This window comes from Streptomyces sp. NPDC101165 (genome assembly GCF_044768135.1).
In the GTDB taxonomy this organism is placed as follows: domain Bacteria; phylum Actinomycetota; class Actinomycetes; order Streptomycetales; family Streptomycetaceae; genus Streptomyces.
This window is the reverse complement of sequence record NZ_JBIWPG010000008.1, coordinates 56,666-111,047: the sequence shown is the minus strand read 5'-3', so window position 1 is coordinate 111,047 and position 54,382 is coordinate 56,666. Positions and strand designations below refer to the sequence as shown.

Sequence of the window (54,382 nt, the reverse complement as noted above, 5' to 3'; positions counted from 1 at the left end):
GGAAGCCGCCGGTCCACATGGTGGCGACTTCGAGGGCGTCGACCCAGTCGCGGTACTCGTCCCGCTTGGGGGTGCGGAAGGGGTCGGGCTGGCGGTAGAGGTCGAGGCTGGGCAGCTCGGTCAGGGTCAGGCTCGGGTACCCCTCGTCGAGGACGGGATAGGGCTGTGAGCCGATGACCTCCACCCGGTGGCCGAGGCGGGCCAGCTCGCGGGAGAGGTGTCGTACGTAGACGCCCTGGCCGCCGCAGAACGGGTTCCCTTTATAGGTGAGAAGCGCGATGTTGAGCGGTCGCTCGCCGTCGGCTGCAAGGTCCTTCGGGGACCCGGCCTCCCTGGCCTCAGCGGTCACTCTGGACCCCCTTCTCCCTGCACTGTCCCGCGAGACTACGACGGGACGCTAATCTAGAACAAGTTTCAGACTTGATCGTTCAAGAGGCTCTGAATCTACCGGCAGGTAGGGGCCATGTGAGCAGTGGATCAGGTGATTCACGCCACGACGACGACCCCCGCCGTGCAGGATGATCACAAGCCCTACAGACACCCTCACCGACTGTCACGGAACGGGACCCATGCCTGCGGAATCCAAGCTGGAAGCCAATAGCGTCCGGCCCCCTTCGGCGCCGCTGACCGAGCGGCAGGAGGCCCGCCGCCGCCGGATCCTGCACGCGAGCGCGCAGCTGGCCAGCCGGGGCGGTTTCGACGCCGTACAGATGCGCGAGGTCGCCGAGTCCTCACAGGTGGCCCTCGGCACGCTGTACCGCTACTTCCCGTCCAAGGTGCATCTGCTGGTCGCCACGATGCAGGACCAGCTGGAGCACATGCACGGGACGCTGCGCAAGAAGCCGCCGGCGGGCGACACGGCGGCCGAGCGGGTGGCGGAGACCCTGATGCGGGCCTTCCGCGCGCTGCAGCGCGAGCCGCACCTGGCCGACGCGATGGTCCGCGCCCTGACCTTCGCCGACCGCAGCGTCTCCCCCGAGGTCGACCAGGTCTCCCGGCAGACCACGGCGATCATCCTGGACGCGGTGGGCCTGGAACACCCGACCCCCGAGCAGCTCTCCGCGGTCCGCGTCATCGAGCACACCTGGCACTCGGCGCTGATCACCTGGCTCTCGGGCCGCGCCTCCATCGCCCAGGTGAAGATCGACATCGAGACGGTGTGCCGACTGATCGACCTGACGGAGCCGGACGCGACGAACCGTCGCTGAACAGGCGAAACCTACGAGACGGGTTCCCTTCGCCGGCATGGTCCGGATCAGGTGATGGGGGTCGCCGTCGAGCCTGACTGCTGCTTTTCGGCCTCTCAGCCCTACCGTCGCTGTCGGCCTCGGCGGATGCATGTACTTCACGCCAAAGTCGGCTACTCCGGTCGGACTCCCTCACTCGCCTCGTAGGCTGCTTCCAGGATAGTCCCGATGCCGCACGAAAGAACCAGGCAAATCGGATTATTTTCTGCCATGGTGCCGACCTGCAGCCACGCCTGGGCGACCGGCTCCAGCCCGCTCCAGCTCCGCCCCGGCAGCACCTCGCCGGCCCACTGCTCCAGCAGGCGGCGGGCCTCCGACTCGGGGGCGGCCAGGGACACGCTCTGTGCTCCCGCGTGGACCGTGCGCTCCTGTTCGTGGGTGCCCTCGCTGCAGCAGGCGCACAGGACCTCGAAGCTGCTCGCCGGCTCGGCGCCGTAGCCCTGCTCCAGGAACAGACCGATCAGGGCACGTTCTCCCCCGAGCTCTCAACTTCGTTCGAGCAGGGAGGTGCCCCCATCCCGGCCGCGGGTAGGGCAGAGGCGGTCGATCCAGACGACCTCGCGTTCGCCGCCGGTGTCCAGGCGCACACAGGCCGCGCCGAAGCGGCCGTTGATCTCGCCCTCGCCGTCCGGGAGGTCGATGCCGAAGCCGGCCCACGCCTCGCGGGCGGTGGTCCAGTCGCGCTGGATGGTGGCGGCGATGCCGAGGTTCCAGTACGCCGGGTCGCCCTCGCCGCGCGGGGCGCGGGCGGCGGCCTCGCGGCCCGGCTCGTACGCCTTCGCCCAGTTGCGCAGCATCTTGTGGGCGAGCGCGGCGTCGTACCACCACACCGCGCTGCGCTTCTCGTCCGGGTAGTGCGCGAGGACCCGCTCCAGCAGACCGGCCGCGGTGAGCCACTCCTCGGCGTCCCACGCCTCGTAGGCCTCGTCGATCAGCCGCTCGGCCTCGGACCTGCGCACGCTTTCCCACCCCGGTCGGTACGAAGATCTTCGGAACCGCAGGAGAGTGCCCCGCGGCTCCGACACCGCTAGTCCTCGGGCGGGAACACCGGCTCCGCGCTGCCCACCAGCGTGATCATGATGGCTTCCACCGGGCAGCTCTCGGCGGCCTCCAGGACCTGTTCGCTCGCGTCGGTGTCCGGTTCCACCGGGTGGGACTGGCGGGCGGAGTCGAGACGGAAGCCGTCCGGGGCGTGGTGGAGGCACTGGGCCGAGCCGATGCACACGGACCGGTCGACCTCGACGTGCCAGCGGTCGCCCATGAGCTATGCCCCCGCCGGGAGGTGGATCATCTTGTGTTCCAGATACTCGCCGTAGCCCTCGGGGCCGAACTCCCGCCCCAGGCCCGAGTTCTTGTAGCCGCCGAACGGGCCGAGCATGTCCAGGCTGAAGGTGTTGACGGAGTAGGTGCCGGTGCGGACCTGCCGGGCGACCTCGATGCCGTGCTCGACGTCGGCCGTCCACACACTGCCGGACAGGCCGTAGTCCGAGTCGTTGGCGATCTTCACGGCCTCCTGCTCGTCGCCGTACGGCAGCAGGCAGATCACGGGGCCGAAGATCTCCTCGCGGGCGATGCGCATGGAGTTGTCGACGTCACCGAAGAGGGTCGGTTCGACGTACCAGCCGCGCTCCAGGCCGGGCGGACGGCCGCCGCCGGTGAGGATCTTGGCGCCCTCCTCCTGGCCGATGCGGATGTAGTCGAGGTTGCGCTGTTGCTGGCGCCGGGCGACCAGGGGGCCGACCTGGGTGGCCGGGTCCAGCGGGTCGCCGAGCTTCAGGGCGTTCGCCGCCTGCGCGAAGGCGTCCGCGAACTCGTCGTAGCGGGTGCGCGGGACGAGGATGCGGGTCTGGGCGACACACGCCTGACCGTTGTTCATCCAGGCCGCCGGGACGATGCCCGACACGGCCGCCTGGACGTCCGCGTCCGGCAGCACGACCGCCGCCGACTTGCCGCCCAGCTCCAGGGTGACGCGGGTGAGGTTGCGGGCGGCCACCTCCATCACCCGCTTGCCGGCGGCGACCGAGCCGGTGAAGGACACCTTGTCGACGCCGGGGTGCCCGACCAGGTACTCGCTGACCTCGCGGTCGGCGGGGAGGATGGACAGGACGCCCTCGGGCAGCCCGGCCTCGCGCGCGATCTCGCCGAGGAGGTACGCGTCCAGCGGCGACTCCGGGGACGGCTTGAGCACGACCGTGCAGCCGGTCAGCAGCGCGGGCGCGAGCTTGGCGGCGGCGACGAACTGCGGGACGTTCCACGGGACGACGGCCGCGACCACGCCGACCGGTTCGCGCGTCACGAGGATCGGGCCGAGGACGCCGTCGCGGCGCTCCTCGTACGGGAAGCTCTGCGCGACCTTGATCGCCGAGTCCCACACCATCATCGCGCCGAGCGCCTGGGCGAGGACGCTCCAGGAGTACGGCGAGCCGTTCTCCGAGGAGATCACGCGGGCGATCTCCTCGTGCCGGGCGAGGATGCCGTCCTTGATCCGGGTGACGACCTCGATCCGCTCGGCCAACGAGGCGCGTGGCCAGGGGCCTTCGTCGAAGGCGCGGCGCGCGACGGCCACCGCCCGGTCGACGTCCCCCTTGGAGGCGTGCGGCACCCGGCCGATGACCTCCTCGGTGTGCGGGGAGATCACCTCGATGACGTCCCCGCCCAGCGGGTCGGTCAACTCCCCGCCGATGAACAGCTGTCCGTGTTCCACGAGCTCCGTCATGGCCGACCGCCTCCCGCCGCACCGCCTGTTTCTGACGCTGTTTCAGAACTGATACCAGTTCTAGTCGCGGTAGGCCAGACGTCAGAGGTCGAGCTGGTACTCGAACGTCGTGTGGGTCGGCGCATAGCCGAGGGCGTCGTTGATGCGCATCATGTACGGGTTGTTGTCGGCGGTGTCGGTCAGCAGGCCGCCGAGATCGGGGTGCCGTTCGAGGGCGTGCCGGACGGAGGCGGCCTTCATCCAGCGGCCGAGGTCATGGCCGCGGTGCCGGGGGAGGACGCCGGTGCCGTAGTGCTGGCCGTCGCCCTTGCCGTCGCCGGGGACCACCAGTTCGGTGAACCCGGCGATCGAGCCGTCCGACTCGTCGACGGCGGCGACGGTGTGCAGCAGATCGCCCCGCTTCTCGACGGCCGCGGCGGCGGCCCTGACCCGCCCCAGGTCCCAGGTCACCGTGCCGAAGTCGGTGCTGCCCATCGGCATGTCGTCCATGGCGTGACGCGACTCGACATACGTCTCGGCGAGGTCGTCGGGAACCGTGCCCTCCCAGGAGGTCAGCCGGTAGCCGGGGTGCGGCTCCTCGATGATCGCGGTGAGAGCCGTGGCGTCCGCCTCGGCCAGCGGGAGCCGGGTGAAGACCAGGGTCAGGACCCTGTGGAAGCCCCGGGCCGACAGGAACCCGGCACCGGGAGAGCCGGCCTCGGCCTGGGTGATGACGCAGCGCCGGCCGTCCTCGCGCGCGGCGGCCACGGCCGCCTCCAGGAGCCGGGTGCCGATGGCCCTCCGCCGCTCGGCCGGGTGGACCCGCAGCTCCAGTTCGGCGAGATGCTCCTGCCCGGCCCTCGTGAAGAGGCGCAGGAACGCCGACCCGACGGGGACTCCGTCGGCGTCGGAGGCCAGCCACGCCGGACGGCGGGAGGACGGTCCCGCATCGGGGTCGGTCAGCGGGGTGATGCGTATGGTCAAGATGTCTCCATCGGCCTGGGTGATCGGCGGCCCGGAGAACGTAGTTGCTCCGGCTCGGACGCGGCAAAGGGTTAAAGCAGCGGCACTTGGATATCTGACGATCAGTCAGTTCTGGTTATAGTGGGCACCGGTCGTGGGGTGCGGGCGGCGGGGTGGAGGGCACATGACGGAGACGTTCGATCACGGCGGGGGCGTACGGTCCATCCAGGTCCCCATTCCGGACAACCCGCTCGGGTACACGCTGGTGTACGTCGTGGACACCGACCGGGGCCCGGTGCTGGTGGACTCGGGCTGGGACGACCCGGCGTCCTGGGAGGTCCTGACCGCCGGGCTGGCGGCCTGCGGCACCTCGGTCGCGGAGGTGCACGGGGTGGTCGTCACCCACCACCACCCGGACCACCACGGTCTTTCGGGGCAGGTCCGCGAGGCCTCCGGGGCGTGGGTGGCGATGCACGCGGCCGACGCGGCGATCGTGCGCAGGACGCGCGAGACGCGTCCGGAGCGCTGGTACGCGTACATGGCCGCCAAGCTCACGGCGGCGGGCGCGCCCGAGGAGCACGTCGCTCCGCTGCGCGCCGCCCGCCGCCGCACCTTCCCCGGACTCACCCCCGCCCTGCCCGACCGCGAGATCGTCCCCGGCGAACTCCTCGGCCTGCCGGGCCGGCGGCTGCGCGCGATCTGGACCCCGGGCCACACACCCGGCCACGTCTGCCTGCACCTGGAGGAGGAGCATCCGGCCCAGCTGCCCGGCAGCGGCAGCGGGCGCCTGTTCTCGGGCGACCACGTCCTCCCGGAGATCACCCCGCACATCGGCCTGTACGAGGACCCCGACGACGCCACGGTGACCGATCCTCTCGGCGACTACCTGGACTCCCTGGAGCGGGTCGGCCGCCTCACCCCGGCCGAGGTGCTCCCCGCCCACCAGTACGCCTTCACCGACGCACCGGCCCGGGTACGACAGCTGCTCACCCACCACGAGGACCGCCTCACGGACCTGTTGGCCCTCCTCTCCGAGCCGCTCACACCCTGGCAGCTGGCCGAGCGCATGGAGTGGAACCGCCCCTGGCAGGAAATCCCGTACCCGTCGAGGAACATCGCGGTCTCGGAGGCCGAGGCCCACCTGCGGCGTCTGGTGAAGCTGGGGCGCGCGGAGCCGGTGGCGGGGAGCGAGCCGGTGGCGTATGTGGCGGTGTGAGTGGATCGCGGGAGGGAGAGGGGGCTGTTGGATGGCCTCATGGACCCTCTGGAGCAACTCTTCGGCGAACGCGCCTGCGAGCGCCTGATCCTCGACTTCGTCCACCGGCTCGATCTCGGTGAACCGTCTTCCGTGGCCGAGCTGTTCACCGAGGACGGCAGCTGGGCGTGGCCGGCGGGCGAACGCCTGGTCAAGGGCCGGGAGGCGCTGCGCGAGTACTTCGGCTCCCGCCCGGCCGACCGGCTCTCGCGCCGCCTGATGTCCAACGTCCTCGTCACCGTGACGTCCCCGGACACGGCCACCGCCGTCTCGTACTTCTCGACCTACCGCGTCGACGACCATCGGGGCGGCCTCGTCCCCGCCGAACCACCCGTCCAGGTCGGCCACTACGAAGACGCCTTCCGGCGGACCGACGGCCGATGGCTGCTGGAGACCCGCGTTCTGCACCTGGCGTTCGCGGGCCCGACGCCGAAGGTCAGCTGAGCCCGGCCGCCTCCCGTTCGGTCCGGCTCAGCGGCGGGCCGGGCAGGGGGCCCCTGCGGGGTCCGAAGCAGATCGTCCACAGCATGTCGGGGGCGAAGAGGCGGGTCGGCGGGGTCTTCAGGCTCATCACGTCCAGCAGGCCGCGCAGGGCGCGCGGGTTCCCGGATCCGGCGGCGACCGCCTTGTCGACGTACGCGGTGAGCAGCCGCTCGACGGCGGTCGGCGGCTGGGGTGCGGCGCCGGGGTAGTACGCGTCCTGGCCCACGGCCAGGTTCCAGGCGTTGCCGACCGGCCGGGCCACCGCGCGCTGGATGCGGCGGGCGGTGCCGGGCGCGGCGGGGCCGTGGCGGTCGAGGACCCGGCCGAGTTCCTGCACGCTCTGCGCGGCGACGGAGAGGCCGTGGCCGTAGACGGGGTTGTAGCCGGCGACGGCGTCCCCGATGACCGCGAAGCCGTCCGGCCAGGTGTCGGAACTCTCGTAGTAGCGGCGGCGGTTGGCGGTGCTGCGGGTGGTGACCGGGTCGGTGAGCGGCTTGGCCCCGGCGATGAGGTGGCCGATGATCGGGTCCTTGAGTCCGGTGAGCGCGAAGTGCTCGAACTCGTCGGGGTCGGCGGTCGGCCGGCCGCCACGCGTGCCCGAGAGTGTGACCAGCCAGCGGTCGCCCTCGATCGGTACGACGACTCCGCCCCGCCCGGGCGCGTCGCGCGGGTCGGCCTGGACGTTCACGACCGGGTAGCGCAGGGCGGCCGTGCCGTCGGGGGCCGCGTAGACCCGGCTGGCGTAGGCGACGCCCGCGTCGACCACCCGCTCCTCCACCGGGGCGTGGCCCAGCTCCCGCAGCCACTTGTGCGCCTGGGAGGCGCGGCCACCGGCGTCGATCACCAGGTCGGCGTGGAGGGTGGCGAGTTGTCCGCGCGGCCCGTCGGGCACGCGGACTCCCGTCACCCGCCCCTTGTCGCCCGCGAGGCCCGCGACCCGCGTCCCGTCCCGCAGCGTGATCCGGCGCCGGCCGAGGACGTCGGCCCGGATCACCGCGTCCAGCAGGTCCCGGCTGCAGACGATCATGTGGTGCCGGGAGTCGGTGAACCGCCGGAACCACTGCCCCGAGGGCGCCTTGCTCACCAGGTCGGTCATCACGTCGATCAGCCCGGCCCCCCTGCCGACCAGTTCCCCGGTGACACCCGGCAGCAGTTCCTCCAGCGCGGCCACCCCGCCGGACCACAGCAGGTGGGCGTGGCGGGCCTGCGGCAGCCCCTTGCGCGGCTCGGGGCCCTCCGGCAGCCGGTCCGCCTCGACGATCGTGACCTCGTGGAAGCGGCTCGCGAGCACGGAGGCGGCGAGCATGCCGGCCGTGCTCCCGCCGATGACGATCGCGGTACGGCGGGCGGTGGCTGTGTCAGGCATGAATGGTGAGACCTTCTGTGGCGACCGCCTCCCGGCGGAACGTTTCGACAACCGACGAGTGGAACCGCAGAGCCTGCGCGATGCACTCCAGCTCGCTGTCGCGCTCCGGGCTGCCGCCGGACACGGGGCCGGGCCCGAACCCGGACCCGTCCGCGGGCGCCGGCTCCATGTGCCCTGTCTCCGGCGGCTCGTCCCCGGTCCCCGGCGAGCGCAGGATGTCCGTGGCGATCAGGATGTCCACCGCCCCGGCGATGCCCCGGGCCACGGAGTCGGGGTGGCCGGCCGCCGTCGCCGCCTGATGGGCCCGGTGGCGGCGGGCGGGGCTGAGGTGCGGGGAGAGTTTGAGGAGGCCGTCGTTGATGGCGGCCCGGCGCAGTTCCAGGCGCAGGTCGGCGCCGCTGACCCGGCCGGTCGCCGGGGCGGCCGGGGGCGTGACGACGAGCATCGCCTGCCACAGGGGCTTGAGGCGCCGGTGGGTGCGGACGAGGCTGCGGCGCTCGTCGACGACCGGGCCGGCCTGTCCGGCGATGAAGCCGACGGCGACCAGTCCCGCCTCGGCGATGGCGAACGGCGGGGCGACGTACGTCGACAGCCAGTCCCAGTCACGGCCGCTCCAGCGCGCGCCGATCGCGGCGAGCTTGGCGACGTCGAAGATGAGCCCGAGCGCGTAGGCGACCTGGAGGAAGACCACGGCCCGGCGCAGCCAGGTGTCCTCGACCTCCTTGAACCAGGCCCACAGGATGCCCGCCGCGACCAGCGCGGACACCATGTGCGCGACCAGGTAGAGCAGCGCGAACTCACGCATCCAGGGCGTGTTGGCGTAGTAGGTGTCGAGGTCCCGCAGCCGCTCGACGTGGTGGTCGCCGAGCAGGAACGTCGTCCACAGGCCGAGGATGATGGCGCCGTAGACCATCCACACCGTGCGGGTACGCCGGCTGCGCACCGCGGACGGGGGCTCGCGCCAGGTGATGATCAGCCAGAGGCAGGCCCCGCAGTAGGCGGTGAGGAGTGAATAGACCCAGAGGCCCGCGAAGTTGGGGATGCCGGTGATCTCGTTGAGGTGGTGCAGATTGCCCGGCGGCAACGAGGCGAAGACGACCGCGCCGATGCCGAGCAGCAGCGCGGTGGCCCGCAGGATCGGGTCCTGCCAGGCCCGTCTCAGCAGCGGCAGCTTGATGACGAAGGCCACCGCGAGCAGCACCGCGGGGACGGCGTAGGCGGCGAACGAACCCGCCATGTCCCAGCGCATCACGGCCCGCCGATGTTGCCCAGCGAGGACGACAGCCGCCCGGTGAGGGTGTCCTGCGTCGTCCACCCGGCCGCCGCGCCCGGACCGACGACCTTGGAGAACTTGGCCGCCAGCCGCAGCCCGCACTCCTCGGCCTCCCACTCCGCCTCGGCCGCCGCCGCGGCGGGCGACCGGGTGGCCATGGCGACCACCTGGTCCCAGGGGATGTCCTCCTCGGCCTGGGACAGCAGCCGGCGTGCCGCGGCGGGCATGCCGGCCGGGTAGTGCACGTCCAGCGTCTGGTAGTGGATGTGGCCGATCTCGTGCCCCGCGATGACGAACTTGTGCTCGTCGGGCGCCCGGTCCTCGACCACGACGACGTACTGCTCGTCCATGGCGAAGGTGACCCCGGAGACGTCCAGGCCCGGCGGGAAGTTGACGAACTTCAGCCGGACCGGGCGGTCCAGCTGCGGGCTGAGCGTGGCGCAGACCGCGTGCAGGAACGCCTTCGGCTCGGTGGGCGGGGTCAGTGTCCGGGCGGTGTCACGGACGAGCCGGTCGAGGAACCGCTTCGGCGACCTGGTGGGTCTGCGGGACTTCGGCGATCGGTCGGGGCTCATGCGTCGTCCTTGCGGTCGGCGGGCGTGCGGCGACCATAAGGCGGGGAAGAAGGTAACGGCACGTTCCCGCACTCGCAACGATCATTTACGGCCAGATCTGGATCAGTTACGGCCGGAAGCGCATCAGACACGCCCGGCGCCCCTCAGGTCCCCGCCCTTCGCGGCCCCGGCACCCGCCGCTTCCCCGGCGCCCCCGGCCTGCTCGGACGCGATGATCATCTCCGCCAGGTCCGCGAGCGTGGCCAGCTGACGGGCGTTCATCTGCGGCGCCCGCGCGGCCAGTCGGACCAGTCCGCTCTCCCGCAGCCGCAGCAGCGGGTCCGCCTCCGCCTCCAGGACCTGCAGCACCGGCTGCAACGCCTCGTGCAGCGCCTCCGGTTCGTCCGCGGTGAAGAAACCCGCGGGCAGACCGAAGAACCTGCGCAACCGGTCGATGTGTTCGAGGCTCGGCATTCCGCTCTTGCGCCACTCGCTCAGCCACTGCCGGCTGGTTCCGGCGATCCGGGCCAGCTCGTCCAGCGAGTACCGCTTGCCGTCGGGCCGGCGCCGGGTCTCGCGGATGAAGTCCAGCCGTTGCCGCACCCGCCCGGCGAGGCATCCCTCCGACGCCCGGCCGCCCGAGAGCAGCTCGACGACGACGCCGACCGGGATGCCGGTGCGGTGGGAGAGGCCGGCAACGTCCAGGACCTCCGGCAGCCGGCCGGGCCGGCCGGTCAGCTCGCCGAGGCGGTCGAGTACATCGGCCAGCGGGGCGTAGGCGTCACTCACCGAGGTCCCCCCTGGGCGTGTCGTCCGTTCCGTGGCTGAGCTGACGCGAGGCTACCCGGTCACCAGTGCGCCGACCAGACGTGACAACTCTCGCTGCGGAATTAGGCAGCAATCGTTGACAGTTGAGGGTGCGGTGGGTGAGGATCGGGGCACAGAGAGCAAGATCGACCCGCCTCGGGTGCTGCCTATGGGGGAGCAGCATCCGGGGCGTACCTCTGTCCGCCTTCTCCCCACGAAGGTGAGCCCCCGATGCCGCATGCCGTCCTTCTCCTCGGAGTGAGCCACCGGGCCGCGTACGACGCGTACCCGCTGGAGCGGATCGCGGCAGTCCACCCGGTGGTGCTGGTCGACCCGTCCCCGCCCGTCTGGGCACGTCCGTACCTGGCCGGCCACATCGCGGCCGACCCCGGCCTGGACGCGGCCACCGCGGAGGCGATCGCGCGCTACGCGTTACGGCACGGGGTGAGCGGCGTACTGACCTGGACCAGGCAGTACCTGCCCGCCGCCGCACACATCGCGGCCCGGCTGGGCCTGCCCGGCATCCCGTACGAGACGGCCGCCGCCTGCGCCGACCCGACCGCGTCGCAGGTGCTGCTCGCCCGGCACGGGATCGCCCCGGCCGGCCGGGAGGACACCGAGGCCCCGCTCGTCCGCGCCGAGACCGTCGTCCTGGACGACGAGGTCCGCATCGCCGCACTGACCCGCACGGCACCGGGCCCGCCGCCCGCCCGGCAGCCGCTGCGGCACTCCGTGCACGCCCACGACGGGCTGCTGCACAACCGCTTCCTGCGGCAGACGGTGGAGCGGACCGTGCGCGCGCTCGGCCTCACGCACACCGTCGCCCACATCGGCCTGCGGCTCACGGCCCGCGGCCCCCGCGTCACGGACGTCCTGCCGCACCTGCCCGGCGATCTGATCCCGCTGCTGGTCGAGCGGGCCACCGGTGTCGACCTCGCCCGGGCCGCCGCCGCTCTGGCCGTCGGCCGGCTCCCGGACGTGACGCCGACCCGGCAGCGGGCGGCCTCGATCCAGTTCGCCTACCCGGCCACGACCGGCCGGCTGACCCACCTGGACATGGACCCGGCCGCCGCGTACGAGCCGTCCGCCGAGCGCATGGTCCTCACCCGGCAGCCCGGCGACCACGTCACGGCGGCCGCCCACGCGGACCCCGAGGACCGCCTCGCGCACTGGGTGGCGGAGGGCGAGACCCCGGCGGACTGCGCGCACACCCTGCGCCGCATGGCCCGCCACCTGACCGTGGCCGTCACCCCACCGGCCCCGCCGGCCCGGCCGTTCGCGGCCTAGCGGGCCAACACCCGCAGCGGACAGGCCCCTTCGACCCCGTGCCCGTCGGCCGGGCGCCACGCCTGCCGCACCCTCCCCCAGCTGCCATGACCGTGACCCCGGTCACCGTCTCCGTGTGCCCACAGCCACCCCTCGGGCCGCGCGCGGCTGCCGGTAAAGTGGCGGAGTCGTCATCACACCCGTACGGGGGGAAGCCGGTGCAATTCCGGCGCTGACCCTTCCCCAAGCTCTCGACTTCGCTCGAGCAGGGGATACCCCAATCGTGAACTGTCCCCCCGGGACGGTGAGCCGGACTGCCTCGCCCGGGACGTTGACCGGCTCGCGTGCGCGGCGACCCGCAGCGCACGGCACCGTCGAGGTTTACGGAGCCGAGCCGCCCGGGTGTTCCCGTGCGCTGCCGGTTCCCCGCAGGAGAGGCAGTCGCCGACCATGAACGTCCGCCGCAGTGCAGCGGCTCTCGCCGCCGTAGGTGTGCTGGCCACCGCCGCACCCGCCATGGCCGCCGACCCGTCCCCGTCCGCGCCCCCGAAGGTGACGGTCCCGGCCGGCCTGTTCGGCAGGACGGACCCCACGTACGACGGCGTCTGGCGCCAGTCGTTCGCCCTGCTCGCCCAGCGGACGCTCGGCTACCGTCCGGCCGCCTCGGCCGTGAACTGGCTGGTCGGGCAGCAGTGCGACAAGGGCGGCTTCGCCGCGTTCCGGGCCGACACGGCCAAGGCCTGCGAGGGCAAGGGCGGCGCCCAGCCCGACACCAACAGCACGGCCGCCGCCGTCCAGGCGCTGCAGGCGGTCGGCGGTCACGACGCCGAGGTCCGCAAGGCCCTGGTCTGGCTGACGACGCTGCAGAACAAGGACGGCGGCTGGGGCTACACGCCCGGCGCCCCGAGCGACACCAACTCCACCGGCGTCGTCGTCGGCGCGTTCGCCGCGGTCGGCCAGGACCCCGCCCAGCTGCACCTGAAGGGCAAGAACCCGTACGACCTGCTCGCCGAGTGGTCCCTGCCGTGCGACGGCACCGGGGGCGGAGCGCTCGCCTACCAGCCGGACAAGAAGGGCAAGCTGGCCGCCAACGCGGACGCGACGGCGGCCGGCGTGCTGGGCGCGCTCGGCAAGGGCTTCGCGCCGAAGGCCGGGAAGGCCCCGGAGCAGGGCAACGCCTGCGCCGACTCCGGCAAGCCGCTCACCCCGGAGCAGGTGGCGCGCAACGGCTCCGCCTACCTGGGTGCGGCCATGACCGCCGACGGGTACCTGAAGTCCGCCCTGCCCGGGGCCAAGGACCAGCCCGACTACGGCAACACGGCGGACTCGGTCGTCGCCCTCGCCGCGAACGGCTGGACCCGGCAGGCGAAGAAGCCGTACGCCTGGCTGGAGAAGAACGCGGTGAAGTGGGCGCAGCAGAGCGGCCCGGCCGCCTACGCCGAGCTGGTCTTCGCCGCGCACGCGATGGGGGACGACCCGCACGACTTCGGCGGCACGGACCTGGTGCAGGCGCTCGACGCGACGGGCCCGGCGCCGCAGAAGGCCGCCCCCACCGCTGAGCCCGGCAAGCGCGCCGAGCACGACTCGGGCATCAATGTCTGGTGGATCGTCGGTGCCGGCCTCGTCTTCGGCGTCGGCATCGGCATCCTGCTCAGCGGCCGCCGGAAGCGGCAGCAGCTGTGACCGCCGTCCGCCGTGCCGCGGCCCTGCTGGTCGCCGCGCTCGTCCTCGTCGCCGGTGCCGCCCAGGCGCACGCCACCGGTTACCGCTACTGGTCGTTCTGGGAGCGGGACGGCGGCCGCTGGACGTACGCCACCCAGGGCCCGTCGACCGCGCGTCCCGACGACGGCGCGGTCCAGGGCTTCCGCTTCGCGGTGAGCGAGGACTCCGCGGACGCGAGCCGGCCGCGCGGCACGGCGGACTTCGGCACGATCTGCGCGGGGACGCCCGCGAAGCCGGGTACGAAGCGGGTCGCCCTCGTCATCGACTTCGGCACGCCCGCGGACGCCCCGTCCGGCGAGACCCCGCCCACCCGGCGCAGAGCCTGCGCACGCGTCTCCCCCGACGCGACGACGGCCGAGGCCCTGGCAGCCGTCGCCAAGCCGCTCCGCTACGACACCAACGCCCTGTTGTGCGCGATCGCCGGGTATCCCCACAAGGGGTGCGGGGAGCAGGTGTCGGCCGACGGCGCGGAGCAGAGGCCGACGGCTGCCGGCGGGCAGCCACAGCCCCGACAGAAGGACAGCGGCCCCTCCCTCGGCCTGCCGATCGGCGTCGGCGCGGTCGTCCTCCTGGGCGGGGCGGCGGTGTGGCAGGCCCGGCGGCGCAGGAATGCGTAGTCCCCGGACGCGGGCTGGTGGGGGCTGGTCGCGCCCACGCGGCGGAGCCGCAGATCGACACGGCCCGCGCCCCTGGGGAGTTGCGGCCCCGTCGGCCGCATCTGCACCCCGCCGGCGCGGGCAGGCGAAGCCCACCCCCGCCCGGCAGCAGCACCGCGCCCCGCTCCACCCCGGCGCCTGGTGGCTCTGGTCCCTCGGGCTCGGTACCGCCGCCACCCGGACCACCAACCCGCTCCTCCTCGGCCTCCTCATGGCCGCGGCGGGCTATGTGGTGGCCACCCACCGCTCCAGCGCGCCCTGGGCCCGCTCCTACACCGCCTTCGTCAAGCTCGCCGTCGCCGTGCTGCTCATCCGCCTCGCGTTCACGGTCGTCCTCGGCTCCCCGATCCCCGGTACGCACGTCCTGCTCACCCTCCCCGAAGTGCCCCTCCCCCACTGGGCGCAGGGCATCCGGCTCGGCGGCGAGGTCACCGCGGAAGCGCTGCTCTTCGCCGGCTACAACGGTCTGAAGCTCGCCGCCCTCCTCATCTGTGTCGGCGCCGCCAACGCCCTGGCCGGCCCGGCGCGTCTGCTCAAGTCCCTGCCCGGCGCCCTGTACGAGATCGGTGTGGCCGTGGTCGTCGCGCTCACCTTCGCGCCGCACCTGATCGCCGACGTCCAGCGGCTGCGCGCCGCCCGTCGGCTGCGCGGCCGCCCGGACCGCGGGATACAGGGCCTGCTCCAGGTCGGACTGCCGGTCCTGGAGAGCGCGTTGGAGCGTTCGGTCGCCCTCGCCGCCGCGATGGACGCCCGCGGCTACGGCCGTACCGCCGCCGTCCCCGCCCGGGTGCGCCGTACGACGTCCGCGCTCACCCTCGGGGGCCTGCTCGGCGTGTGTGCGGGGACGTACGGGCTGCTCACCGCGGAGGGCGGTGCGTACGGGCTGCCGGTGCTGGGGGCCGGGGTCGTCGCCGCGCTCGCGGGCCTGCGCCTGGGCGGCCGCCGTACCCCGCGCACCCGGTACCGCCCGGAGTCGTGGGGTGTGCACGCGTGGCTGGTCGCGGGCTCGGGTGCCGCGGTCGCCGCGCTGCTCGCGCTCGCCTCCGTACGCGACCCGGACGCGCTGTACCCCGGCGTCGTACCCCTGGTGGCCCCCTCCCTCCCGCTGTGGCCCGCTGCGGCGGTCCTGCTGGCCCTGCTGCCCGCCTTCATCGTCCCCAAGGAACCCCAGGACCCCGAGGAGCCGTCGTGATCCGCTTCGAGGAGGTCAGCGTCACCTACGAGGGCGCGGCCGAACCGACCGTCCGGGGCGTGGACTTCGAGGTCCCCGAGGGCGAACTCGTGCTGCTCGTCGGCCCGTCCGGGGTCGGCAAGTCGACGGTGCTGGGCGCGGTCAGCGGGCTGGTCCCGCACTTCACCGGCGGCACCCTGCGCGGCCGTGTCACGGTGGCCGGCCGGGACACCCGGACCCACAAGCCGCGCGAACTCGCGGACGTGGTCGGCACGGTGGGGCAGGACCCGCTCGCGCACTTCGTGACGGACACGGTGGAGGACGAACTCGCCTACGGCATGGAGTCGCTGGGGATCGCCCCGGAGGTGATGCGGCGCCGGGTGGAGGAGACGCTGGACCTGCTGGGCCTGGTCGACCTGCGCGACCGCCCGATCGCCACGCTCTCCGGCGGACAGCGGCAGCGGGTCGCGATCGGCTCGGTCCTCACCCCGCACCCGCGGGTGCTGGTCCTCGACGAGCCGACCTCGGCGCTCGACCCGGCCGCCGCGGAGGAGGTCCTGGCGGTCCTGCAGCGCCTGGTCCACGACCTGGGCACGACGGTCCTGCTGGCCGAGCACCGCCTGGAGCGCGTGATCCAGTACGCCGACCGGGTCGTGCTGATGCCCTCCCCGGGCGCCGCCCCGCTGCACGGCGACCCGGCCGAGGTGATGTCCGTCTCCCCGGTGTACCCACCGGTGGTGGACCTGGGCCGCCTGGCCGGCTGGACCCCGCTGCCCCTGACGGTGCGGAACGCCCGCCGGCGCGCCGCTGACCTGCGGGAACGACTGGCCCAGGCTCGGCAGACCGGCGTACTGCCGCGGCAGTACGCCGCCACCGCCACCGCCACCCCGCACCTCCCGCTGCCGTCCCCCCGGCGCCGTCTCTTCCGCCGGGCCGCAGCCCCCGACTCCCCCACTCCCCCACAGATCGCCGAGGTCCGCTCTCTGGCGATCCGCCGGGGCGGGATCACGGCCCTGCGGCACATCGACCTGACCGTGGCCCCCGGGGAGACGGTCGCGCTGATGGGGCGCAACGGCGCCGGGAAGTCCACGCTGCTCGGCTCCCTCGTCGGGCTGGTGGAGCCCACCGCCGGTACCGTCCGCGTCGGCGGGGCCGTACCGCATCGGACCCCGCCCCGGGACCTCGTGCGCCGGGTCGGACTCGTGCCGCAGGAGCCGCGGGACCTGTTGTACGCGGACACGGTGGCCGCCGAGTGCACGGCCGCCGACCGGGACGCGGGCGCCGCGCCCGGCACCTGCCGGGCCCTGGTGTCCGAGCTGCTGCCGGACATCACGGACGACACCCACCCCCGCGACCTGTCCGAGGGCCAGCGTCTGGCGCTCGCCCTGGCGGTCGTGCTGACCGCCCGGCCTCCCCTTCTTCTGCTCGACGAGCCGACCCGGGGCCTGGACTACGCGGCCAAGGCCCGCCTGGTCACCGTGTTGCGGGAGCTGGCCGCCGAGGGACACGCGATCGTGCTGGCCACGCACGACGTGGAGCTGGCGGCGGAGATCGCGCACCGGGTGGTGCTGCTCGCCGACGGCGAGGTGATCGCCGACGGCCCGACGGCGGAGATCGTGGTCTCCTCCCCTTCCTTCGCCCCGCAGGTCACCAAGATCCTGGCCCCGCAGCCCTGGCTGACCGTCGCCGAGGTCCGGGAGGCCCTGGCATGACCACCACCTCCCGAGTCCGGGTCCGCGCCGTCCGGCTCGGCCCCCGTTCCCTCGCCGCCCTGGTCCTGGTCAGCGCGGTCGGCGTGGTCGGCTTCTGCTGGCCCTTCCTCGCCCCGCCCAGCTCGCAGATCGGCGCGCACACCGAGGACGCGCCCTGGCTGTTCGCGGGCCTGCTGATCCTGCTGGTCGCGGTCGTGTCGGCGACGATCTCCGAGTCCGGTCTCGGCCCGAAGGCCGTCGCGATGGTGGGCGTGCTGGCCGCGACCGGGGCGGCGCTGCGCCCGATCGGCGCGGGCACGGCCGGGATCGAGCCCATGTTCTTCCTGATGGTGCTGAGCGGGCGGGTGCTCGGCCCCGGCTTCGGCTTCGTGCTCGGCTCGGTGACGATGTTCGCGTCCGCGCTGCTCACGGGCGGGGTCGGCCCGTGGATGCCGTTCCAGATGCTGGCGATGGGCTGGTTCACCATGGGCGCCGGACTCCTCCCGGGCCAGGTCCGGCTGCGCGGCCGGGGCGAGCGGCTCCTGCTGGCGGTCTACGGCTTCTTCGCGGCCTTCGCCTACGGCACGGTCATGAACCTGGCCGGCTGGCCCTTCATGGGTGCCCTGACCTCGAACATCGCCTTCGACCCGGACGGGACGGTCCACGCCAACCTGGCCCGGTTCGTCGCCTACTGCCTGACCACCTCCATGGGCTGGGACCTGGGCCGGGCGGTCTGCACGGTCGTCCTGACCCTGGTTCTCGGCCCGGCGCTGCTGCGCGCGCTCCGCCGGGCCACCAGGCGTGCCGCTTTCGAGACCACGGTCACATTCGACGCACCCGCTGCGTGAGGGGGCGTATCCGGGCTGTCAGCTCCCCGGTGAAGCACCCCACATGACGCAGGTCACCTACGATCTGGGATCGTTGTTCGCTATGTCCGATTCATCCCTTCGTGCACCCCTTCCGACCTGCACTTTGAGACCCACGCCACACGAGCGACCTTTGCCGCCGATCCGGCCACAACTAGTAAAAGGGGTCATTGCGGACGCTCATCGAGCCTGCTTCTGTAGTGGACGTCGCCAGGCACCACGAGCCCGACCGGGTCGCGGTGCCGACGTATGCGGCAGGTCCCCACACAGGGGGCTGCGGCATACAGGCGATTCCTTGTCCCCGACGTAAGAGGTTCTCCGTGTCCGTCTCCTTCATCCGCCGCATCGCTTCCCCGAAGAAGGCCCTCACCGCCGCCGCTCTGGCTGCCGCCACCGCCGGTCTGGCCCTGACCGCGGCGCCCGCCCAGGCCGCCACCACCCAGGCCTCCTCCGCCCAGTCGATCGCGCACAAGATGATCCCGGACGCCGCGCAGTTCAACGCCTTCAGCAAGATCGTCGAGCACGAGAGCGGCTGGAACCCCGCCGCCACCAACAGCTCCTCCGGCGCCTACGGCCTGGTCCAGGCCCTGCCGGGCTCGAAGATGTCCTCCGCCGGTACCGACTGGAAGACCAACCCGGCCACCCAGATCAAGTGGGGTCTGGACTACATGAACTCCCGCTACGGCAGCCCGGTCCAGGCCTGGAGCTTCTGGCAGGCCAACGGCTGGTACTGAGCCACCCGGCTCCCGGCCCCCCCGGCCTCAGGCCACCCCGCGCCGGGCCACCGCGCCGCCGAAGAAGCGCGCGATGCCGGCCAGCGCCGCCCGGTACGACCCTCCGTGGTCGACGGGCCCCATATCCAGCACCCGCACCCTCGCCCCCTGCTCGGCGAGGGTGCGCGCGCATGTCCGGGCGTTGCCGATCGGCACGTCGGTGTCGTTGTCGCCGGCGTACAGCCGCACCGGCACGTCGGGCTTCCAGTCACAGGTGTGATCGTTGACCCGCAGCGCCTCACGGAAGGCCCCCGTCGGCCGGGTGAGCTGCCGGTAGAAGTCGTCCGTCAGCAGCTCCCGCACGTTCGGTGCGAGCTGCCGGACGATGTCCTCCTCCTCGTGCCGCCCGTCGAAGAGACCCTCGACCCGGCCCGCGTACGGCGCCCGGAACACCTCGGACGGGTCCTTGTACATGGGGTGCAGCCGGTTCTGCGCGACGAGGAAGTAGGAGATGTAGAGCACTCCGCTGATGTCGTTGACCCGCCCGTCCGTGAGCGCGGGCACCTCGGTCCCCGCCAGGTCGTACGGCCCCGCCACCGGCGCCAGCGCCTTCAGCCGGAATCCGGGCGCGTCCCCGTGCTGCACCGCCCGCCCCACGGCCATCGCGACCTGCCCGCCCTGCGAGAACCCGGTCGCGTACAGATCCCCGTTCACCGTGCGCCCGAGTCGCCCCGCCGCCGTCCGGGCCGCCCGCAGCATGTCGACGGAGGCCGTCACGGCGGACCGCGTGTCCATGTACGGATGACGGCCCGGCCCCTTGCCCAGCCCCAGGTAGTCGGGCGCGGCGACGGCGTGCCCGGCCGAGGCGAAGAGATACGACTGGGCCCGCGTGTCCTCCTCGACCGAGGGTGCGTAGGTGCGGTGGGTCATGGTCCCGTGCGTGTCGGAGACGAGGTCGAGGGTGCGGCCGCCGCCCACGGGCAGGGTGAGCAGACCGGTCGCGGTGGTGGGCCGTCCGTAGGGGTCGACGGTGCGGTACGTCACCCGGTACGCACGGACGCCGTACCGCAGCGAGTCGGTCCCCACCTGAAGCTTCTCCAGGCCGCGGGCGACCTCGGCACGGCTGTGCCGGGCGACCGGCACGACGGACACCACCTCTCCCCGGCGGTCGCCGCGCGGTCCGGCGACGGCGGCCGGAGCGGCGGCCAGGCCGGCGAGCAGCGCGACAGCCGCGGCGGCGCCCACCTTTCGCATCCGCCAACTGGGCTGCTTTTCCGCTGATTTGCGCGTGTCTTCTGTCATGTTCCGAACGCTACGGACGCACGCTTCGCCGGGACATCCGAGAGTCCCCCGCGGCCGTGGTGGACTTGTCACCACCCTGCCCGTCCGGCTGACCGGAGGAAGCATGACGACGCCGTCACCGCCCCTGCCCGACCCGGAGGCGCGGGGGGTGCGGCTGGTGGTCGTGCTCCTGGTGCTGACCGTGGTCAGCGGCCTGATCGACGCGGTCAGCTATCTGGGCCTGGGCCGGGTCTTCACGGCCAACATGACCGGCAACGTGGTGGTGCTCGGCTTCGCGGCGGCCGGTGCGCCCGGCTTCTCCGTCCCGCACACCGCGACCTCGCTGGCCGCCTTCCTGCTGGGCGCTGTGGCCGGCGGCCGGGGGGCGGCCCGGTACGGCAAGGGCTCGCGGCGCAGGTGGGCCCGGCTGACCCTGGCGACGGAGACGCTCCTGGTCGGCGCGTCGGCGGCGGTGGCCTTCGCCTGGCCGGACACCGCCGGCACCCGTTACGCGCTCATCGCCCTCACCGCGTTCGCGATGGGCCTGCGCAACGCGACGGTCCGCAAACTGGGCATCCCCGACCTGACGACCACGGTCCTCACCATGACCCTGACCGGCCTGGCCGCCGAGTCCCGCCTCGGCGACGCCACGGGCCACCGCTCCCCACGCCGCACGGCATCGGTGATCGCGATGCTCGCGGGCGCCGCCCTCGGCGCCTGGCTGGTCCTCCACCACGGCCTGGGCATCCCGCTGCTGATCGCGGCGGCGCTGTCGGGGGTGCTGGCCGTGGTGGCGTCGGGCCGGGAATAGCTCGACTGTTCGGAGTAACAGCCCGGGCGCACCGCGCTGTAGGGCATGAGCATGGCGCCATGGGACTCAGACCTCCCGCGAACCTCCGCGGAAAGATATCCGGCGCCGTCATGATCACCGGCCTCGTCGCGGCTTCGGCCGTGCTCATCTGTTTGGGACGGCAGGACATCATTCATGCGCTGTCCTACGCCGGCCGGCTTGCCGGGGGCCTTCTGGTCGCCGCGGGACTGACGGCCCTCGCCGCGGCCGTCTGCGTCGTCATGGACAGGCTCCTCCGACGCGGAACGAAATACACGACCGCGATCACTCTCTTCGGAGTACTGGCCGTACTGGGTGCCGGTCTGCTCCTTCTGACGGTTCAGATCGGGGAGTACACGCTCGCACTCTGGCTCTGGCTCGGCCTCGTGGTGTGGGCGTGCTGGGCGCTCTGGGATCTCCTTCACCGCCGGCAGGCGTGGCGGGAAATCACTTTTCGACGCAACTTCGCAGCCATCGTCTCTTTCACTGCCCTCATCACCGCCGCCAACTTCGTCTACTCGCAGATCTACGAGCCCTATTCGTCTCCCATGACGGTCGCCATCTCCGCGAAGATCGGAAGTATTCACAAAGATGAGGTCACCACGTACGTGCCGGTGACGTTCCAGTTGGAGAACACCGGCAAGGTGGGCGCGTACGTGGTCGGGGTGAGCTACTCGCTCACCGGGCTCGACTGGAAGTCGGCCTACGAGAACCCCAGGGACCTGAAGCAGTGGGAGAAGGACATCGACACCGACACATTGACCGATCTGCATACGTACGCCGACAAGCCGCAGACTTACACCGTCAGCATCGGATTGCTCCAGAGGCCCGGCGATTTCGATTTGAATCCGGGCGAAAAGACCACGCAAGAGAAAATCATCGAATTGCCCACCAAGACGTTCCGGGCTGTCCAGATCCAAAGCGAGGCTTATTTGCTGAGGAAGGACAGAATGACGTACAGCGCCGCCCCGACCACCTATTACTCATGGTCCGGCAAGAAGGAAAAGATCCCCAAGTGGGTCACGGATTACGCGGGGGCGGACGCCGGTTCCGACTACATCAGGTACCAGGTGCCCGTCCATTACAGCAATCAGATCCTGAACTTCACGAGAAGGCCCAGGCATATCACCGTGTGGTGGGTGCTGGGCAAGGAGAGCAGCACTCCCGTCGCACCACTGGTCGCTGATCTGGAGACTCCGGGAGGAGAGCAGACGGAACCGACTTTTTCCGAATGGGATCAGGAACGGGAGAAGTATGGATTCACGTATCTGACCAGCGGATTCACGGAGGCGGTCCTGTAGCCGACCGCCTCCGGAAGGCTGTGCCGACGTCAACGTGTGCGCTGCACGGCGCCGATCCGCTCGACCTGCTTCCGGATCAGGCCGGCCGGGAACGAGGCACGCCTGCCCAGGTCCTGTGCGCTGAAGGTGACGACGACGGAACCCACCCGGACCGCGGTGTACTGGATCTGGTCGAGCCGCTTGTCCTCGGGCATGGGCATGGCGAGCTGATAACGCACGGCTTCGTCCCCCAGGCGGGGTGCCTTCTCGGGTGTCAACTCCGCCTTGTACGGGCCGACCCAGCCGGTACCGGTGTAGGACCGGCAGGTCTTCAGGCCGCCCTGAAGACGCTCGAAGGCCGCGCCGGCCTTGCCGCCCTCATAGGACGCGAGGGTCGAGTTCCCCGGCCAGATGCTGTTCTTCCAGTTGAAGATCTGCGAGACCCGGGCGAACGACCCCTTCGCGTCACGGGCGTCCATCACGGCCTGGCACGCCGGATCCGACACCGGAGGGAACGTCCTGGCCTTGCCGCCCACTTCTGCCGGGCTCGGCTCGAACGGAACCTCTCCGCCCCGCACCTGAGGCACTTCCCCGTCGCGGAAGGCGAGGGCCTTGAGCTGCCGAACGCTCAGCGGCGCTCCATCCGCAGCGTGAGACGCCCGCGCTCGGGCCGTTCCGGTCGCGTGAGGCCGTCCCTGCGTGTCCCCGCACCCCGCGACCAGAACAGCTGCGATCGTGACGAGCACCCCGTGTCTCGCCGCCCGATTCCCCACGTGCACACTCCCCCTGTGACCGGAATCGCCGCCCCAGGGCGATCCATCGGGCCCAGACTCTAGCGTTGTTACCGAACGGGAGTTTGAACTTGGGTACTTGTCCGCGCAGAGCCTGGCCCGTCGCCGCGCTCGCCGTGGTAATGCTGAGCGCCTGCGATCCGGCGGGCATGGATCCCACGGACTCCGGCAACTTCAGCTCGGTCGTCTTCGTCAACGACACCGGCTCCCCGGCCGTCCTCTTCGAGTGCGGCGACAGCCGCGGGCACGACTGCCACGACATGAGCGGTCGGCTCGCCCCCGAAGAACGCTCCGAGCAACGGGTGTTCTGGGGGGCGGGTCCCGATCCCTGGCAGGTCCGGGACACACGGGGGCGGATCGTCGGCTGGCTGCTCGTGAGCACATCACGCCGTGAGTCCGGAGCCGTCTACGACCTCGGCGATGCCGAGCCCCGGCCCGGGAAGCCGACGACTCCGCGCGTCTCGCCGCACCCCGAACTCGGGGGAGGCAGGAACCGGGCATAGGGACGAGGTGTTCCTGCCTCCCTCGGGATGGGCCGGCGGCGCCGGGAGCCGTCGGCCCCGATCGGTGGGTCAGGCCGTGGTGACCTGGAGTTCCTTGACGCCGTTGATCCAGGCCGAGCGCAGCCGGCGGGGGTCGCCGACCAGCCGGAGGCCCGGCATGGCGTCGGCTATGGCGGTGAAGATGAGGTCGATCTCCAGGACCGCCAGGGACTTGCCGAGGCAGAAGTGGGGGCCGCCACCGCCGAAGCCGAGGTGGGGGTTGGGGTCACGGGTGATGTCGAAGGCGTCGGGCGAGGCGAAGACCTCCGGGTCGTGGTTGGCGGAGGCGTAGAAGAGGCCGACCCGGTCGCCCTTCCTGATGTGCACTCCGCCGAGTTCGGTGTCCTGAGTCGCCGTGCGCTGGAAGGAGTTGACCGGGGTCGCCCAGCGGACGATCTCCTCGGCCGTGGTCGCCGGGCGCTGACGCTTGAAGAGGTCCCACTGGCCGGGGTGGGTGAGGAAGGCGTGCATGCCGTGGGTGATGGCGTTGCGGGTCGTCTCGTTGCCCGCCACCGCCAGCATCAGCACGAAGAAGCCGAACTCGTCGGAGTTCAGGTTGCCTTCGTCCTCCGCGGCCACCAGTGTCGTCACGATGTCGTGGGCCGGGCACTGCTTGCGCTCGGCGGCCATGTTCATCGCGTAGGCGAGGATCTCGGTGGCCGACTGCGCGCCGACTTCCTCGGTGATGGCGTACTCGGGATCGTCGTAGGCGATCATCTTGTTGGACCAGTCGAAGATCTTGGACCGGTCCTCCTGCGGTACGCCGATCAGCTCGGCGATGGCCTGCAGGGGCAGTTCGCAGGCGACCTCGGTGACGAAGTCGAAGGGCCCGGAGCGGGCGCGGGCCGCCGCAACGATCGCCCCGGCGCGCGCCCGCAGACGCTCCTCCAGGGCGCGGATGGAGCGGGGCGTGAACCCGCGCTGCACGATCTGGCGCACCCGGGTGTGCTCGGGCGGGTCCATGTTCAGCAGGATCAGCCGCTGCGCGTCGATCGCGTCGCGTTCGATGTGTTCGTTGAAACGGATGATCGCGGTGTTGAGGGTCGAGGAGAAGATCTCGGGGTGCGTGGAGACGTACTTGACGTCCGCGTGCCGGGTCACGGCCCAGTAGCCGTCGTCGGCGAACCCCGCCAGGCCGTGCGGCTGCGGGATCCAGCGGACCGGCTCGGTGCGGCGCAGCTCGGCGAACTCCGGGAGGGGCACACGGTGGTGCAGCAGGTCGGGGTCGGTGAAGTCGAACCCGTCGGGCAGCGCGGGGCAGTGCATGGGCGACTCCCAGCCATCTGACGGTCCATCAGCAAGTGTCGTGAACGTAGTAACGGGTTCTAGAACTGGCAAGGGGTGCGGCACCCCCAATCCGTGCGGAGTTCGTGCAGATCGCGACTTCGGCACCTGCAAGACCCTTGCGGTGATGGACATCACGTCAGCAGACTGCACAGAGAACTAGAACGCGTACTAGTTCTGGAGGAGAGCCCTCTCGGAGAGGACCCGCACCCATGGCCGCCGAACCCGTGATCGTCGAAGCCGTACGCACCCCCATCGGCAAGCGCGGCGGCGCGCTCGCCAATCTGCACCCCGCCTACCTCCTGGGCGAGACCTACCGTGAACTCCTCGGCCGCACCGGTATGCCCGCCGACGCGGTCGAGCAGATCGTCGGCGGCACGGTCACCCACGCCGGCGAGCAGTCCATGAACCCCGCGCGCACCGCCTGGCTGACCATGGGGCTGCCGTACGAGACCGCGGCGACGACCGTCGACTGCCAGTGCGGCTCCTCGCAGCAGGCCTCGCACATGGTGGCCAACATGGTCGCGGCGGGCGTGATCGACGTGGGGATCAGCTGCGGGGTCGAGGCCATGTCGCGCGTACCGCTGGGCTCGGGATCCAAGCACGGCCCGGGCAAGCCGTTCCCCGACGAGTGGAACGTCGACCTGCCCAACCAGTTCGAGGCGGCCGAGCGGATCGCCCGGCACCGCGGTCTGACCCGCGAGAACGTCGACGCCCTCGGCCTCCTCTCCCAGGAGCGGGCGGCGCACGCGTGGGCGGAGGAACGTTTCAAGCGGGAGACCTTCGCCGTGCAGGTGCCCACCACCGAGGAGGAGCAGCACGCCGGACAGGGCATGTGGCGACTCGTCGACAAGGACGAGGGGCTGCGGGACACGTCGATGGAGGGGCTCGGCGGACTGAAGCCGGTGATGCCCACGGCGGTCCACACGGCCGGCAACTCCTCACAGATCTCGGACGGCGCAGCCGCGATCATGTGGGCCTCGAAGCGGATGGCCCGCGCGCTGAAGCTGAAGCCGAGGGCGCGGATCGTGGCGCAGGCGCTGGTGGGTGCCGACCCGCACTTCCATCTGGACGGTCCGATCGACGCCACGAAGGCCGTCCTCGGCAAGGCGGGCATGTCCCTGAAGGACATCGACCTGGTCGAGATCAACGAGGCTTTCGCGTCCGTGGTGTTGAGCTGGGCTCGGGTGTTCGAGCAGGACCTGGAGAAGGTCAACGTCAACGGCGGTGCGATCGCCCTGGGGCATCCGGTGGGAGCCACGGGAGCCCGGCTCATCACCACCGCCCTGCACGAACTGGAGCGCACCGACAAGGAGTTCGCCCTCATCACGATGTGCGCGGGCGGTGGGCTCGCCACGGGGACGATCATCCAGCGGCTGTAGACGTCCATGACAGGAACGTGGTGAACGCGGCGGGGTCGATCGTGAGGATCGGTCCCGCCGGGGTCTTGGAGTCGCGGATGGCGATGGTGGCGCAGGGGGTGTCGGCGATCTCTACGCATTGGCCGCCCTGGTCACCGCTGTACGACGACTTCTGCCAGGTCAGGCCGCCAAGCGCAGCGCATTCGACGCACTGGCCGCCCTGGTCGCTGCTGTAGCTGGACTTACGCCACTTGCTCTCCATAGCGGTCCTCCATCACCCGTCGGATCAGCCCCGCCGAATCCTTGATCGAGAGCGCGGCGGCTCGAAGATGATCGTAACGGAGCGAGCAGTCCTTGACGGTGTCCGGGTTCGCGGTCGGATGCCCGCTGCCGTAGCCCTCGGTATAAACGATGGTTGGATCGCCCCCAAAGCGGTAGAGGTCGAACGAGCCTTGCAAGCCTGCGTGTGCGCCTGCGGAGAACGGCAACACCTGGACGTTGATCCGAGGATTGTCCTCGAAGGTCAACAGGTGTGCCAGTTGACCTCGCATGGTCTCCGGACCGCCCAGCTCCAGGTGCAGTGCGGCCTCACTGAGGACGGCCCAGAAGACAGGCGGCTCCTCCTTGTCGAAGACGCGCTGTCGCGCCAGACGGACGGCGGTGCGGTCATCGAGGTCGCTTCGGTCCACCGCTCCGAGCACGGCACGTGCGTATGCCGGAGTCTGGAGCAGACCGAGGATCATGTGTGTCTGGAAGGAGCAGATTTCAACCGCCCGCACCTCCAGCTCTGCCACCTGCTGAAACCATGCCGGAAGTTGGCTCCGCATCACCAGCGTGACAAGCCGGGACAGTAGCCCGCCCGTCCCCAACGCCGCGTCCACCCGCTCGCTGAACTCCTGCGTCGGCAGCCTCCTCGCCGTCTCCACCTGCCCCACCAAGGACCCCGTGTAGTTGACGATGTCTCCGAGCTGCCGCTGCGTCAGGCCGGCCGCCTCTCTGCAGCGGCGCAGCTCATAGCCGTAGTAATCGAGCGGGGAAGCCCCCGGGTCGAGGGTGTTGATGTGGGCCACGGCGGTCCCCTCTCGCGCAACTCGGTCCACAGCGGAACCTGTTGTATTCGATCCGTAGCCGAGAGTAGTTGCGCGAGGTCAGTCTCGTACCGTGAACTACCACATCCCCCACTACCGCATGAGTCTCACTGTCGGCGAGCACTCGGTGCGACACATCCGCCGTATCGTCCGCTCGCTGCTGCACGAGTGGGAGCTGACGGAGCTGACGTTCGCCGTGGAACTGGGCGTGAGCGAGCTGGTCACCAATGTCGTACGGCATGTGCCCGACCGCCGCTGCACGCTCGCCGTGGCACGGCAGACCGCGGGGGTGCGGGCCGAAGTGACCGACGGCTCTGCTCGACTTCCCTGTCTGGAAACCGAGTTGGACCAGGAATCGGAAGGCGGGCGGGGTCTGGGCCTACTCGATGCCGTGGTCGACAAGTGGGGTGTGGAACCGGGCCCCGGCGGCGGGAAGACGGTCTGGTTCGAGTGCGGTGCCGGAGGGGGACAGGAGTGGCGGCTCGGGCAGAATCAGAGCCGTGCCCACCTCACCTGATCCCGCCGCCCCGCATCCCGACGTCGCGGCCTGCGGCAGTCTCGCCACGGCACTTCGAGCCCAGGCGGAAGGCTGCCTCGACACCGTCCCCGTCACGGCCTCGGTCTCTGACCCGTTGCGCTTCGCGAGCGCCGCAAGCATCCTGCCGCACCGCAAGCCGCTGCAGATCACCGCCTGGTCGCCCGAACAGCGGTGGTCGATCCGCGGTGAGGAAGTCTTCCAGGGAATGCCCCTCATCGACGGCAGTACGGACGACCTGGCGCAGGTCGCCGAGGCCGCCCGAGCGTGGCACGACGGGGCGGCCCTGAAGGACATCCGACAGGTGGCCCCATTCGTGCACCTGACGGGCCGGTTCGAGGTGCCCGACAACGATCCCGAGCGCCTGACGGAATCCGAATGGCAGGGCATGCGCCAGCAAGCGGCCGATCTGGAGTACCCCTGGCAGGAGACGTACCAAAACCTGATCGAGGCGGCGCACGCGGAGCCGGCGCTGCGCGCCCTCTACCCGTTCACGAGCCACTGGGCACTGCGCTTCTCGACCACCACCCGCCCGGACCTGACCATGGTCGGACCGTGCCTGACCGCGAACGACGGCACGTACGGAGTGGGCAGGGGGTTCATCACCCAGGACCTCGGCGTATTCGCCACAGCGCAAGAGGCCGTGGCAGTGGCAGTGCGCCGGCTGCCGTCGGGCCTCGGCCCCACCACGCTCGGCGGATGATCCCGCCCGGCAAGCACCCGGTCAGGCGCGACAAGGATCACAGTGCGGGGCCCGACTGCGGCCATGGGAGCGGGCACACGTAGCTGCATACAGCACATTTAGCTGCACTCTGCATCGATCCACGTACGACGCGTAACGGGGTGAAGTGCACCTAAGGTCGCTTTCCGTCCCGTCCCCGTCGAGAGGTAGGCGAGCCCCGTTTTGGCGACCGCCACAGCCGTCACCCCGCATCCGAAGGCCCCGCGGGCCGCACAGGCCCACGCCGACGTCACCGTCACCGACCCCGCCCTCGTCCGGCGCGCCGTGAAGGCGGCCGCGCTCGGCAACGCGATGGAGTGGTTCGACTTCGGTGTCTACAGCTACATTGCGGTCACCCTGGGCAAGGTCTTCTTCCCCTCCGGCAACCCGACCGCGCAGCTGCTCTCGACGTTCGGCGCCTTCGCCGCGGCCTTCCTGGTCCGCCCGCTCGGCGGCATGGTCTTCGGCCCGCTGGGCGACCGCGTGGGCCGCCAGAAGGTCCTCGCCCTCACCATGATCATGATGGCGGCGGGCACCTTCGCGATCGGCCTGATCCCGTCGTACGCGACGATCGGCGTCGGGGCACCGCTGCTGCTGCTCGCCGCCCGCCTGGTGCAGGGCTTCTCCACCGGCGGCGAATACGCGGGCGCGTCGACCTTCATCGCCGAGTACGCACCGGACAGGAAGCGCGGCTTCTTCGGCAGCTGGCTGGAGTTCGGCACGCTGGCCGGTTACATCGGCGGCGCGGGTCTGGTCACCCTCATGACCGCTCTGCTGTCCTCCGACGACCTGCTCTCCTGGGGCTGGCGCGTCCCGTTCCTGATCGCGGGCCCGATGGGCATCATCGGCCTGTACCTGCGGATGCGCCTGGAGGAGACCCCGGCGTTCGCCGCCGAGATCGAGAAGGCGGAGGCCGCCCGGCCGAAGGTGCCGCTGCGCGAGATGGTGGCCGGTCAGTGGAAGGCGCTGCTGATCTGCATGGGCCTGGTGCTCGTCTTCAACGTCACCGACTACATGCTGCTGTCGTACATGCCGAGCTATCTGACCAGTGAGCTGAAGTACGACGAGACGCACGGGCTGCTGGTGGTGCTCGGTGTGATGGCGCTGATGATGATCGTGCAGCCGTTCGCCGGCGCGCTGACCGACCGGGTCGGCCGTCGCCCGGTGATCGCGGCGGGCTGTGCGGGCTTCCTGCTGCTGTCCGTCCCGGCGCTGCTCCTGATCCGCGAGGGCAGCCTGCTCGCCGTCGCGCTCGGCATGGGGGCGCTGGGTCTGCTCCTGGTCTGCTTCACGGCGGCCATGCCGGCCGCGCTGCCCGCCCTCTTCCCGACCCGGGTGCGCTACGGCTCCCTGTCCATCGGCTTCAACGTCTCGGTGTCCCTGTTCGGCGGGACGACTCCGCTGGTCGTCACGGCGCTGATCGGTGCCACCGGGAACATGATGATGCCCGCCTACTACATGATGGGCGCGGCTGTCGTGGGCGGGTTCGCGGTGTGGCGGATGGCGGAGTCTGCGGGGCGGCCGTTGCCTGGTTCGGCGCCGTCCGTGGAAGCGGCGGAGTAAGCGCCTCCGGGCTGCGAGCCCGGTCGTCGACTGCAGGTGCGGGGGGCCGGCGATCCCCGCCCGGGGAGGCAGGCCCCGTTTCCCCGGGCGGTGGAGATCATCAGTGCGCGTGGGCGTCGTACAGGGTCTTGCAGTGGTTGTCGGCCTGCAGGGTCATCCAGTGCCACGTGAGCTTGTCGCGGGTCTGCGGGCCGTAGACGCCGTCGGGGTCGAGGCCGAGGCTCTTCTGGACGCGGGCCAGGGCGGCCGCCGTCTTCGGGCCGAACTTGCCGTCGAGCGTTCCGAGGTCCTGGCCGTAGCAGTAGCTCAGGGTGTCCTGGAGGTAGTACACCTGCATGCCGCTGGCGCCGGAGCGCAGGGTGCAGAAGTTGGTGCCCTGGGGACCGACGGTGGGGACCTTCGTGTACCAGGCGTTGCTGGAGCCGCTGTAGTAGATCGCGTAGTCGGAGCAGCCGGGGGTGGCTGCGTGTGCGGCCGGGCTGAGGCCGAAGAGGCCGACGGTCATCGCGGCGGCGGAGCCGAGAGTGGCGAGCGTGCGCTTGAGCTTCATGGTGGGTCGTCCCCCTGGGTGCGGTGCGGTCCGATGCGAGCCGAAGCGATCGGATGCGAACGGATGTGAGCGGTCGACGAGTTGCCGTCCGACGCCGAGAAACCTAGCCGCGATCCGGCACCCCGGATTCCGCCTGCCACGGGGCGTCCCGGGCCCGGCCGGCGTCCCGGGAAGGGACGGTGGGACGACCGCGGTGGACGGCCGTGCGCAGGTCCTAGGGGCCCCGCCCCGTCCTGCGGACTGCCTCGCGCCCGGTCCGTCCCGCTGTGTCCCAGGCGCGTCCCACGGGCGTCCCGACCTACGTCCCGACTCGCGTCCCGAGCCGCTTCCCGGTACGCGTCCAGTCCACCGACCCCGGCCCCACCCCGCTGCGGCGCCGGAACCGATCACGCACCGGCACCGTCTGTAGCCCCGTGAAACGCGGCCGCATACTCGCAGTTGTCCTCGCCCTCCTCGGCGTCCAGCTCAGCTGGCTGATCGCCCCCGCCTACGCCTGCGGGTGCGGCGCGATGGTTCCCTACCGCTCGCAGCGGATCGCCGTCTCCAGCGAGCAGTCCGTACTGCGCTGGGACGGCCGGCAGGAGCAGATCGTCATGCGGCTGACGGTCGGCGGCGACGCCGACCGCGCCGCCTGGATCATGCCCGTCCCGCACCGGGCGACGGTCCGCCTCGGCGACCCGGCCCTCTTCGACCAGCTGGCCACCGCCACGGCCCCGGTGCACCGCACCCGGTACCACTTCTGGCCGGAGAACGGCGACTGGCCCTTCGACAGCCACGACGGGGCCGGCGCCGCCGCGCCCCCTGCGGCGGGCGGCGTCGGTGTGGTCGGCCGGCAGCGGCTGGGCCCGTTCGACGTGGCCCGGCTGACCGCGACCGACCCGGCCGCGCTGGACACCTGGCTGCACGAGCACGGCTTCACCTTCCCGGCGAGGCTGAGGACCGCACTGCAGCCGTACGTCGACCGGCACTGGGAGTACGTGGCCGTACGGCTCGCCCCGAAGGCCTCGCGCACCCCGCTCTACGGCGCCCTCGACCCGCTCCACCTCACGTTCGCCAGCGACCGCGCGGTCTACCCGATGCGCCTGTCCCGCCTGGCCCGCACCCCGCAGTCCCTCGGCCTGTACGTGCTCGCCGCCCACCGGATGGAGACGCGCACGACGATCGGCGGGGCGCGGCCCGAGGTCGACTTCGCGGGCCGCCTCGACAAGCCGGGCGGCGCGCTGGGCAGGCTCGCCCAGGGGACGCCGTACCTGACGGCCCTGACCCAGCAGTTCCCGGACCCGGCCCGGATCTCCGGCGACCACGAGCTGCGCCGCGCGGCCGTCGACACCCGGGTCCAGAAGGTGATCTACGGGGACCGGCTGCGCGAGGTGGCCGGGATCCCGGCGTGGCTGATCACCGTCGGTGGCGGTCTGCTCGCGGCGCTCACAGCCGTCGCGCTGGTCGTCGTACGACGCTCGCGGCGGCCGGTGACTCCTCCGCCGCCCGTGCAGTCCCCGCCGCCGTTGCCCCCGTCCGCGCCGATCGGCTGAGACCATGCAAGGTGAAGCCAAGGAGCCTCGGGAAGAGACTCGAGGGGACACTCGGGAAAGGCAGCAGGCGATGAGCGGGTCGCAGCTCTGGGACGACGTCGACTTCTACTTCAGCAGCCATCTCTCACCGGAGGACGATGTGCTCCAGGCAGCCCTGCGCGACAGCGAGGCCGCGGGGTTGCCGCACATCAGTGTCACGGCCCCTCAGGGCAAGTTCCTCCGGATGCTCGCCGAGATCCAGGGTGCCCGGAACATCCTGGAGATCGGCACGCTCGCCGGTTACAGCACGATCTGGCTGGCCCGCGCCCTGCCGGAGGACGGCAGACTGATCTCGCTGGAGTACAGCGCCAAGCACGCCGAGGTGGCGACGCGCAACATCGCCCGGGCGGGCCTGGACCGGATCGTGGAGGTGCGGGTGGGCCCGGCCCTGGAGTCGCTGCCCAAGCTCGCCGACGAGAACCCGGCTCCGTTCGACCTGGTCTTCATCGACGCCGACAAGGCCAACAACCGGCACTACGTGGAGTGGGCGCTGCGGCTCTCCCGCGCGGGCAGCCTCATCGTCGTGGACAACGTGGTGCGCGGCGGCCGGATCGCCGACGCCGACAGCACCGAACCGGACATCGTCGGCACCCGGGCCGCCGTCGAACTGATCGCCGCCCACCCCCGGCTGACCGGCACCGCGGTCCAGACGGTGGGCAGCAAGGGGTACGACGGCTTCGCACTGGCCCGGGTGTTGGGCTGACGGCCCGCAGGCCCTTGCGGGCCGGGGCTCACGCCTCGTGGTAGAAGCCCACGTTGATGCTGCGCGGCGCGGTGCGGTCCTGCACGATGACCTCGCCGGAGCCGCCGCGCGGCAGCGTCACGACCCCGCCGTAGGAGATGGTCTGCGCGTACTCGCCGACGATCAGCCGGACTTCGGCGGACGGCTCGGCCTGTGAGCCGCGCAGCCAGGACAGTTGCCAGCCGCCGTCGGGGCCGCACAGGAACTCCAGGTGGACCCGGGAGACGAACAGCCAGTCCTCGGGCGTGACCAGCCGGCACACGGCCGCGTCCCGGCCCACCCGGAGCACGGCGCCCGCCTCGCTGGGCGCGTCGGCCATCATCATGCCGGCCGTGGCGCCCGCGTCGGCCCCGGAGACGGTGGCCATGGTCAGTTCGAGCACGTGCGTTCCCCCTGGAGAACCCGAAGAAGCCGAGACGTCGGAAACGTCCTTGTGCGGTGTCTGTGTGCACCGCCGCCGCATGATAAAACGCCCGGCCGGGCTGCGTCCGGCACAATGGGTTCATGACCGAGCGAAAGCCACCGGGTGTCCCGTTCGAGTCCTGGGTCGATCACCAGATCCGCGTCGCCCAGCAGCGGGGTGAGTTCGATCATCTGACGGGCGCGGGCGAGCCGCTGCCCGCCGACGTCGACTCCACGTACGACGAACTGTGGTGGGTCAAACGGAAGATGGCCCGCGAGGGGCTGGCGGTGCTGCCGCCGGCGCTGGCGCTGCGCAAGGAGGCGGAGGACGCGCTCGCGGCGGCCTACGCGGCACCTTCGGAGCGGATCGTCCGGAAGATCATCACCGACGTCAACGTGAAGATCCGCGACATGATGTTCAAGCCGCCGCCCGGCCCGCCGCTGGGCAAGAAACCGTACGACGTCGACGAGGTCGTACGGGAGTGGCGGCAGCGGAGGGCCACCGCCACGGGGGACGTTCCGGCGTCGGAGGGGTAGCCGGTCAGAAGTGCAGCAGGCGTCCGGCCAGCTCCTCGTAGTCCCGCAGGGCCAGGCGCAGCTGCTCGGTGTCGCTCTCCACTCCTTCCTGCCAGGACATGCGCAGGGTCCGACGGCGCCGCGTCACGGCCTCGGAGAACCGTGCGGCGATCTCCTCCAGCTCCCGGTCGGCCTCCTCGACCGCGGCACGCGGCGCGTCGACGAACCCGGCCGCCGTCTGCAGCAGCCGTGTCTCCCACTGCTCCCGCTCCTCGTGCGGCAGCAGCGGGACGCGCAGCCCGACGCCCTCCGGGCCGGGCGGCGCCGGCCAGGCGTCCGCCGCCCGGCCCTCCGTCGTCGCCGCCTCGCGTGCGGTGATCTCACCCGGCGAGGGCACGCCGAGCCCGTCCTCGGGCATCTCGTCGTCCACAGCGGGTGCGGGCCGCACGGGCCCGGCCTCCCAGTCCTTGACCATGGCCCACCTCTCCTTCCGCCGGTTCTCCCCCCGGGTGACCCCGGCGGGCGGGCCACAAACGGCCGTCAGGGCGCGAAGCGGCGCAGCCCGGTCACCGACCACACGGTCGCGATGCGCCCGTCCACCACCTCGAACAGGTCGATGCCGCTCTTGTGGACCCCGCCCGGCCCGGTCACGTACCAGCGGGACGCGACCTGCCCCAGAACACCGTCCACCAGCGGGGTCCCCTCGACCGCATACCTCAGTCCCGGCCTTTCCGTACGGAAGGCGGAGATGAAGGAGACGATGCCGGCCGGGCCGTGGATCCCGTCGGTGGCCGCGTCGTCGGGGTCGTTGCCGAAGCGGATGCGGAAGTCGGGCGCGAGGAAGGCCTCCGGGTCGCTGAAGTCGCCGTTCCACAGGGCGGTCCAGCGGTCGAAGAGGGTGCTGCCGGTGGCGGGGGTGAGGGTGCCGGCCGTCGGGTTCGGGGATGCCGTGGTCGTCATGTGTGGTGCCTCCGGTGTGGGTGATCGCTGTTCCGAACGGACACCAGCCTCCGCCTCGCCCACGACACCCCCCTGTCGGTGATTGCCGTCACATTCCCAGCTCGCCGAGGGGGACGAGGTCCGAGCCGAGGGTGTCGAGCGCGGCCAGGTCGACGGCGCGCTCCGGGGCCCGCTCGTCGAGCGCCGTGACCGTACGGATGCGGTCGAGGCGGAAGCCGCGCGGGGCGTCCCGCAGCCGGCACCAGGCGGCCAGGTACCAGTGCCCCTCGCCGCCGAGGAAGGCGAGCGGTTCGACGTCGCGGGCGGTGGCGGCGCCCGTCGCGTCGGCGTACTCCAGGCGCAGCACCTTCCCCGCCGAGAGCGCCTCCCGCAGCGCGGCGGGCACCACCGGCTCGGTGCTCCGGGCCGGGCGCGCGGCCGGTACGAGCAGCCGCACCCGCCCGGCCAGCTGTGCCGCCGCCCGCCGCTCCCGGCCGGGCATCACGGCCAGCACCTTGTGCAGCGCGCTGCGCGCGTCCGCCGCGAAGGGCGTCCCGGCGAGGGCGTGCAGCCCGACGGCCAGAGCGGTCGCCTCGGCCGGGGTGATGGTCAGCGGGGGCAGGGTGCGCTCCCGGTCGAGCACGTACCCGCCGGTGCGGCCCGGCTCCGCGTGGATCGGCACCCCGGACTGCTGCAGCGCCAGCAGGTCGCGCTCGATGGTGCGGACGCTGACCTCGAAGCGCCGGGCCAGCGCGCGGGCACTGCGCGGGTGGGGTGCGGCGGCACGCAACTCCTCGACCAGGGCGTAGAGACGATCGGTTCGGTTCACGACGGACAGTCTCGGTGAGGACACCCGGAGGGCGGTTCATCCGGGACTCGCCGGAGGTCCCGCATATTCGCTTGCGGAGGGTCCGTGACGGCGCCCGAGAATGGCCCGCATGACCTGGACGATCGCCCCGGAACCGTACGACTGCCCGGCCGCCGCCGCACTGTGGCGGGCGTACTACACGGAGGTCAGCGACCGCTGGTACCTCCTGCACGAGGGGCACCGCACCGACCCGGACGAGCTGGAGCGCGAGATCGCGGCCCAGGCGGGCGCCGAACTCGCGCCACCCGCCGGGCAGTTGCTGATCGCCCGGTACGACGGTGAGCCGGCCGGCTCGGCGGGCGTACGACTGCTGGACGCCGACACGGCCGAACTCACCCGGGTGTTCGTGTACGAGGGGATGCGCGGCCGGGGCGGAGCCGCGCTCCTGGTCGCCGCCGCCGAGGAGGCCGCCCGCGCCCTGGGGGCCCGGCAGCTGATCCTCGACACCCGCAGCGACCTGGTGGAGGCCCGCACCCTGTACGCCCGCCTCGGCTACGCGGAGACCGCGCCCCACAACGACGACCGGTACGCCGAACACTGGTTCCGCAAGGACCTGTCGGCCCCCGGGATCGTCAACTGAGCCTGGTCGGCGCCCCGTCGCGGGGTCGCTCACGCTCCGAGCCGCACAGTTCGCCGGTGAGTTCCTTCACCAGCTGGACCAGGTCGGTGGAGCGGCCCGGCTGCCACCAGTCGCCGAGCAGCTCGGCCAGGGACTCCTCGCGGGCCTCGGCGAGCCGTTCGGCGGCCTCGCGGCCGGACTCGGTGAGCGTCAGGTCCAGGCCCTGGCGGTCGACCAGGTGCCGCACCTCCAGCTGGCGTGCGGCGTCGAGGACGGTCTGCATCGGGACGTCGGTGCGCTCGGCGAGCTGCCCCGGCTCCACCGAGCCGTACCTGCGGATGCGCAGCAGCATCCAGCTGGCGGCGGGCAGCAGGTCGCACCCGGCCCGCTCGGTGATCTTCCGGTAGATCTCGCGGCGTCCCTCGCGGGTACCGAGCACGGACAGCGCGCGGCACACCTCGTCGTAGGAGGAGCGTTCGACCGGGTTGGGCGCGATGGTCTCGGAGACGTCCGGCGCGGTGACCGAGCCGCGCAGCCGGTCCTCCTTCAGGAAGCACGCCAGCACGAAGCCGAGGAAGGCGACCGGGGCGGCGTACAGGAAGACGTCGGTGATGGAGGACGAGAAGGCGTTCAGGGCCGCCGGGCGCAGCGAGGCCGGCAGGGCGGCGATGCCGCGCGGGTCGGACTGGAGCGCGTCGGCCGAGACACCGGGCGGCAGACGCACGCCCCGGAAGGCGTCGGCGAGATTGTCGCCGAGGCGGCTCGCGAAGACGGTGCCGAAGATGGCGACGCCGAAGGAGGCCCCGATGGAGCGGAAGAACGTGGCGCCGGAGGTGGCGACGCCCAGGTCCTCGTACGAGACCGCGTTCTGCACGATGAGGATGAGGACCTGCATGACCAGGCCGAGGCCGAGGCCGAACACGAAGAAGTAGATGCTCATCACCGCGGTCGAGCTGTGCGCGTCCAGCCGGTGCAGCAGGAGCAGGCCGATGGCGGTGACGGCGGTGCCCGTGACCGGGAAGACCTTCCAGCGGCCGGTGCGGCTGACGATCTGCCCGGAGGCGGTCGAGGACAGCAGCAGGCCGATCACCATTGGCAGCATGTGCACGCCGGACATGGTCGGCGAGACGCCGTGCACGACCTGGAGGAAGGTCGGCAGATAGGTCATCGCGCCGAACATGGCGAAGCCGACGATGAAGCTGATGACGGCGGCGAGGGTGAAGGTGCGGATACGGAACAGCCCCAGCGGCAGGACCGGTTCGGCGGCCCGCCGCGCGACGGCGACGAACACGACGGCGAGGACGACACCCAGCACGGCGAGCCCGATGATCTGCGGCGAGCCCCACGCCCATGTCGTACCGCCGAGGGAGGCGACCAGCACCAGGCAGGTGGCGACCGCGGCGATCAGGAACGTACCGAGGTAGTCGATGACGTGGTGCGCGGCCCGGCGCGGGATGTGCAGGGCGGTGGCGATCACGGCGAGGGCGACGACGCCGACGGGCAGGTTGACGTAGAACACCCAGCGCCAGCTGAGGTGTTCGGTGAACAGCCCGCCGAGCAGCGGTCCGAGCACGCTGGTCGCACCGAACACGGCGCCGAACAGCCCCTGGTAGCGCCCGCGTTCCCGCGGCGGCACGATGTCGCCCACGATCGCCATCGACAGCACCATCAGCCCGCCGCCGCCGAGGCCCTGCAGCGCCCGGAAGCCGATCAGCTCCGGCATGTTCTGCGCCATGCCGCACAGCGCGGACCCGATGAGGAAGATCACGATCGCGGTCTGGAACAGCTTCTTGCGCCCGTACTGGTCACCGAGCTTGCCCCACAACGGGGTGGCGGCGGTCGAGGCGAGCAGATAGGCGGTGACGACCCACGACAGATGTTCCAGCCCGCCCAGGTCGCTGACGATGGTGGGCAGCGCGGTCGACACGATGGTCTGGTCGAGCGCGGCGAGCAGCAGTCCGAGCAGGAGGGCACCGATCGAGACGAAGACGTTGCCGGGGACCTGCTCGGCCGCCTTCATCTCCTTCGCCGTACCGTGCGTTTCCAGGGTCATGGAGACCTCCCGGGGCTCGGGGACTCCTACCATCCTCGGCGGTGTGGCCGTTTATGGCCTGTTGAGGTCCCTCTGTGGCCGGTTTGCCGCGTGTCCCGGTTCGGTGGATGTGGAGGACCTCTGCATAAACTCGGGAGTTCCCGAGGGGAGGGGACTTACGCGTGACGGAACCGACGGGCCACACCTGCCCGGAATGCGGGGCGCCGAGGGGGGCGGACAACACCCCGTCCTGCGACTGCACCCAGCGGGCGTCGGACGCCCTGCGCGAGGCGCGTACGGCGCAGGCGGCAGCGGCGGAGGACTTCAACCCGCTGCGCATCCGCCCGTATGTCGAGGTCGCGGGCGCGGGTGCCGCCGACGAGAGTGCGGCCGCGCAGACGCGCCCGGTGCCGGCCGTCGAGGCCACGCTTCCCCTGCGCCCGATGCCCGGCGCGAGCACCGCCGACCTGAGCCTCTTCGAGCAGGAGCCACCGCACGCGTCGGAGGCGGGCCCGGCGGACGGGGAGCCCCGACGGCGTTCCCGCCGTACCGTCCTGCTGTCCGTCGCCGGTGCGGCGATCGCGGTCGTGGCGGCGGCCGGCATGGCGAGCGGGCTGTTCTCGTACCACCCGCCGGCCCGGGACCGGGCGGCCCAGCAGGTACGCCCGAGCGTCCCCGAGACGACGGCACCGGGCACCTCGTCGGCCCCGGCGGCGCCTGCCTCGCCCCACTCTTCCGCACCGCCCGCGTCCCCTTCGCCGGACCCGACCCCGACGCCCACGGCCACGTCGGCTTCTCCGACCCCGACCCCGACCCGCTCCCAGAGCCCGTCCCCCTCCGCCTCCCCCACCCCCTCGGCGACGGCCAAGGGCACCCCGAACGCGGCGCCCACCGCCTCCGCGCCGGTGCTGCAGCGTGGCGACAAGGGTCCGGAGGTCACGGAACTCCAGCTTCGCCTGAAGCAGTTGAACCTCTACGACGACGACGCGAACGGCGTCTTCACGCGCCCCGTGGAGGACGCGGTACGCACGTACCAGTGGGCCCGGGGCCTTACGGACGACCCCCTCGGCGTGTACGGGCCGGCCACCCGGGAGAGCCTGGAGTCGGAAACAACGGAGCCATGAGCCCCCGCCCCAGGGGGCTCCGCCCTATGCCCACCCACCACCCGACTCGGTGGGTCGAGAAGCGAGCGAAACCCGGCTCACCCCACGTGCAGACGGACGGACCCGTCCCCCACGACCTCGACCCGCACCTGCGTGAGATCCCGTACGACGGCATCGGGCCCATGGGCGCCGGCCCGCGGCCCTACGCCGACGACCTGCATACCAGCGGCCCGGCCGGCCGCGACACCGGCGCCGGAGTCCTCGAAGACCACACACTCCCCCGGGTCGATCCCCAGCTCGGCAGCGCCCTTCAGGAAGCCCTCGGGGTCGGGCTTGCTCGCTCCGACCGACTCGGCCGTGATCCGCACCTCGGGCAGCGGCAGCCCGGCGGCGGCCATACGCGCGGTGGACAGGGCGACGTCGGCGGAGGTGACCAGCGCGTGCGGCACACCCCGCAACGAGGCGAGGAACGCAGCCGCACCCGGGACCTCGACCACACCCTCCACGTCGGCGGTCTCCTCCGCGAGCATGCGGGCGTTGTCGGCGAGGTTCTGCTCCACCGGCCGCTCGGGCAGCAGCACCGCCATCGAGGCGTGGCCCTGCCGCCCGTGGACGACCTCCATCACCTCGTCGCCGTCCAGCCCGTGCCGCTCGGCCCAGCGCCGCCAGATGCGCTCGACCACGGCGTCCGAGTTGACGAGGGTGCCGTCCATGTCGAGCAGGAGGGCGCGGGCGGTGAGGACGGTGGGGGCGGTGGCCGACATCGGCAGCTCCAAAAAGGGAGAACGGGACAAGGCGGCCCCGCCCGCCGGTCAGGGAAAACGGGCGGGGGCCACTTTGTTCCTCCACGGTACAAAACATGGCCCGGCTCCGCCACCGGCTCCGCGGAGCGTTCACCGACCGTTCAACTCAGCCCGCCACGCCCTCGTACAGGCTCCACACGCCGAGCCCCAGCATCAGCAGGGCCGCGATCTGCGTGATCAGTCGCAGCGGCACCCGCTTCATCAGGGCCTTTCCACCGACGATGCCGAGCCCGGCCACGGCCCACAGGCCCAGGACCGCGCCGAGGCCGACAGAGATGGGGTCGTCGTAACGGGCGGCGAGGTTGGCGGTCATGATCTGGGTGAGGTCACCGAACTCGGCGACGAGGATGAGCATGAAACCCGTGCCCGCGACCTTCCAGAAGGACTGGTCGGCCGGCCTGCGGATCTCCTCGTCATCATCGGCCCCACCCTTCTGCATCAGCAGCACCGCGGCGCCACCGAGGAAGAGAACGCCGGTGATCGCGTGCACGATCTGCTGGGGCAGCAGGGTCAGCACGCTGCCCGCCGCGACGGCGAGCACGACGTGCAGCAGGAAGGCGGCGGCGACACCCGCGAAGACGTACGAGGCGCGGTAGCGGGTGCCGAGGACGAGGCCGGCGAGCGCGGTCTTGTCCGGCAGTTCGGCAAGGAAGATGACGCCGAACACGAGCGCCGTCACGGTGATGCTGATCAACATTCCTCAATCGGTCGGGGGCTGCCCCGCCGAGAGTGCTGAACCTCACATGAGACACCTCGGCATGGCAGCACACTCGGCGCCCATGCCGTGGGGCACGGGCGTGCACTGCTTGCCGAAGGTCTCGCTGGGCGGTCCTGGAAGGACCCGCCTCCGGGCGCCGGCTCAGGCTGGCTGAGCAGTATGTCGACGGTCCGGCGAAGAGCTACTCCCCTTCTGCGCATCCCAGTGTACGCGACACGAAAGTTCCGCCGTAAAGCTTGTCGTGTCATGAACACGTCACTAGGTTCTTACCGAGCGCTCACCTTCCAGTAACACGGCACCGCGAGCATTCCCTCGCTCGCGCTCCAACACCCCCACCCCACCAGGGAGTTCGCATGCCGAAGTTCTACGCGCGTCGACGCCTGAGCATACTCTCCGCCCTTACCGGACTCATAGCTTCCGTCGCCCTGTTCAACTCCCCGAGCGCCTCCGCCGCCCTCCCCACCCCGGTCAGCGCCGCCACCGCCCGCAGCTACCTCGCCCAGCTGACCGTGGCCACCGAGAACCGCACCGGCTACAGCCGCTCCCTGTTCCCGCACTGGATCACCATCAGCGGCTCCTGCAACACCCGCGAGACGGTCCTCAAGCGGGACGGCTCGAACGTCGTCACCGACTCCTCCTGCGCGGCCACCAGCGGCAGCTGGTACTCCCCGTACGACGGCGCCACCTGGACCGCCGCCTCCGACCTGGACATCGACCACCTCGTCCCGCTCGCCGAGGCCTGGGACTCCGGCGCCGGCAAGTGGACGACCGCCCAGCGCCAGGCCTTCGCCAACGACCTGACCCGCCCGCAGCTCATCGCCGTCACCGACAACGTGAACCAGGCCAAGGGCGACCAGGACCCGGCCACCTGGATGCCCTCGGTCACGTCCTACCGCTGCACCTACGTCCGCGCCTGGGTGCAGGTGAAGTACTACTACGACCTCTCGGTCGACTCCGCGGAGAAGACCGCGCTGACGAACTACCTGGCGAGCTGCTGACCGCTGCCGCTCCTCCGCCCTCCTCGACCCCGCCTCCGGGCGGGCCGTCGCGGAGGGCGGCCGGCTGTCCGGACGATTACGCCGGCCGCCGCCGCATCAGGTAGCCGGCCGCGGCCCCGGCCCCGAAGAGCGCCGCCACCGACACACCCGTGGCCAGCCAGGTGGCGCCCAGCCAGCGGGCGCCGTAGTAGCCGAGGGCGACGCTGTAGGCGGCCCAGGACAGACCCGCCAGGGCGGACCAGGGCACGAAGTCGCGGGCGCGGCGATGGGCGGCGCCCGCGCAGAACGAGACGACCGAGCGGCCGGCGGGGGCGAAGCGGGCCAGGACGACCAGGGCGCCGCCGCCGCGGGACAGGGCCTCGCCGAGACGTTCCTGCGCGGCGGTCAGACGGCGGGACCGGGCGATCGCGCGGTCCAGGCGCTCACCGCCCCGCCAGGCCAGCCGGTAGGCCACCAGATCACCGAGGACCGAGGCGGTCGCGGCGGAGAGGATCAGGCCGAAGATGTCCGGCACGTCACCCGTCGCCGCGCCCGTACCCGCCGCCGCCGCCGTGGCCGCCGTGATGACGAGCACTCCGCTCGGCAGCACGGGCACGAAGACATCGAGCAGTACCGACAGGGCCACCATGGCGTAGATCCATGGACCGGCGGCCAGTGACCCCACGCTCTCCCACACGACAACTCCCCCATTGCTCCCCCATGACAGCCATACAGCGTACGCCGGGGGTGTGACAGGAGGTTCGTGGGGGGCACATGTGATCGACACAGCGTGTTCACGCATCTACTCACGCACGAGGGCGCCCCTCCCCGCACAGCGGGACAAGGGCGCCGTCGCCGGGCGGGGCGGGGCGGTCAGGCGGCCACCGGGGCCCGCTCCGCGGCCGACCGCTGCGTCTCACCCGCGCGCCGGGTGAACAGCCGGTCCAGGCCGAAGGCACCGGAGCCGGTGAAGACCAGCAGGAAGAAGGTCCAGCAGAACAGGACCGACAGCTCGCCGCCGTTCTGGATGGGCCACAGGGCGGCCTGCTGGTGGACGTCGAAGTACGCGTACGCCATCGAGCCGGAGGCGATCAGCGCGGCGCCGCGGGTGCCGAGGCCGAGCAGGACCAGGCCGCCGGCGACCAGTTGGATCACGGCCGCGTACCAGCCGGGCCAGGTGCCGGACGGGATCGTGCCGCCGTCGGTGCCGGCGGCGCCGCCGAGGACGCCGAAGAGCGAGGCGGCACCGTGCACGGCGAACAGCAGGCCGACGACGATGCGGAAGAGGCCGATGACGTACGGCTGAGCGGAGTTGAGGCGTGCGGACATGGGGGGTTGCTCCTCTTCGGTGTCGGTGTGGCCGGCCGGCCGGGGACGGGCCGGTCGTGGGGGCGGCGGTACCGAACGAGGGACCAGGTTAGGCGAGCCTAACTCATGCTTGCAAGTTCAACATTTGGCCATGGTTCCACTTCCGCTTGCGGTTCCGTATCGGCCGCGGCCGCACGTAGGACGGCTCGCGCCACCGCGTCGGCATCCGAAAGCGTGACCGAATCCACCCCTGGACGGGCGCCCGCGGCGGTCACCCAGTGCACGCCCTCCGTCGGCACACCGAACGCGAACCGCCGTGCGTGCACCAGACTTTGACGGTCGATCAGACGGTAGGGCCGTCGTGTCACGTCCAGCCCTCCGGTTTCGTAACCGTCCACGGTGTGCGGCCGGCAGGCGCCGCTCGCCAGCAGTCCCGCGAGCAACTCGTCGGCCGTCCGCTGCAGATCGGGTTCCGGAAGACGCGCTTCTATGAGGGTCGTCACACGCACCGCCGACCCCGGTACGGCCGGCGAGTGGGCCACCCACGCCCCCTGCTCGGCCCGCACCTCCAGACGCGGCCCCAACACCTCGACCACGCGCGCCTCGACCAGGGCCGCCAGTTCCTCGATCCGGCGCCGGGGCGGGCCGATGGACAGGAAGGCGTTGAGCGGGGTGTACCAGCGGTCCAGGTGCGCACGCCGGGAGCCGCCGGTCAGGCCGCCGTGGTCGACCACCAGGCGTATCTCGTTGCGCAGGTCGCGCAGCACGTCCAGGGCCGCCTTCAGCGGTCCGCGTACGTTGCCCAGGGCGGCCTGGGCCGCGTCCTCGCGCAGATACGCCAGCAGCCACGCCCGCCACTGCCCGGCCTCGGTGAACTCCCGCTCCCCGTACGGCCGGGAGATCCGCTCCCAGCTCCAGCGGTCCTCGGCGCCGACCCCGAACTCCTCCAGCAGCGCCACCTCCCGGGGATCGCCGTGCGGCACGGCGAGGAAGCGGTCGGCGAAGTCGGGACGGCCGGTCAGCGCGCCGTAGTAGACCGTCTCCACCTCCTTCGCGACCAACGGCCATACCTCCGTGAGGAAGTCGGGCGCCGCACCGGAGTCGGCGCGCTTGCGGAGGCCCGCTGTCACCTCGGGGGTGAGCACCAGCGGGAGATGACGGCCGTAGGGGCCCTTCGCGTTGTCGCCGCGCGCCTGGTACGGCACCCCGCGCCGGGATCCCGCGTACAGGCGTGGCTCCTGCCCGGAGGGCCGATAGCGCAGGACGCCGTCGGCGGCGCGGGCGAAGCGGCCGCCCCGGCCGGTGGTCAACAGGGCCATGTGGTCGAAGAAGTTGAGGCCCAGGCCGCGCAGCAGCACCGGTTCACCGGGCGCGAGCGGGGTGAGGTCGACGTCGGCCGGATTGGCGGGCGGTATGTGGCGCAGGCCGTGCCGCTCGGCGTGTCCGGCCGCCCGCCCCTGTTCCGCGTCCGCCGCCGTCGGCAGGTGTCCCTGGGCCAGGACCACCGCGGTCAGTCCGGACAGCACCCGGCCGTCGTCGAGGGTGAGCGTCTGACCGCCGCCGGGGCCGTCGTCCAGCCGTACGGCGCGGGCCCGGTGGGTCTCGACGCGCACCGCACGCGGGGCCGTCCGGACGGTCCGCGCGAACACCCACTCCAGATAGCGGCCGTAGTGGGCGCGGGTGGGGTAGTCGTCCGGGCCCAGCTCGCCGTCCGCCCACTCGTGCAGGTTGGGGCCCGGGCGGATCGGGCCCGAGCAGTCCACGCTGGCGTCGGTGAACAGCGTCACCTGGCTCGCCACGGTGTTCATCAGCAGCTCGGCCGGCTGCGCGGTCCGCCAGACCCGGCCCGGGCCGGGCGGCGCCGGGTCGATCACGTGGACCGTCAGCCGGGCGCCCGGCGGAAGGAGTTCCGGCGCGGAGGCGCAGAGGCGCTCCAGGACGCTGGTTCCGCGGGGTCCGGCCCCGACCAGGGCGACGGAGACCGTGGGGGATTCCCGGATCGGTGCAGACAACGGCGTGACTCCCGGGCGTGTGGGGCGCATGGCAGCAGACCGCCCTCAGGAAGCGGACGGTCCGCCTCATCATGCCTGTCCGGGTCTTGCCCAGCGGAAAGACCCCTGGGCCCGTCCGCCTCAAGTCGCCTTTCGCTGGCCCGAGTTGTCCGTCATTCCGGTCATGGACGCACACTCAGGGCGCGACGGCTCCGTGCTCCTGGCCGTACTCCCGCGCATGCACATGCCCGGCGAGCGGGAAGGCGGGCGGCGCCGCCGGAAGCAGCCGGGCCAACGCGTACCCGCACTTCTGCGCGACCCGGCACGAGGCCGCGTTGTCCGCCTGGTGGAGCAGTTCGAGGCGGGTCAGCCCGTCCCCGCCGAAGGCCGCGAAGGCCCAGTCGGTCAACGCGTGCAGCGCGCGCGGCGCCACTCCCCGGCCGCGTGCGGGGGCCGCCGTCCAGTAGCCGACCTCGGCGGAGGGGGCGCCCGGGGCCTCGGCGAACTTCAGGACCGCGTGCCCCAGCACCCGCTCCGGCTCGGGGCCGGACTCCACGACGGCGAAGGCGAACCGGCGCCGCTCCTCCCACCCGCGCGCCTGCTCCCCGATCCACCGGGCCGCGCTCGCCTCGTCCTCCACCACCCCGCTGGTCCAGTGGCGCAGGGCGTCGTCGCGGTACGCCTCGACCAGCGCGGCCGCGTCTCCCGGGCGCCACGGCCTCAGCAGGAGACCGGGGCCCGAGGGGGTGGCGGCCACTTCCAGTCGTGCCGTGGACATGCGGTCCTCCCGATCGCTCGACGGCTCTGTCACCGGGCCTTTCCCGTGCTCAGCGCCTCAACTGCCCATTCGATCACGGGAGTCAGCGGTTCCGGTGCGGGCCAGCCGTTGATCACGGCGAGGAGTCGGGTGTACCGGTCCCGGCGGGGATCGTTCACCGTGGCCAGGCGACGCATCAGCCAGGTGCGCAGCTCGGCGTCGTCGGGCCGGCCGACGGTGGCCGCGCAGGCCGCGGTGAGCCGTGCGACGACGGGCTCGGCCCGCGGAGACCACGGGGCGACTCCCGAGGACACGGCCGTCGCCACGACGTCACGGGTGACGGCGACGACGTCCGGCCGCGGCGGCACGGCGGCGCCGTCGGACCGCTCGCCCGCGTACTCCTCGACCAGCCCCCGCATCCGGGCCCGGAAGTCCGGGTCCAGGGACAGCTCCGCCAACTCCACCCACGCCGTGACCTGCTCCTCCGTGGGCCGGTCTGGCAGCTCGGGAGTCAGCGACCGCAGGGCGGCCGCGGCCGGCCCCGTACGGTCCGCGCCGCCGCCGGAGACGGCACCGAGGAAGTCGTCGATCAGGCGCCGGCGTTCGGCCTCGGACAGGGTGGCGAGCTGGTGCATGCGTTCCATCTCCTCGAAGGTGGCCTCGCGCCCGGCCGCCGCGACCAGCACCGCCCGTCGCAGCCGCAGGATGCCGATCTGCGCGTCCAGGGCAGCGGCATGCTCCGCGGCGACCCGGCCGAGCGGGAGGTCCCGGTCCAGGACACGGCGGATCGTGTCGAGGCCGAGCCCCAGCTCGCGCAGGGTGCGTACGAGGGCGAGACGGGCGACGGCGTCCGGGCCGTAGCGGCGGTAACCGGCGGGCGTGCGGTCGGCCGGCGGCACCAGGCCGCGATCGGAGTAGAGCCGGATCGTCTTGACCGTCAGCCCGGTACGCCGGGCCAGCTCACCGATCGAGTACAGGGTGCCGCCGTCCATGACCCCACCTTCGGGTCTCCCCCTGCGGGAGACTCAAGCGCCCGGCGATGGCACGGGCGGCGCGACCCACCCGGGCGGCGACCGGCCGCCGCTGCGGGCATCTGCGCATGCGGGCCCTATCCCGCCGCGCCTCGCACGGACTGCCCCCGCACCTCCAGCCCGCCCAGCAGCTCCGCCGTGGCCTCCGCCACGGCCTGCACGGCCTGTTCGAACACCTCGCGGTTGTGGGCGGCGGGCGCCCGGAACCCCGAGACCTTCCGCACGTACTGCAGCGCGGCGGCGTGGATGTCGTCCTCGGTGGCGTCACCGGGCAGTACGGGCGGACGCAGCGTCTTGATACTCCGGCACATGCCCCCAGTCTCACGCACGGCGCGCGCCCCTGCGAAGATCCCACCGAAGGCGGCCACCGATTCCCGGGGCCGACCGACGAGAGGAACATCCTCATGACGAAGCACACCGTGGCGATCCTGGGCCCCGGCGGCACCGGCGGCCTCCTCGCCGCCCTCCTGTCCCGCGCCGGCAACCGCGTCATCTGCCTGGCCCGGCAGGCCACCGCCGACACCCTGCGCGACACCGGAATCCAGGTCCGCAGCCGCCAGTTCGGCGACTTCACCGCATCCGTGGAGGCGGACACCGAGCTGCGCGAGCCGGTGGACGCCTGCGTGATCGCCGTCAAGCACACCACCCTGGACGCCGCCCTCACCCGCGTCCCGTCCGCCGTCCTCGGCGACGCCCTCGTCGTACCGCTCCTGAACGGCGTCGAACACCCCGCGGCCCTGCGCACCGTCTACCATCCCGACCGCGTGGCCCCCGCGGTGATCCGAGTGGAGTCGACCCGCCTGGCCCCCGGCCTGATCGAACACGGCAGCGACTTCGTGGAGGTCGACCTGACCGGCGACACGGCCCCGCGCCCCCGCCTCGAAGCCCTGGCCGGCACCCTCTCCGGCGCGGGCGTGACCACCCGCGTCCTCGAGGACGAGACGACGGCCCTCTGGTCGAAGATGTCCTTCCTGGCGCCCTTCGCCCTGCTCACCACCCGTCACGGCCTGCCTCTCGGCGAGATCCGCACCCGCCACCGCGCGGAGCTGGAGGCCCTGGTCGCCGAGACCACCGCGGTCAGCCGGGCCTGCGGCGCCCCCACGGACCCGGCCCAGGCCCTGGCCCGGTACGACGCCTTCCCGCCGGCCGCCAAGTCCTCCATGCAGCGCGACGCCGAGGCGGGCCGACCCCTCGAACTCGACGCCATCGGCGGCGCGTTGCTGCGCGCGGCGGACCGGCACGACGTACCGGTGCCGGTGGCGGCCCGCCTGGTGCGGGAGCTGCGCGCCGCAGGCCACTGAGCCGGGGGGAGCGGGCACTACTCGTTCGCGTGAACCTCCCGACCGAACTCGCCACTCAAAATCGAACAGGCGTAGCATTGCCGCGTGGCTACGACCTATGAATTCCCCAGTGACCTCCTCGCCGGTCAGGAGGAGCTGCATCAGGTCCGGGCCGAGCTGTCGGCCCTGCTCAAGCGGCTGCCCTGGTCGGTCGAGCCGAGGGACGGCTTCAGCGACGACAACGGCTGGCGGAAGGTGGAGCGGCCCGCCTCCCCCGGCTGGACGGCGGACGAGCAGGCCGAGGTCGAGAAGCTGCGGCAGCGCGAGCACGAGCTGGCGGTGTTCGTCAGCGGCCACCGCTTCTGGTCCGAGGTCACGGCGACGGAGCGGGTCGAGGCCCGCACGAAGCTGAAGCACGCCCACGAAGAGGCGGCGGAGAACAAGGAGTGAGCCGGGGACAAGAGGTGACACGAAAGCCCCCCGACCGGGACCGGTCGGGGGGCTTCTCGCTTCTTCTGGTGGGCGCGGACGGTTTCGAACCGCCGACATCCTGCTTGTAAGGCAGGCGCTCTACCCCTGAGCTACGCACCCGGGACAGGTCGACAGCCTACATGGCCAGGGGGGCGGGGCCGCAAACCCCGTCCGGGGCGGGGACAGCTCCCGCCGGACGGAAAAGTGACGGTGCACACGGCGAACTGACCGGCCCGTGTGTTCGTCCTGAACGGGTGGGAGAATGACACCACCCAGGGCGAACAACAGCACGGGAGAGGGATGTGACGGCGACACCGGGCACGCCGGCGACGAGGTCGTACCCTCCTTCGGGAGCCCCCTCGGCTCTGCGCGACACCCTCACCCTGATGAGCCTGCCGGTGCTCGCCGCGCTCGCGCTGCCGGCCGCGTTCGCCGGCGGCGGCACCCGGCGCTGGTTCGGCGGTCGCGCGGAGAGCCAGCGGGCCGAGGCGCAGGCCGCGAAGGACGCCGCCGCGGCAGCGTTCTACGAGCTGGACACGGCCCAGCGGGACCTCCGGATCTCCATAGAGACCATCTCGGCCGTCGACGACTCCCCCGCCGCCCGGCGCGCGGTGGCCGACTTCGCGGCGCTGGGCGGCCGGATCGACGAGGTCAGCCAGCACTACATCCAGGCCGTGGACGCCCATGACCTGGACCGGGACGACCTGGAGGCCACGGCGGCCGCCCGGGCGCGCGGCGAGCTGACCGCGGCCAAGGACGAACTGGTCCGGGTCAAGCAGGAGCTGGACCGCTTCGGCAGCTCGCTCGGGCCGCTGCTCGGCAAGGCCGAGACCCAGCTGGCCCGGCTCGCCCCGGCCGTGGAGCGGGCTCGGCAGGCGCTGCTCGGCGCGAGCAACGCGCTGGACGCCGTACGGGAGAAGGGCCTCAGGGCCGACGACCTCGCCGCGCGGCTCGCCGTGCTCTCGCCCGAGCTGACCAAGATGAACCAGGGGGCCGGTCAGCACGGGGTGGCGCCGACGCTGGAGCGGGCCGAGCGGGTGCAGCGGGAGGCCGCTGCGATCCGGGCCGAGGCGGAGCGGCTGCCGGCGAAGGCGTCCGAGATCGACCACCGGCTGGTGAGCCTGCGCACCCGGGCCCAGGCGCTGACCACCCGGGCGGGCCAGGTGGACCCGGTGCTGAGCGAACTGCGGCGGCGGTTCGCTGCCGCGTGCTGGCAGGACCTGCAGCAGGTGCCCACGCAGGCCGCGGAGAACGTGCGGCAGGCCGAGCTGAAGCTGCGCGAGGCCCAGTCCGCCCGGGACGCCCAGCGCTGGCCGGACGCCACCTCGCTGCTGTCGACGGTACGGGCGCTGCTGAACACCACGGACGAGGCCGTGTCGGCCGCGGGTGACCGGCTGACCCGGCTGAACGCCGTACAGAAGGATCCGGAGCAGGAGATCCAGCGGACCCGGTTCGCGATCCGGGACGCCCAGCGGCTGGCCATGACCGGCCGTGCGACCCCGGATCCGCGGCACGCGCGGCCGCTGGACGACGCGGTGGCGCGGCTGGAGCGGGCGATCGGCACGCTGGAGGGCCGGCACCCCGACTACTGGCACTTCCTGACCGAGACGGACGCCGTGCGGCAGAGCACGGCCCGCGTGGTGGCGCAGATCCGGGAGGAGCGCGGGGGCCCCGGGCACTGAGCCGTTGCCCCCGAGCCGCGCCGGGCGGATATTGGGTGGAGGTACGTAGGGCCGCCGCCAGCACGCACAGGGAGGCGAAGATGGCCTCACACACCATGCACACGGGAGAGCGTCACCGGATCCGGTTCGACGATCATCTCCCCGTCGACCATCGCCTGAACACGGTCTACCGGATCGGCGCGGGCCTGATGGGCCTGTTCCTGCTCGCCTTCGGCATTCTCGGCCTCACCGACAACATCGGCTTCTTCGACACCGGTGGGAACACCGCCCTGGGCCTGAACACCAACGGCACGCTCAGCGTCCTGTCCGTCTGTGTCGGGCTGCTGCTCTGCGTCGGGATGGTGATCGGCGGGAACTTCGCGTCGACGCTGAACATGACGCTGGGCATCCTGTTCATCCTGAGCGGCTTCCTGAACCTGGCCCTGCTCGACGGCAGCTACAACTTCCTGGCCTTCAAGATCCAGAACGTGCTGTTCAGCTTCGTGGTCGGCGTGCTGCTCATGGTGTTCGGGATGTACGGCAGAGTCGGCTCGACCCTGCCGCACGACAACCCGTACTGGCGGGCCCGCCACCCCGACGCGGAGCAGCGGGCCGATGCGACCGGGGATCAGGTGCGGTAGGCGTAGAAAGCCGCGCTGGGGTACGACGCGACGAGGCTCGCCACCGACCGGTTGTAGGTGTTGTTGGAGTGGTACGTCACGTACGGCACGCCCTGCGGGCTGCGGTACGTGACGATCATGGAGTGGTCCTTGGACCCGTCCCTGTTGAAGTCCATCTGCAGCACGTCACCGATGTCCAGCTGGTACACGTTGGCCAGGCTGGTGACGCGCTTGGAGGACAGGGCGAACCAGGAGAACTCGTTGACGCCGACGAACGAGTCCGACTGGATGTCGGCGTTGCCGAACCACTTGTGGAAGTCGTTCGTGTAGCCGGGCACATGCTTCCAGCCGCCCGCCTTCAGGGACTGGCTGACGAAGTTGGTGCAGTCGCCGCCCGCTCCCTGCCCGTTGTAGTCCGGGTAGTCCGGGTTGTAGTTCTTCCAGTACTTGGTCGCGTACGCCACCATCGCCTTGTAGTCGTAGGCGCCGGTGGTGACGTTCTTCCGGTTGGCCGGCGCGGGCCACGTGGTGGCCGCACGGGGCGCATCGGGCGGACCGTCGTCGGCCGGGCTGGCCTTCACGGAGGACGGCTTCGCGACCTGGTTCACCGCGAGGTAGCCGCCGTCCGTGTCGCGGACACTGGTCAGCTGCCAGTTGCCCTGCTGGTCGGCCTTGAAGGTCAGTTCGTGGTGGGCCTGGAAGCCGGTGGTCTTCGGCTCGGTGCCCTTGACCTTCGCGTAGGTCAGCGCCGTGGTCTCGGTGACATCGGCCTTGGCCGTACGACCGGTCACGCGCGTCGCGTCGAGCGTGACGCGGGTGCTGGCCTTGCTGTACTTCTCGCCCAGCTTCGCGAGGCGGGACTGGCGGCCGCGCAGTTCGGTCAGCGCGGAGTTCTCCTGGCGCGACTGCCCGGAGGACAGCTTGACGTCTCCGGAGAAGGCGGAGACCAAGGGCTTGGACCGGTGCTGGTCACTCCGGTCCACCAGGGCGTCCGTGCGGTCCGTGAAGACCGCGTCGGCCAGCTTCTGGAAGGTCGCCTTGGTCGCGGCGTCCACCGTCGGGTCGTCCACGACCGCCGCACCCGCGCTCCAGTTGGGCACCAGGGCCACACCGGCGACGACCGAGGCGGCCGCGACCGAGACTATGCCGGCGCGACGCCCCTTACGGCTCAGTTTTCTCGATTTCAATGATGTTCCCCTCTACACCGGCACACCGACCGGGCGAGGGCATCTTCGCATGACGTGTGCGCCAGTTGTGAAGGGGGTTGCACAAGTGGAACTTGCGGCGCACCAAGGTCACTTGACCACCGTGGACCAGTCACGCGGCGACTGCGCAGGGTCAAGGGCGCGCAGCTGCTGCAGGGTCGCCGGCTTCTGCACGTCGAGCCAGTCGGACAGTTCCTTGAAGGACACGCACTTGACGCCCTTCTTGGTGCACACGTTCTTGACGACCTGGTCGATGGCCTTCATGTAGATGCCGCCGTTCCAGCTCTCGAAGTGGTTGCCGATGAACAGCGGTGCCCGGCTGCCGTAATACACGCGGTTGAAGCCGGCCATGTAGGTGTCGACGGTCTCCTTCTCCCACTGCGGGTAGTCGACGGGATTGCCGTCGGTCTGGCCGTCGGACTGGTTGGCGAGGAAGTTGAAGTCCATCGACAGGCCCTGGTAGTTGCCGCCCTCGTAGGGGAGCAGCTGGAGCGGGAAGTTCCAGACGCCGTTCTTCTTGGTGGGCCATATCTGGAAGTCGCCGGTGGAACTGGCGTCGTAGCGCCAGCCGTAGCCATAGGCCTTGATGGCCTTCAGCAGGTTCTTCTGGCCCTCCAGGCAGGGCGCGCGGCCGCCGGCGACCTCCTTCTTGAAGTCGAAGGGCAGCGCCGCGATGTCCTTGAAGCCGGTGTTGGTCTTCCAGTGCTCCACGATGTCGTAGAACTGGTCGATCTCGCTCTTCCACTCCTCGACGCTCCAGTCGCCGCCGCCCTTCTTCTCGCAGAAGTGGCCGTTGAAGTGGGTGCCGATCTCGTTGCCCTGGTCGTAGGCCTCGCGGAGCTGCTCCAGGGTGGTGCGTATGTGGTCGTCGGTCGCGTAGTCGATCGCGGCGTCGCCCGGCTCGTGCTGCGGGCCGTGGTAGAGGGTCTTCTTGTCCTTGGGCAGCAGGTAGATGCCCGTCAGGAAGAAGGTCATGTGGGCGTCGTACTCCTTGGCCAGCTCCCGGTAGTGCGAGAAGAGGTGGTCGCTGCCCTCCAGAGCGCCGTCCCAGGAGAAGACGACGAACTGGGGCGGCTTCTCGCCCGGCTTGAGCGGCTTGGGTACCAACTGCCCTTTCTGGGGGCCGGTGTAGGAGGTGGAGCCGTCGCCGAGGATCTTCGTCCTGCCGTCCCACGCGGGCGTCTTGCCGGGCTTCGGCGCGGCCTTTCCGGAGGTGTCCTTGCTGGCGGCGGTGGGCGCGGTGTTGTCCCGGTGGCTGAGCACCAGGTAGCCCGCGATCGCCGACGCGACGGCGAGGAGGGCGGCCAGGGTCCGCATCCCGAGGCCGTTCGGACGGGGGCGGGACTTTGCCCGGCGGCGACGGCCGGTCTGCGGCTTCTTGTTCATGCGGCGGCTCATTCTGGTGCGAGGGGAGGGAGGTCGGCGCGGGGCCTCGGGGGTCAGCCGAGGCCCGTGGCGTGCGCCCAGATGCCGTACGGGACGTCGACGTCGTCGGTGGTGGTTCCGGCGAACCCGTCGAGCGACAGGGGTTCCAGGGACTTGGTCAGGTCGATGCGGTAGACGACGACGGAGGTGGACACGGACGCGGAGGTGCCGACGTACCAGGCGGCGCTGTCGTCGTCGGTGGTGCCGGCCTTGCCCGACACCTGGGCCGTGCTCGTCGGGTGGGCGACGCGGTAGGACTGCGTCAGCGCGCGCTCGACCTTCTCGGCGACGTCCGCGCCCACCGCCCGTTGCGGGCGTGGGGTGGCCAGGGGCACCTGGGTGCCGTTGCGGGTGATGCGGCGCACCGAGTACGGCTCGGTGTGCGTGCCGGAGGCGGCGAAGGTGGCGTATCCGCTCGCCATCCGGATCGCGCTGGGTGTGGAGTTGCCCATCGACAGGGCGGGCACCTGCGGACCCATGCTGGAGGAGAGCAGGCCCGCCGCCACGGCGGTCTCGCTCACCTTGTCCAGGCCCGTGTCCATGCCGAGCTGCATGAAGGGCGTGTTCACCGACTGGGCGAGGGCGTTGCCCAGGGTGATCTGCCCGTAGGACTTCTCACCGTCGTTGTGGGCGGCGACCTTCTTGCCGCTGCGGTCCCAGTAGGGGCCCTCGGGCGTGGTGACCGGGACGCCGTCGTCGCCGTCGTAGACGGTCTCGGGTGTGACGGGCGTCGCGGGTCCGCCACGGGTCTTGTGGACCCCGTGTTCCAGACCGGCGGCGTAGACGAAGGGCAGGAACGCCGAGCCGGCCTTGACGGTGGTCGCGTTGGACTCGTTGTAGCCCTGCTTGC

General features: G+C 71.7%; 57 protein-coding genes, 1 tRNA gene, 1 pseudogene and 1 riboswitch (2 of these 60 cut by a window edge). Of the genes and pseudogenes, 27 read left to right on the top strand and 32 right to left on the bottom strand.

The features are described from left to right. Positions 1–349, bottom strand: partial view of a glycosyltransferase family 4 protein gene (locus ACIRVH_RS18590; RefSeq protein WP_403954228.1) — the 5' end (the start) only. Its footprint begins 1,073 nt before the window's first position; the window shows 349 of its 1,422 coding nt (coding positions 1–349); the start codon lies at positions 347–349; its stop codon lies beyond the left edge, outside the window. 220 nt (positions 350–569) lie between these two features. Here ACIRVH_RS18590 and ACIRVH_RS18585 point away from each other — a divergent pair, with 220 nt between their 5' ends. Further along, positions 570–1,208: a TetR family transcriptional regulator gene (locus ACIRVH_RS18585; protein ID WP_403954226.1), complete on the top strand. Its 639-nt coding sequence runs from the start codon at positions 570–572 to the stop codon at positions 1,206–1,208. A gap of 7 nt (positions 1,209–1,215) precedes the next feature. Continuing rightward, a riboswitch (TPP riboswitch) is annotated at positions 1,216–1,391 on the bottom strand. On the opposite strand, the pseudogene ACIRVH_RS18580 reads toward ACIRVH_RS18585, so the two are convergent. From ACIRVH_RS18580 to ACIRVH_RS18565, 4 genes and pseudogenes are all read right to left on the bottom strand, one after another. Further along, positions 1,361–2,206: pseudogene (locus tag ACIRVH_RS18580) on the bottom strand (tetratricopeptide repeat protein). (Overlaps the previous riboswitch by 31 nt.) 68 nt (positions 2,207–2,274) lie before the next feature. After that, positions 2,275–2,508: a ferredoxin gene (locus ACIRVH_RS18575; RefSeq protein WP_094218068.1), complete on the bottom strand. Its 234-nt coding sequence runs from the start codon at positions 2,506–2,508 to the stop codon at positions 2,275–2,277. Between the two features lie 3 nt (positions 2,509–2,511). Continuing rightward, positions 2,512–3,963, bottom strand: a complete 1,452-nt coding sequence (locus ACIRVH_RS18570) for an aldehyde dehydrogenase (protein WP_403954223.1) — start codon at positions 3,961–3,963, stop codon at positions 2,512–2,514. 81 nt (positions 3,964–4,044) lie between these two features. Continuing rightward, on the bottom strand, positions 4,045–4,926 hold the full coding sequence (locus tag ACIRVH_RS18565) for a GNAT family N-acetyltransferase (protein WP_403954219.1): 882 nt from the start codon (positions 4,924–4,926) through the stop codon (positions 4,045–4,047). A gap of 163 nt (positions 4,927–5,089) precedes the next feature. On the opposite strand from ACIRVH_RS18565, the gene ACIRVH_RS18560 reads away from it, so the two are divergent. Beyond that, entirely contained in the window at positions 5,090–6,121 is a 1,032-nt protein-coding gene (locus ACIRVH_RS18560) for an MBL fold metallo-hydrolase (protein WP_403954217.1), read from the top strand. Between the two features lie 39 nt (positions 6,122–6,160). Continuing rightward, on the top strand, positions 6,161–6,604 hold the full coding sequence (locus ACIRVH_RS18555) for a nuclear transport factor 2 family protein (RefSeq protein WP_403954214.1): 444 nt from the start codon (positions 6,161–6,163) through the stop codon (positions 6,602–6,604). Here ACIRVH_RS18555 and ACIRVH_RS18550 read toward each other — a convergent pair. The 4 genes from ACIRVH_RS18550 to ACIRVH_RS18535 all read right to left on the bottom strand — a co-directional run bounded on the left by ACIRVH_RS18550 (position 6,597) and on the right by ACIRVH_RS18535 (position 10,625). Beyond that, on the bottom strand, positions 6,597–8,009 hold the full coding sequence (locus ACIRVH_RS18550; protein ID WP_403954211.1) for an FAD-dependent oxidoreductase: 1,413 nt from the start codon (positions 8,007–8,009) through the stop codon (positions 6,597–6,599). The genes ACIRVH_RS18555 and ACIRVH_RS18550 overlap by 8 nt on opposite strands. Then, positions 8,002–9,258: an MAB_1171c family putative transporter gene (locus tag ACIRVH_RS18545; protein WP_403954917.1), complete on the bottom strand. Its 1,257-nt coding sequence runs from the start codon at positions 9,256–9,258 to the stop codon at positions 8,002–8,004. The genes ACIRVH_RS18550 and ACIRVH_RS18545 overlap by 8 nt, the downstream gene beginning before the upstream one ends. Further along, a complete protein-coding gene (locus ACIRVH_RS18540) occupies positions 9,258–9,857 on the bottom strand; it encodes a hypothetical protein (RefSeq protein ID WP_403954208.1) in 600 nt (199 codons plus the stop codon). Before ACIRVH_RS18540 ends, ACIRVH_RS18545 begins: the two co-directional genes overlap by 1 nt. A 123-nt stretch (positions 9,858–9,980) precedes the next feature. Beyond that, positions 9,981–10,625, bottom strand: coding sequence for a helix-turn-helix domain-containing protein (locus ACIRVH_RS18535; RefSeq protein WP_403954205.1), 645 nt, complete (start codon positions 10,623–10,625; stop codon positions 9,981–9,983). Between the two features lie 249 nt (positions 10,626–10,874). On the opposite strand from ACIRVH_RS18535, the gene ACIRVH_RS18530 reads away from it, so the two are divergent. The 7 genes from ACIRVH_RS18530 (at position 10,875) to ACIRVH_RS18500 (ending at position 18,749) form a co-directional block, all read left to right on the top strand. Continuing rightward, positions 10,875–11,930 (top strand): hypothetical protein, encoded by a 1,056-nt coding sequence (locus tag ACIRVH_RS18530; protein WP_403954203.1) that lies wholly within the window; start codon positions 10,875–10,877, stop codon positions 11,928–11,930. 429 nt (positions 11,931–12,359) lie between these two features. Beyond that, a complete protein-coding gene (locus ACIRVH_RS18525) occupies positions 12,360–13,592 on the top strand; it encodes a prenyltransferase/squalene oxidase repeat-containing protein (RefSeq protein ID WP_403954201.1) in 1,233 nt (410 codons plus the stop codon). After that, positions 13,589–14,248 carry an SCO2322 family protein gene (locus ACIRVH_RS18520; protein ID WP_403954198.1) on the top strand — a complete coding sequence of 220 codons (660 nt, stop codon included), beginning with the start codon at positions 13,589–13,591 and terminating at the stop codon, positions 14,246–14,248. Before ACIRVH_RS18525 ends, ACIRVH_RS18520 begins: the two co-directional genes overlap by 4 nt. Further along, the gene (locus ACIRVH_RS18515; RefSeq protein WP_403954196.1) at positions 14,241–15,479 is read left to right on the top strand and encodes an energy-coupling factor transporter transmembrane component T; all 1,239 of its coding nucleotides are present in this window, start codon (positions 14,241–14,243) and stop codon (positions 15,477–15,479) included. The genes ACIRVH_RS18520 and ACIRVH_RS18515 overlap by 8 nt, the downstream gene beginning before the upstream one ends. After that, positions 15,476–17,170, top strand: coding sequence for an ABC transporter ATP-binding protein (locus tag ACIRVH_RS18510; protein WP_403954193.1), 1,695 nt, complete (start codon positions 15,476–15,478; stop codon positions 17,168–17,170). Before ACIRVH_RS18515 ends, ACIRVH_RS18510 begins: the two co-directional genes overlap by 4 nt. Continuing rightward, positions 17,167–17,997, top strand: coding sequence for an ECF transporter S component (locus ACIRVH_RS18505; RefSeq protein WP_403954190.1), 831 nt, complete (start codon positions 17,167–17,169; stop codon positions 17,995–17,997). The genes ACIRVH_RS18510 and ACIRVH_RS18505 overlap by 4 nt, the downstream gene beginning before the upstream one ends. A gap of 338 nt (positions 17,998–18,335) precedes the next feature. Then, positions 18,336–18,749 (top strand): transglycosylase SLT domain-containing protein, encoded by a 414-nt coding sequence (locus tag ACIRVH_RS18500; protein WP_403954189.1) that lies wholly within the window; start codon positions 18,336–18,338, stop codon positions 18,747–18,749. 27 nt (positions 18,750–18,776) lie between these two features. Here the strand turns inward: ACIRVH_RS18500 and ACIRVH_RS18495 are convergent, their stop codons facing one another. Continuing rightward, positions 18,777–20,030, bottom strand: a complete 1,254-nt coding sequence (locus tag ACIRVH_RS18495; protein WP_403954186.1) for an alpha/beta hydrolase family protein — start codon at positions 20,028–20,030, stop codon at positions 18,777–18,779. A gap of 103 nt (positions 20,031–20,133) precedes the next feature. Here ACIRVH_RS18495 and ACIRVH_RS18490 point away from each other — a divergent pair, with 103 nt between their 5' ends. Together ACIRVH_RS18490 and ACIRVH_RS18485 are read left to right on the top strand one after the other, a co-directional pair. Then, on the top strand, positions 20,134–20,820 hold the full coding sequence (locus tag ACIRVH_RS18490; protein WP_403954183.1) for a YoaK family protein: 687 nt from the start codon (positions 20,134–20,136) through the stop codon (positions 20,818–20,820). A 59-nt stretch (positions 20,821–20,879) separates the two neighbouring features. Then, entirely contained in the window at positions 20,880–22,139 is a 1,260-nt protein-coding gene (locus ACIRVH_RS18485) for a hypothetical protein (RefSeq protein ID WP_403954181.1), read from the top strand. Between the two features lie 29 nt (positions 22,140–22,168). Here the strand turns inward: ACIRVH_RS18485 and ACIRVH_RS18480 are convergent, their stop codons facing one another. Further along, positions 22,169–22,624 carry a hypothetical protein gene (locus tag ACIRVH_RS18480; RefSeq protein WP_403954179.1) on the bottom strand — a complete coding sequence of 152 codons (456 nt, stop codon included), beginning with the start codon at positions 22,622–22,624 and terminating at the stop codon, positions 22,169–22,171. Positions 22,625–23,058: 434 nt separating this feature from the next. Between ACIRVH_RS18480 and ACIRVH_RS18475 the strand changes: the two genes are divergently transcribed. Beyond that, the gene (locus ACIRVH_RS18475; RefSeq protein WP_403954176.1) at positions 23,059–23,412 is read left to right on the top strand and encodes a hypothetical protein; all 354 of its coding nucleotides are present in this window, start codon (positions 23,059–23,061) and stop codon (positions 23,410–23,412) included. Positions 23,413–23,481: 69 nt separating this feature from the next. Here the strand turns inward: ACIRVH_RS18475 and ACIRVH_RS18470 are convergent, their stop codons facing one another. Continuing rightward, positions 23,482–24,717: a cytochrome P450 gene (locus ACIRVH_RS18470; RefSeq protein WP_403954173.1), complete on the bottom strand. Its 1,236-nt coding sequence runs from the start codon at positions 24,715–24,717 to the stop codon at positions 23,482–23,484. Between the two features lie 230 nt (positions 24,718–24,947). On the opposite strand from ACIRVH_RS18470, the gene ACIRVH_RS18465 reads away from it, so the two are divergent. Beyond that, complete coding sequence (locus ACIRVH_RS18465; protein ID WP_403954170.1) at positions 24,948–26,117, top strand: steroid 3-ketoacyl-CoA thiolase; 1,170 nt, start codon at positions 24,948–24,950, stop codon at positions 26,115–26,117. On the opposite strand, the gene ACIRVH_RS18460 is transcribed toward ACIRVH_RS18465, so the two are convergent. Next, a complete protein-coding gene (locus ACIRVH_RS18460) occupies positions 26,101–26,358 on the bottom strand; it encodes a DUF397 domain-containing protein (protein WP_403954167.1) in 258 nt (85 codons plus the stop codon). The genes ACIRVH_RS18465 and ACIRVH_RS18460 overlap by 17 nt on opposite strands. After that, the gene (locus ACIRVH_RS18455; RefSeq protein WP_403954164.1) at positions 26,339–27,166 is read right to left on the bottom strand and encodes a helix-turn-helix transcriptional regulator; all 828 of its coding nucleotides are present in this window, start codon (positions 27,164–27,166) and stop codon (positions 26,339–26,341) included. Before ACIRVH_RS18455 ends, ACIRVH_RS18460 begins: the two co-directional genes overlap by 20 nt. Positions 27,167–27,257: 91 nt before the next feature. Here ACIRVH_RS18455 and ACIRVH_RS18450 point away from each other — a divergent pair, with 91 nt between their 5' ends. From ACIRVH_RS18450 to proP, 3 genes are all read left to right on the top strand, one after another. Then, positions 27,258–27,701: an ATP-binding protein gene (locus tag ACIRVH_RS18450; protein WP_403954162.1), complete on the top strand. Its 444-nt coding sequence runs from the start codon at positions 27,258–27,260 to the stop codon at positions 27,699–27,701. Next, a complete protein-coding gene (locus ACIRVH_RS18445; protein ID WP_403954159.1) occupies positions 27,685–28,422 on the top strand; it encodes a DUF6193 family natural product biosynthesis protein in 738 nt (245 codons plus the stop codon). The genes ACIRVH_RS18450 and ACIRVH_RS18445 overlap by 17 nt, the downstream gene beginning before the upstream one ends. 201 nt (positions 28,423–28,623) lie before the next feature. Continuing rightward, entirely contained in the window at positions 28,624–30,003 is a 1,380-nt protein-coding gene (gene proP, locus ACIRVH_RS18440; protein ID WP_403954156.1) for a glycine betaine/L-proline transporter ProP, read from the top strand. 100 nt (positions 30,004–30,103) lie between these two features. Here the strand turns inward: proP and ACIRVH_RS18435 are convergent, their stop codons facing one another. Next, positions 30,104–30,553: a peptidoglycan-binding protein gene (locus tag ACIRVH_RS18435; protein WP_403954154.1), complete on the bottom strand. Its 450-nt coding sequence runs from the start codon at positions 30,551–30,553 to the stop codon at positions 30,104–30,106. Between the two features lie 413 nt (positions 30,554–30,966). Here ACIRVH_RS18435 and ACIRVH_RS18430 point away from each other — a divergent pair, with 413 nt between their 5' ends. Together ACIRVH_RS18430 and ACIRVH_RS18425 are read left to right on the top strand one after the other, a co-directional pair. Next, positions 30,967–32,085 carry a DUF2330 domain-containing protein gene (locus ACIRVH_RS18430; RefSeq protein WP_403954152.1) on the top strand — a complete coding sequence of 373 codons (1,119 nt, stop codon included), beginning with the start codon at positions 30,967–30,969 and terminating at the stop codon, positions 32,083–32,085. Positions 32,086–32,155: 70 nt separating this feature from the next. Further along, on the top strand, positions 32,156–32,827 hold the full coding sequence (locus ACIRVH_RS18425) for an O-methyltransferase (protein WP_403954150.1): 672 nt from the start codon (positions 32,156–32,158) through the stop codon (positions 32,825–32,827). Between the two features lie 28 nt (positions 32,828–32,855). Here the strand turns inward: ACIRVH_RS18425 and ACIRVH_RS18420 are convergent, their stop codons facing one another. After that, complete coding sequence (locus ACIRVH_RS18420; protein WP_403954147.1) at positions 32,856–33,248, bottom strand: hypothetical protein; 393 nt, start codon at positions 33,246–33,248, stop codon at positions 32,856–32,858. Between the two features lie 122 nt (positions 33,249–33,370). Between ACIRVH_RS18420 and ACIRVH_RS18415 the strand changes: the two genes are divergently transcribed. Beyond that, positions 33,371–33,805, top strand: a complete 435-nt coding sequence (locus tag ACIRVH_RS18415) for a DUF1992 domain-containing protein (RefSeq protein WP_403954145.1) — start codon at positions 33,371–33,373, stop codon at positions 33,803–33,805. Positions 33,806–33,809: 4 nt separating this feature from the next. On the opposite strand, the gene ACIRVH_RS18410 is transcribed toward ACIRVH_RS18415, so the two are convergent. From ACIRVH_RS18410 to ACIRVH_RS18400, 3 genes are all read right to left on the bottom strand, one after another. After that, on the bottom strand, positions 33,810–34,259 hold the full coding sequence (locus tag ACIRVH_RS18410) for a hypothetical protein (RefSeq protein ID WP_403954143.1): 450 nt from the start codon (positions 34,257–34,259) through the stop codon (positions 33,810–33,812). Positions 34,260–34,324: 65 nt separating this feature from the next. Then, positions 34,325–34,744 (bottom strand): nuclear transport factor 2 family protein, encoded by a 420-nt coding sequence (locus ACIRVH_RS18405; protein ID WP_403954140.1) that lies wholly within the window; start codon positions 34,742–34,744, stop codon positions 34,325–34,327. Between the two features lie 88 nt (positions 34,745–34,832). After that, positions 34,833–35,552, bottom strand: coding sequence for a helix-turn-helix transcriptional regulator (locus ACIRVH_RS18400; protein ID WP_403954137.1), 720 nt, complete (start codon positions 35,550–35,552; stop codon positions 34,833–34,835). 100 nt (positions 35,553–35,652) lie between these two features. Between ACIRVH_RS18400 and ACIRVH_RS18395 the strand changes: the two genes are divergently transcribed. Then, positions 35,653–36,171: a GNAT family N-acetyltransferase gene (locus tag ACIRVH_RS18395; RefSeq protein WP_403954134.1), complete on the top strand. Its 519-nt coding sequence runs from the start codon at positions 35,653–35,655 to the stop codon at positions 36,169–36,171. Here ACIRVH_RS18395 and ACIRVH_RS18390 read toward each other — a convergent pair. Then, the gene (locus tag ACIRVH_RS18390) at positions 36,164–38,203 is read right to left on the bottom strand and encodes a DHA2 family efflux MFS transporter permease subunit (protein ID WP_403954131.1); all 2,040 of its coding nucleotides are present in this window, start codon (positions 38,201–38,203) and stop codon (positions 36,164–36,166) included. The two genes, ACIRVH_RS18395 and ACIRVH_RS18390, sit on opposite strands and share 8 nt — an antisense overlap. A gap of 161 nt (positions 38,204–38,364) precedes the next feature. On the opposite strand from ACIRVH_RS18390, the gene ACIRVH_RS18385 reads away from it, so the two are divergent. Further along, positions 38,365–39,306 (top strand): peptidoglycan-binding protein, encoded by a 942-nt coding sequence (locus ACIRVH_RS18385; protein ID WP_403954129.1) that lies wholly within the window; start codon positions 38,365–38,367, stop codon positions 39,304–39,306. 77 nt (positions 39,307–39,383) lie between these two features. On the opposite strand, the gene ACIRVH_RS18380 is transcribed toward ACIRVH_RS18385, so the two are convergent. Together ACIRVH_RS18380 and ACIRVH_RS18375 are read right to left on the bottom strand one after the other, a co-directional pair. Beyond that, the gene (locus ACIRVH_RS18380; RefSeq protein WP_403954127.1) at positions 39,384–40,049 is read right to left on the bottom strand and encodes an HAD-IA family hydrolase; all 666 of its coding nucleotides are present in this window, start codon (positions 40,047–40,049) and stop codon (positions 39,384–39,386) included. Between the two features lie 145 nt (positions 40,050–40,194). Continuing rightward, positions 40,195–40,782 carry a TMEM165/GDT1 family protein gene (locus tag ACIRVH_RS18375; RefSeq protein WP_403954914.1) on the bottom strand — a complete coding sequence of 196 codons (588 nt, stop codon included), beginning with the start codon at positions 40,780–40,782 and terminating at the stop codon, positions 40,195–40,197. 377 nt (positions 40,783–41,159) lie between these two features. Between ACIRVH_RS18375 and ACIRVH_RS18370 the strand changes: the two genes are divergently transcribed. Beyond that, on the top strand, positions 41,160–41,804 hold the full coding sequence (locus ACIRVH_RS18370) for an HNH endonuclease family protein (RefSeq protein ID WP_403954125.1): 645 nt from the start codon (positions 41,160–41,162) through the stop codon (positions 41,802–41,804). Positions 41,805–41,880: 76 nt separating this feature from the next. Here ACIRVH_RS18370 and ACIRVH_RS18365 read toward each other — a convergent pair whose 3' ends face one another. The 6 genes from ACIRVH_RS18365 to ACIRVH_RS18340 form a co-directional block, all read right to left on the bottom strand. Next, entirely contained in the window at positions 41,881–42,480 is a 600-nt protein-coding gene (locus ACIRVH_RS18365) for a DedA family protein (RefSeq protein WP_403954123.1), read from the bottom strand. 176 nt (positions 42,481–42,656) lie between these two features. Further along, a complete protein-coding gene (locus ACIRVH_RS18360; protein ID WP_403954120.1) occupies positions 42,657–43,112 on the bottom strand; it encodes a DoxX family protein in 456 nt (151 codons plus the stop codon). 98 nt (positions 43,113–43,210) lie between these two features. After that, positions 43,211–45,133, bottom strand: a complete 1,923-nt coding sequence (locus ACIRVH_RS18355; RefSeq protein WP_403954118.1) for an FAD/NAD(P)-binding protein — start codon at positions 45,131–45,133, stop codon at positions 43,211–43,213. Positions 45,134–45,278: 145 nt separating this feature from the next. Further along, positions 45,279–45,860, bottom strand: coding sequence for a GNAT family N-acetyltransferase (locus ACIRVH_RS18350; protein WP_403954115.1), 582 nt, complete (start codon positions 45,858–45,860; stop codon positions 45,279–45,281). A 29-nt stretch (positions 45,861–45,889) separates the two neighbouring features. Continuing rightward, a complete protein-coding gene (locus ACIRVH_RS18345; RefSeq protein WP_403954112.1) occupies positions 45,890–46,831 on the bottom strand; it encodes a MerR family transcriptional regulator in 942 nt (313 codons plus the stop codon). A gap of 116 nt (positions 46,832–46,947) precedes the next feature. Beyond that, positions 46,948–47,181, bottom strand: coding sequence for a DUF2277 domain-containing protein (locus ACIRVH_RS18340; protein WP_403954109.1), 234 nt, complete (start codon positions 47,179–47,181; stop codon positions 46,948–46,950). A 93-nt stretch (positions 47,182–47,274) separates the two neighbouring features. Between ACIRVH_RS18340 and ACIRVH_RS18335 the strand changes: the two genes are divergently transcribed. Further along, positions 47,275–48,171, top strand: a complete 897-nt coding sequence (locus tag ACIRVH_RS18335) for a ketopantoate reductase family protein (protein WP_403954107.1) — start codon at positions 47,275–47,277, stop codon at positions 48,169–48,171. Positions 48,172–48,255: 84 nt separating this feature from the next. Beyond that, complete coding sequence (locus ACIRVH_RS18330) at positions 48,256–48,600, top strand: hypothetical protein (RefSeq protein ID WP_403954104.1); 345 nt, start codon at positions 48,256–48,258, stop codon at positions 48,598–48,600. A 66-nt stretch (positions 48,601–48,666) separates the two neighbouring features. Here ACIRVH_RS18330 and ACIRVH_RS18325 read toward each other — a convergent pair. Further along, positions 48,667–48,741: transfer RNA gene (locus tag ACIRVH_RS18325), tRNA-Val, on the bottom strand. A gap of 182 nt (positions 48,742–48,923) precedes the next feature. Between ACIRVH_RS18325 and ACIRVH_RS18320 the strand changes: the two genes are divergently transcribed. Then, positions 48,924–50,303 (top strand): hypothetical protein, encoded by a 1,380-nt coding sequence (locus tag ACIRVH_RS18320; protein WP_403954102.1) that lies wholly within the window; start codon positions 48,924–48,926, stop codon positions 50,301–50,303. A gap of 80 nt (positions 50,304–50,383) precedes the next feature. After that, positions 50,384–50,923, top strand: a complete 540-nt coding sequence (locus tag ACIRVH_RS18315; protein WP_403954099.1) for a DUF4383 domain-containing protein — start codon at positions 50,384–50,386, stop codon at positions 50,921–50,923. On the opposite strand, the gene ACIRVH_RS18310 is transcribed toward ACIRVH_RS18315, so the two are convergent. The 3 genes from ACIRVH_RS18310 to ACIRVH_RS18300 form a co-directional block, all read right to left on the bottom strand. Further along, on the bottom strand, positions 50,911–52,089 hold the full coding sequence (locus ACIRVH_RS18310) for an amidase domain-containing protein (protein WP_403954096.1): 1,179 nt from the start codon (positions 52,087–52,089) through the stop codon (positions 50,911–50,913). The two genes, ACIRVH_RS18315 and ACIRVH_RS18310, sit on opposite strands and share 13 nt — an antisense overlap. Before the next feature lie 108 nt (positions 52,090–52,197). After that, the gene (locus ACIRVH_RS18305) at positions 52,198–53,493 is read right to left on the bottom strand and encodes a hypothetical protein (protein ID WP_403954094.1); all 1,296 of its coding nucleotides are present in this window, start codon (positions 53,491–53,493) and stop codon (positions 52,198–52,200) included. Positions 53,494–53,546: 53 nt separating this feature from the next. Continuing rightward, a protein-coding gene (locus ACIRVH_RS18300; RefSeq protein ID WP_403954911.1) for a transglycosylase domain-containing protein crosses the window boundary here: on the bottom strand, positions 53,547–54,382 show its final stretch. The gene runs 1,303 nt beyond the window's last position; the window shows 836 of its 2,139 coding nt (coding positions 1,304–2,139); its start codon lies off the right edge, out of view; its stop codon occupies positions 53,547–53,549.

Excerpts from the sequence above, each read along its gene's own strand:
- ACIRVH_RS18585 (WP_403954226.1), top strand. The coding sequence starts at position 570 with ATGCCTGCGGAATCCAAGCTGGAAGCCAATAGCGTCCGGCCCCCTTCG.
- ACIRVH_RS18575 (WP_094218068.1), bottom strand. The coding sequence starts at position 2,508 with ATGGGCGACCGCTGGCACGTCGAGGTCGACCGGTCCGTGTGCATCGGC.
- ACIRVH_RS18570 (WP_403954223.1), bottom strand. The coding sequence starts at position 3,963 with ATGACGGAGCTCGTGGAACACGGACAGCTGTTCATCGGCGGGGAGTTG.
- ACIRVH_RS18560 (WP_403954217.1), top strand. The coding sequence starts at position 5,090 with ATGACGGAGACGTTCGATCACGGCGGGGGCGTACGGTCCATCCAGGTC.
- ACIRVH_RS18555 (WP_403954214.1), top strand. The coding sequence starts at position 6,161 with ATGGACCCTCTGGAGCAACTCTTCGGCGAACGCGCCTGCGAGCGCCTG.
- ACIRVH_RS18550 (WP_403954211.1), bottom strand. The coding sequence starts at position 8,009 with ATGCCTGACACAGCCACCGCCCGCCGTACCGCGATCGTCATCGGCGGG.
- ACIRVH_RS18545 (WP_403954917.1), bottom strand. The coding sequence starts at position 9,258 with ATGCGCTGGGACATGGCGGGTTCGTTCGCCGCCTACGCCGTCCCCGCG.
- ACIRVH_RS18540 (WP_403954208.1), bottom strand. The coding sequence starts at position 9,857 with ATGAGCCCCGACCGATCGCCGAAGTCCCGCAGACCCACCAGGTCGCCG.
- ACIRVH_RS18530 (WP_403954203.1), top strand. The coding sequence starts at position 10,875 with ATGCCGCATGCCGTCCTTCTCCTCGGAGTGAGCCACCGGGCCGCGTAC.
- ACIRVH_RS18525 (WP_403954201.1), top strand. The coding sequence starts at position 12,360 with ATGAACGTCCGCCGCAGTGCAGCGGCTCTCGCCGCCGTAGGTGTGCTG.
- ACIRVH_RS18515 (WP_403954196.1), top strand. The coding sequence starts at position 14,241 with ATGCGTAGTCCCCGGACGCGGGCTGGTGGGGGCTGGTCGCGCCCACGC.
- ACIRVH_RS18505 (WP_403954190.1), top strand. The coding sequence starts at position 17,167 with ATGACCACCACCTCCCGAGTCCGGGTCCGCGCCGTCCGGCTCGGCCCC.
- ACIRVH_RS18495 (WP_403954186.1), bottom strand. The coding sequence starts at position 20,030 with ATGACAGAAGACACGCGCAAATCAGCGGAAAAGCAGCCCAGTTGGCGG.
- ACIRVH_RS18490 (WP_403954183.1), top strand. The coding sequence starts at position 20,134 with ATGACGACGCCGTCACCGCCCCTGCCCGACCCGGAGGCGCGGGGGGTG.
- ACIRVH_RS18485 (WP_403954181.1), top strand. The coding sequence starts at position 20,880 with ATGGGACTCAGACCTCCCGCGAACCTCCGCGGAAAGATATCCGGCGCC.
- ACIRVH_RS18475 (WP_403954176.1), top strand. The coding sequence starts at position 23,059 with ATGGATCCCACGGACTCCGGCAACTTCAGCTCGGTCGTCTTCGTCAAC.
- ACIRVH_RS18470 (WP_403954173.1), bottom strand. The coding sequence starts at position 24,717 with ATGCACTGCCCCGCGCTGCCCGACGGGTTCGACTTCACCGACCCCGAC.
- ACIRVH_RS18465 (WP_403954170.1), top strand. The coding sequence starts at position 24,948 with ATGGCCGCCGAACCCGTGATCGTCGAAGCCGTACGCACCCCCATCGGC.
- ACIRVH_RS18460 (WP_403954167.1), bottom strand. The coding sequence starts at position 26,358 with ATGGAGAGCAAGTGGCGTAAGTCCAGCTACAGCAGCGACCAGGGCGGC.
- ACIRVH_RS18435 (WP_403954154.1), bottom strand. The coding sequence starts at position 30,553 with ATGAAGCTCAAGCGCACGCTCGCCACTCTCGGCTCCGCCGCCGCGATG.
- ACIRVH_RS18425 (WP_403954150.1), top strand. The coding sequence starts at position 32,156 with ATGAGCGGGTCGCAGCTCTGGGACGACGTCGACTTCTACTTCAGCAGC.
- ACIRVH_RS18415 (WP_403954145.1), top strand. The coding sequence starts at position 33,371 with ATGACCGAGCGAAAGCCACCGGGTGTCCCGTTCGAGTCCTGGGTCGAT.
- ACIRVH_RS18410 (WP_403954143.1), bottom strand. The coding sequence starts at position 34,259 with ATGGTCAAGGACTGGGAGGCCGGGCCCGTGCGGCCCGCACCCGCTGTG.
- ACIRVH_RS18405 (WP_403954140.1), bottom strand. The coding sequence starts at position 34,744 with ATGACGACCACGGCATCCCCGAACCCGACGGCCGGCACCCTCACCCCC.
- ACIRVH_RS18395 (WP_403954134.1), top strand. The coding sequence starts at position 35,653 with ATGGCCCGCATGACCTGGACGATCGCCCCGGAACCGTACGACTGCCCG.
- ACIRVH_RS18390 (WP_403954131.1), bottom strand. The coding sequence starts at position 38,203 with ATGACCCTGGAAACGCACGGTACGGCGAAGGAGATGAAGGCGGCCGAG.
- ACIRVH_RS18380 (WP_403954127.1), bottom strand. The coding sequence starts at position 40,049 with ATGTCGGCCACCGCCCCCACCGTCCTCACCGCCCGCGCCCTCCTGCTC.
- ACIRVH_RS18370 (WP_403954125.1), top strand. The coding sequence starts at position 41,160 with ATGCCGAAGTTCTACGCGCGTCGACGCCTGAGCATACTCTCCGCCCTT.
- ACIRVH_RS18360 (WP_403954120.1), bottom strand. The coding sequence starts at position 43,112 with ATGTCCGCACGCCTCAACTCCGCTCAGCCGTACGTCATCGGCCTCTTC.
- ACIRVH_RS18355 (WP_403954118.1), bottom strand. The coding sequence starts at position 45,133 with ATGCGCCCCACACGCCCGGGAGTCACGCCGTTGTCTGCACCGATCCGG.
- ACIRVH_RS18350 (WP_403954115.1), bottom strand. The coding sequence starts at position 45,860 with ATGTCCACGGCACGACTGGAAGTGGCCGCCACCCCCTCGGGCCCCGGT.
- ACIRVH_RS18345 (WP_403954112.1), bottom strand. The coding sequence starts at position 46,831 with ATGGACGGCGGCACCCTGTACTCGATCGGTGAGCTGGCCCGGCGTACC.
- ACIRVH_RS18340 (WP_403954109.1), bottom strand. The coding sequence starts at position 47,181 with ATGTGCCGGAGTATCAAGACGCTGCGTCCGCCCGTACTGCCCGGTGAC.
- ACIRVH_RS18335 (WP_403954107.1), top strand. The coding sequence starts at position 47,275 with ATGACGAAGCACACCGTGGCGATCCTGGGCCCCGGCGGCACCGGCGGC.
- ACIRVH_RS18315 (WP_403954099.1), top strand. The coding sequence starts at position 50,384 with ATGGCCTCACACACCATGCACACGGGAGAGCGTCACCGGATCCGGTTC.
- ACIRVH_RS18305 (WP_403954094.1), bottom strand. The coding sequence starts at position 53,493 with ATGAACAAGAAGCCGCAGACCGGCCGTCGCCGCCGGGCAAAGTCCCGC.